At 69.4% G+C, this 55,609-nt stretch carries 55 protein-coding genes, 1 pseudogene and 1 riboswitch (1 of these 57 cut by a window edge); of the genes and pseudogenes, 28 read left to right on the top strand and 28 right to left on the bottom strand.

Annotated features, from left to right (window positions below):
- Positions 1 to 91 precede the first annotated feature (91 nt).
- Positions 92 to 892: a histidinol-phosphatase gene (gene hisN / locus ACWDEX_RS22650; RefSeq protein WP_450465582.1), complete on the bottom strand. Its 801-nt coding sequence runs from the start codon at positions 890 to 892 to the stop codon at positions 92 to 94.
- 195 nt (positions 893 to 1,087) lie between these two features.
- On the opposite strand from hisN, the gene ACWDEX_RS22655 reads away from it, so the two are divergent.
- Entirely contained in the window at positions 1,088 to 1,696 is a 609-nt protein-coding gene (locus ACWDEX_RS22655; protein ID WP_450465583.1) for a TetR family transcriptional regulator, read from the top strand.
- A 118-nt stretch (positions 1,697 to 1,814) separates the two neighbouring features.
- Here the strand turns inward: ACWDEX_RS22655 and ACWDEX_RS22660 are convergent, their stop codons facing one another.
- From ACWDEX_RS22660 to ACWDEX_RS22675, 4 genes are all read right to left on the bottom strand, one after another.
- Positions 1,815 to 2,138 (bottom strand): DMT family transporter, encoded by a 324-nt coding sequence (locus ACWDEX_RS22660; RefSeq protein ID WP_450465585.1) that lies wholly within the window; start codon positions 2,136 to 2,138, stop codon positions 1,815 to 1,817.
- A 98-nt stretch (positions 2,139 to 2,236) separates the two neighbouring features.
- A complete protein-coding gene (gene rsgA / locus ACWDEX_RS22665; protein ID WP_450465723.1) occupies positions 2,237 to 3,247 on the bottom strand; it encodes a ribosome small subunit-dependent GTPase A in 1,011 nt (336 codons plus the stop codon).
- 17 nt (positions 3,248 to 3,264) lie between these two features.
- Positions 3,265 to 4,605, bottom strand: coding sequence for a 3-phosphoshikimate 1-carboxyvinyltransferase (gene aroA / locus ACWDEX_RS22670; RefSeq protein WP_450465587.1), 1,341 nt, complete (start codon positions 4,603 to 4,605; stop codon positions 3,265 to 3,267).
- A gap of 137 nt (positions 4,606 to 4,742) precedes the next feature.
- Entirely contained in the window at positions 4,743 to 5,465 is a 723-nt protein-coding gene (locus ACWDEX_RS22675; RefSeq protein ID WP_450465588.1) for a M50 family metallopeptidase, read from the bottom strand.
- A 52-nt stretch (positions 5,466 to 5,517) separates the two neighbouring features.
- Here ACWDEX_RS22675 and ACWDEX_RS22680 point away from each other — a divergent pair, with 52 nt between their 5' ends.
- The 8 genes from ACWDEX_RS22680 to ACWDEX_RS22715 all read left to right on the top strand — a co-directional run bounded on the left by ACWDEX_RS22680 (position 5,518) and on the right by ACWDEX_RS22715 (position 13,331).
- Positions 5,518 to 6,336, top strand: a complete 819-nt coding sequence (locus tag ACWDEX_RS22680) for an SOS response-associated peptidase (RefSeq protein ID WP_450465590.1) — start codon at positions 5,518 to 5,520, stop codon at positions 6,334 to 6,336.
- A 10-nt stretch (positions 6,337 to 6,346) separates the two neighbouring features.
- Positions 6,347 to 6,973: an alpha/beta hydrolase family protein gene (locus tag ACWDEX_RS22685; RefSeq protein ID WP_450465724.1), complete on the top strand. Its 627-nt coding sequence runs from the start codon at positions 6,347 to 6,349 to the stop codon at positions 6,971 to 6,973.
- Positions 6,974 to 7,278: 305 nt separating this feature from the next.
- Positions 7,279 to 7,962 carry an RNA polymerase sigma factor SigR gene (sigR, locus tag ACWDEX_RS22690; protein WP_450465592.1) on the top strand — a complete coding sequence of 228 codons (684 nt, stop codon included), beginning with the start codon at positions 7,279 to 7,281 and terminating at the stop codon, positions 7,960 to 7,962.
- Positions 7,959 to 8,261, top strand: a complete 303-nt coding sequence (gene rsrA / locus ACWDEX_RS22695; RefSeq protein ID WP_450465594.1) for a mycothiol system anti-sigma-R factor — start codon at positions 7,959 to 7,961, stop codon at positions 8,259 to 8,261. Before sigR ends, rsrA begins: the two co-directional genes overlap by 4 nt.
- Positions 8,262 to 8,747: 486 nt before the next feature.
- The gene (locus ACWDEX_RS22700; RefSeq protein WP_450465596.1) at positions 8,748 to 9,728 is read left to right on the top strand and encodes a tetratricopeptide repeat protein; all 981 of its coding nucleotides are present in this window, start codon (positions 8,748 to 8,750) and stop codon (positions 9,726 to 9,728) included.
- Positions 9,729 to 9,839: 111 nt separating this feature from the next.
- Positions 9,840 to 10,490, top strand: a complete 651-nt coding sequence (gene def, locus ACWDEX_RS22705) for a peptide deformylase (RefSeq protein ID WP_450465597.1) — start codon at positions 9,840 to 9,842, stop codon at positions 10,488 to 10,490.
- Between the two features lie 352 nt (positions 10,491 to 10,842).
- Positions 10,843 to 11,928 carry an epi-isozizaene synthase gene (cyc1, locus tag ACWDEX_RS22710; RefSeq protein ID WP_450465598.1) on the top strand — a complete coding sequence of 362 codons (1,086 nt, stop codon included), beginning with the start codon at positions 10,843 to 10,845 and terminating at the stop codon, positions 11,926 to 11,928.
- Positions 11,925 to 13,331 (top strand): bifunctional albaflavenone monooxygenase/terpene synthase, encoded by a 1,407-nt coding sequence (locus tag ACWDEX_RS22715; protein ID WP_450465599.1) that lies wholly within the window; start codon positions 11,925 to 11,927, stop codon positions 13,329 to 13,331. Before cyc1 ends, ACWDEX_RS22715 begins: the two co-directional genes overlap by 4 nt.
- Before the next feature lie 54 nt (positions 13,332 to 13,385).
- Here the strand turns inward: ACWDEX_RS22715 and ACWDEX_RS22720 are convergent, their stop codons facing one another.
- The 6 genes from ACWDEX_RS22720 to ACWDEX_RS22745 form a co-directional block, all read right to left on the bottom strand.
- Entirely contained in the window at positions 13,386 to 14,393 is a 1,008-nt protein-coding gene (locus ACWDEX_RS22720; RefSeq protein ID WP_450465600.1) for a ribonucleotide-diphosphate reductase subunit beta, read from the bottom strand.
- Between the two features lie 59 nt (positions 14,394 to 14,452).
- A complete protein-coding gene (locus ACWDEX_RS22725; protein WP_450465601.1) occupies positions 14,453 to 16,819 on the bottom strand; it encodes a ribonucleoside-diphosphate reductase subunit alpha in 2,367 nt (788 codons plus the stop codon).
- 124 nt (positions 16,820 to 16,943) lie between these two features.
- Positions 16,944 to 17,082: riboswitch (cobalamin riboswitch) on the bottom strand.
- A gap of 62 nt (positions 17,083 to 17,144) precedes the next feature.
- Positions 17,145 to 17,651, bottom strand: a complete 507-nt coding sequence (locus ACWDEX_RS22730) for a GNAT family N-acetyltransferase (RefSeq protein WP_450465602.1) — start codon at positions 17,649 to 17,651, stop codon at positions 17,145 to 17,147.
- 72 nt (positions 17,652 to 17,723) lie between these two features.
- The gene (gene mctP / locus ACWDEX_RS22735) at positions 17,724 to 19,334 is read right to left on the bottom strand and encodes a monocarboxylate uptake permease MctP (protein WP_450465603.1); all 1,611 of its coding nucleotides are present in this window, start codon (positions 19,332 to 19,334) and stop codon (positions 17,724 to 17,726) included.
- Positions 19,331 to 19,597, bottom strand: coding sequence for a DUF3311 domain-containing protein (locus ACWDEX_RS22740; protein ID WP_450465604.1), 267 nt, complete (start codon positions 19,595 to 19,597; stop codon positions 19,331 to 19,333). The genes mctP and ACWDEX_RS22740 overlap by 4 nt, the downstream gene beginning before the upstream one ends.
- A 133-nt stretch (positions 19,598 to 19,730) precedes the next feature.
- Entirely contained in the window at positions 19,731 to 20,495 is a 765-nt protein-coding gene (locus ACWDEX_RS22745) for a GntR family transcriptional regulator (protein WP_450465606.1), read from the bottom strand.
- Between the two features lie 450 nt (positions 20,496 to 20,945).
- Here ACWDEX_RS22745 and ACWDEX_RS22750 point away from each other — a divergent pair, with 450 nt between their 5' ends.
- The 4 genes from ACWDEX_RS22750 (at position 20,946) to ACWDEX_RS22765 (ending at position 25,637) form a co-directional block, all read left to right on the top strand.
- Positions 20,946 to 22,226 carry an extracellular solute-binding protein gene (locus tag ACWDEX_RS22750; protein WP_450465607.1) on the top strand — a complete coding sequence of 427 codons (1,281 nt, stop codon included), beginning with the start codon at positions 20,946 to 20,948 and terminating at the stop codon, positions 22,224 to 22,226.
- A gap of 96 nt (positions 22,227 to 22,322) precedes the next feature.
- Complete coding sequence (locus ACWDEX_RS22755; protein ID WP_450465609.1) at positions 22,323 to 23,309, top strand: carbohydrate ABC transporter permease; 987 nt, start codon at positions 22,323 to 22,325, stop codon at positions 23,307 to 23,309.
- Positions 23,306 to 24,136 carry a carbohydrate ABC transporter permease gene (locus ACWDEX_RS22760; protein ID WP_450465611.1) on the top strand — a complete coding sequence of 277 codons (831 nt, stop codon included), beginning with the start codon at positions 23,306 to 23,308 and terminating at the stop codon, positions 24,134 to 24,136. The genes ACWDEX_RS22755 and ACWDEX_RS22760 overlap by 4 nt, the downstream gene beginning before the upstream one ends.
- A gap of 7 nt (positions 24,137 to 24,143) precedes the next feature.
- On the top strand, positions 24,144 to 25,637 hold the full coding sequence (locus tag ACWDEX_RS22765) for a glycoside hydrolase family 3 protein (RefSeq protein WP_450465612.1): 1,494 nt from the start codon (positions 24,144 to 24,146) through the stop codon (positions 25,635 to 25,637).
- A gap of 80 nt (positions 25,638 to 25,717) precedes the next feature.
- Here the strand turns inward: ACWDEX_RS22765 and nagB are convergent, their stop codons facing one another.
- The gene (nagB, locus tag ACWDEX_RS22770) at positions 25,718 to 26,503 is read right to left on the bottom strand and encodes a glucosamine-6-phosphate deaminase (protein ID WP_450465613.1); all 786 of its coding nucleotides are present in this window, start codon (positions 26,501 to 26,503) and stop codon (positions 25,718 to 25,720) included.
- A 734-nt stretch (positions 26,504 to 27,237) separates the two neighbouring features.
- Between nagB and ACWDEX_RS22775 the strand changes: the two genes are divergently transcribed.
- Entirely contained in the window at positions 27,238 to 28,704 is a 1,467-nt protein-coding gene (locus ACWDEX_RS22775) for a sensor histidine kinase (RefSeq protein ID WP_450465725.1), read from the top strand.
- Between the two features lie 193 nt (positions 28,705 to 28,897).
- Here ACWDEX_RS22775 and ACWDEX_RS22780 read toward each other — a convergent pair whose 3' ends face one another.
- Entirely contained in the window at positions 28,898 to 29,155 is a 258-nt protein-coding gene (locus ACWDEX_RS22780) for a WhiB family transcriptional regulator (RefSeq protein WP_003992873.1), read from the bottom strand.
- Between the two features lie 315 nt (positions 29,156 to 29,470).
- Entirely contained in the window at positions 29,471 to 30,439 is a 969-nt protein-coding gene (locus ACWDEX_RS22785) for a diacylglycerol/lipid kinase family protein (protein WP_450465615.1), read from the bottom strand.
- Positions 30,440 to 30,564: 125 nt separating this feature from the next.
- Between ACWDEX_RS22785 and ACWDEX_RS22790 the strand changes: the two genes are divergently transcribed.
- Positions 30,565 to 31,017, top strand: coding sequence for a hypothetical protein (locus tag ACWDEX_RS22790; protein ID WP_450465616.1), 453 nt, complete (start codon positions 30,565 to 30,567; stop codon positions 31,015 to 31,017).
- 62 nt (positions 31,018 to 31,079) lie between these two features.
- Here ACWDEX_RS22790 and ACWDEX_RS22795 read toward each other — a convergent pair whose 3' ends face one another.
- The 3 genes from ACWDEX_RS22795 to ACWDEX_RS22805 form a co-directional block, all read right to left on the bottom strand.
- Positions 31,080 to 32,291: a SigB/SigF/SigG family RNA polymerase sigma factor gene (locus tag ACWDEX_RS22795; RefSeq protein WP_450465618.1), complete on the bottom strand. Its 1,212-nt coding sequence runs from the start codon at positions 32,289 to 32,291 to the stop codon at positions 31,080 to 31,082.
- Entirely contained in the window at positions 32,288 to 32,701 is a 414-nt protein-coding gene (locus ACWDEX_RS22800) for an ATP-binding protein (protein WP_310766681.1), read from the bottom strand. The genes ACWDEX_RS22795 and ACWDEX_RS22800 overlap by 4 nt, the downstream gene beginning before the upstream one ends.
- Positions 32,702 to 32,950: 249 nt before the next feature.
- Positions 32,951 to 33,211, bottom strand: a complete 261-nt coding sequence (locus ACWDEX_RS22805; protein ID WP_450465619.1) for a UBP-type zinc finger domain-containing protein — start codon at positions 33,209 to 33,211, stop codon at positions 32,951 to 32,953.
- 62 nt (positions 33,212 to 33,273) lie between these two features.
- On the opposite strand from ACWDEX_RS22805, the gene ACWDEX_RS22810 reads away from it, so the two are divergent.
- Complete coding sequence (locus tag ACWDEX_RS22810) at positions 33,274 to 34,869, top strand: Na+/H+ antiporter (protein ID WP_450465620.1); 1,596 nt, start codon at positions 33,274 to 33,276, stop codon at positions 34,867 to 34,869.
- Here the strand turns inward: ACWDEX_RS22810 and ACWDEX_RS22815 are convergent.
- A complete protein-coding gene (locus ACWDEX_RS22815) occupies positions 34,851 to 35,804 on the bottom strand; it encodes a 1-aminocyclopropane-1-carboxylate deaminase/D-cysteine desulfhydrase (protein ID WP_450465621.1) in 954 nt (317 codons plus the stop codon). The genes ACWDEX_RS22810 and ACWDEX_RS22815 overlap by 19 nt on opposite strands.
- Before the next feature lie 149 nt (positions 35,805 to 35,953).
- Positions 35,954 to 36,187, bottom strand: coding sequence for a hypothetical protein (locus ACWDEX_RS22820; RefSeq protein WP_450465622.1), 234 nt, complete (start codon positions 36,185 to 36,187; stop codon positions 35,954 to 35,956).
- Between the two features lie 227 nt (positions 36,188 to 36,414).
- Between ACWDEX_RS22820 and ACWDEX_RS22825 the strand changes: the two genes are divergently transcribed.
- The 3 genes from ACWDEX_RS22825 to ACWDEX_RS22835 all read left to right on the top strand — a co-directional run bounded on the left by ACWDEX_RS22825 (position 36,415) and on the right by ACWDEX_RS22835 (position 39,516).
- Positions 36,415 to 37,821 (top strand): family 2B encapsulin nanocompartment shell protein, encoded by a 1,407-nt coding sequence (locus tag ACWDEX_RS22825; RefSeq protein WP_450465623.1) that lies wholly within the window; start codon positions 36,415 to 36,417, stop codon positions 37,819 to 37,821.
- A gap of 111 nt (positions 37,822 to 37,932) precedes the next feature.
- A complete protein-coding gene (locus ACWDEX_RS22830) occupies positions 37,933 to 39,051 on the top strand; it encodes a family 2 encapsulin nanocompartment cargo protein polyprenyl transferase (RefSeq protein ID WP_450465624.1) in 1,119 nt (372 codons plus the stop codon).
- Between the two features lie 279 nt (positions 39,052 to 39,330).
- The gene (locus ACWDEX_RS22835) at positions 39,331 to 39,516 is read left to right on the top strand and encodes a hypothetical protein (RefSeq protein ID WP_450465626.1); all 186 of its coding nucleotides are present in this window, start codon (positions 39,331 to 39,333) and stop codon (positions 39,514 to 39,516) included.
- A 15-nt stretch (positions 39,517 to 39,531) separates the two neighbouring features.
- Here the strand turns inward: ACWDEX_RS22835 and ACWDEX_RS22840 are convergent, their stop codons facing one another.
- Together ACWDEX_RS22840 and sodN are read right to left on the bottom strand one after the other, a co-directional pair.
- Complete coding sequence (locus tag ACWDEX_RS22840) at positions 39,532 to 39,969, bottom strand: helix-turn-helix transcriptional regulator (RefSeq protein WP_450465628.1); 438 nt, start codon at positions 39,967 to 39,969, stop codon at positions 39,532 to 39,534.
- Positions 39,970 to 40,187: 218 nt separating this feature from the next.
- On the bottom strand, positions 40,188 to 40,583 hold the full coding sequence (gene sodN / locus ACWDEX_RS22845) for a superoxide dismutase, Ni (protein ID WP_450465629.1): 396 nt from the start codon (positions 40,581 to 40,583) through the stop codon (positions 40,188 to 40,190).
- Between the two features lie 147 nt (positions 40,584 to 40,730).
- Between sodN and sodX the strand changes: the two genes are divergently transcribed.
- Positions 40,731 to 41,165: a nickel-type superoxide dismutase maturation protease gene (sodX, locus tag ACWDEX_RS22850; RefSeq protein ID WP_450465630.1), complete on the top strand. Its 435-nt coding sequence runs from the start codon at positions 40,731 to 40,733 to the stop codon at positions 41,163 to 41,165.
- Here sodX and ACWDEX_RS22855 read toward each other — a convergent pair.
- Complete coding sequence (locus tag ACWDEX_RS22855; protein ID WP_450465631.1) at positions 41,069 to 41,698, bottom strand: CGNR zinc finger domain-containing protein; 630 nt, start codon at positions 41,696 to 41,698, stop codon at positions 41,069 to 41,071. The two genes, sodX and ACWDEX_RS22855, sit on opposite strands and share 97 nt — an antisense overlap.
- Before the next feature lie 101 nt (positions 41,699 to 41,799).
- On the opposite strand from ACWDEX_RS22855, the gene ACWDEX_RS22860 reads away from it, so the two are divergent.
- Entirely contained in the window at positions 41,800 to 42,570 is a 771-nt protein-coding gene (locus tag ACWDEX_RS22860) for a class I SAM-dependent methyltransferase (protein WP_450465633.1), read from the top strand.
- A 149-nt stretch (positions 42,571 to 42,719) separates the two neighbouring features.
- Here ACWDEX_RS22860 and ACWDEX_RS22865 read toward each other — a convergent pair whose 3' ends face one another.
- The 3 genes from ACWDEX_RS22865 to ACWDEX_RS22875 are packed head-to-tail and all read right to left on the bottom strand — an operon-like array spanning position 42,720 to position 45,445.
- A complete protein-coding gene (locus tag ACWDEX_RS22865; protein ID WP_450465634.1) occupies positions 42,720 to 43,526 on the bottom strand; it encodes an amino acid ABC transporter ATP-binding protein in 807 nt (268 codons plus the stop codon).
- Positions 43,523 to 44,461, bottom strand: a complete 939-nt coding sequence (locus ACWDEX_RS22870; protein ID WP_450465635.1) for an amino acid ABC transporter permease — start codon at positions 44,459 to 44,461, stop codon at positions 43,523 to 43,525. The genes ACWDEX_RS22865 and ACWDEX_RS22870 overlap by 4 nt, the downstream gene beginning before the upstream one ends.
- A 33-nt stretch (positions 44,462 to 44,494) precedes the next feature.
- A complete protein-coding gene (locus ACWDEX_RS22875; protein ID WP_450465636.1) occupies positions 44,495 to 45,445 on the bottom strand; it encodes an ABC transporter substrate-binding protein in 951 nt (316 codons plus the stop codon).
- Between the two features lie 537 nt (positions 45,446 to 45,982).
- On the opposite strand from ACWDEX_RS22875, the gene ACWDEX_RS22880 reads away from it, so the two are divergent.
- The 4 genes and pseudogenes from ACWDEX_RS22880 to ACWDEX_RS22895 all read left to right on the top strand — a co-directional run bounded on the left by ACWDEX_RS22880 (position 45,983) and on the right by ACWDEX_RS22895 (position 49,383).
- Entirely contained in the window at positions 45,983 to 47,206 is a 1,224-nt protein-coding gene (locus tag ACWDEX_RS22880; RefSeq protein ID WP_450465726.1) for an NAD(P)-dependent malic enzyme, read from the top strand.
- Positions 47,207 to 47,545: 339 nt separating this feature from the next.
- Positions 47,546 to 48,511 (top strand): zinc-binding dehydrogenase, encoded by a 966-nt coding sequence (locus ACWDEX_RS22885; RefSeq protein ID WP_450465637.1) that lies wholly within the window; start codon positions 47,546 to 47,548, stop codon positions 48,509 to 48,511.
- An 86-nt stretch (positions 48,512 to 48,597) separates the two neighbouring features.
- Positions 48,598 to 48,716 (top strand): annotated as a pseudogene (locus ACWDEX_RS22890) (Clp protease N-terminal domain-containing protein); the annotation flags it as partial.
- A gap of 73 nt (positions 48,717 to 48,789) precedes the next feature.
- The gene (locus ACWDEX_RS22895; RefSeq protein ID WP_450465638.1) at positions 48,790 to 49,383 is read left to right on the top strand and encodes a hypothetical protein; all 594 of its coding nucleotides are present in this window, start codon (positions 48,790 to 48,792) and stop codon (positions 49,381 to 49,383) included.
- A gap of 85 nt (positions 49,384 to 49,468) precedes the next feature.
- Here ACWDEX_RS22895 and ACWDEX_RS22900 read toward each other — a convergent pair whose 3' ends face one another.
- The 3 genes from ACWDEX_RS22900 to ACWDEX_RS22910 form a co-directional block, all read right to left on the bottom strand.
- Positions 49,469 to 50,512, bottom strand: a complete 1,044-nt coding sequence (locus ACWDEX_RS22900) for a helix-turn-helix transcriptional regulator (protein WP_450465639.1) — start codon at positions 50,510 to 50,512, stop codon at positions 49,469 to 49,471.
- 1 nt (position 50,513) lies between these two features.
- Positions 50,514 to 51,548, bottom strand: a complete 1,035-nt coding sequence (locus ACWDEX_RS22905; RefSeq protein WP_450465641.1) for a DUF4097 family beta strand repeat-containing protein — start codon at positions 51,546 to 51,548, stop codon at positions 50,514 to 50,516.
- Between the two features lie 418 nt (positions 51,549 to 51,966).
- Entirely contained in the window at positions 51,967 to 52,146 is a 180-nt protein-coding gene (locus ACWDEX_RS22910; RefSeq protein ID WP_003992906.1) for a DUF6104 family protein, read from the bottom strand.
- A 168-nt stretch (positions 52,147 to 52,314) separates the two neighbouring features.
- On the opposite strand from ACWDEX_RS22910, the gene ACWDEX_RS22915 reads away from it, so the two are divergent.
- From ACWDEX_RS22915 to ACWDEX_RS22925, 3 genes are all read left to right on the top strand, one after another.
- Entirely contained in the window at positions 52,315 to 52,818 is a 504-nt protein-coding gene (locus ACWDEX_RS22915) for a CU044_2847 family protein (protein ID WP_450465642.1), read from the top strand.
- On the top strand, positions 52,815 to 55,031 hold the full coding sequence (locus ACWDEX_RS22920) for a VMAP-C domain-containing protein (RefSeq protein WP_450465643.1): 2,217 nt from the start codon (positions 52,815 to 52,817) through the stop codon (positions 55,029 to 55,031). Before ACWDEX_RS22915 ends, ACWDEX_RS22920 begins: the two co-directional genes overlap by 4 nt.
- Before the next feature lie 111 nt (positions 55,032 to 55,142).
- A protein-coding gene (locus ACWDEX_RS22925; protein WP_450465645.1) for an AAA family ATPase crosses the window boundary here: on the top strand, positions 55,143 to 55,609 show its 5' portion. 565 nt of this gene lie beyond the right edge of the window; the window shows 467 of its 1,032 coding nt (coding positions 1–467); the start codon lies at positions 55,143 to 55,145; its stop codon lies beyond the right edge, outside the window.

Genomic DNA, 55,609 nt, shown 5'->3' on the forward strand with positions numbered 1-55,609 from the left:
ACAGTGCGGTCACGAGGGTGGTCATGTTCGTCGTCACAAACGGATCTTGACCACCCTCGCCTCATGCCCGCAGGCATTCGGAAAGACTCGTCTAGTACCGGCCGCTCAGATGATCGAGCAGGATGTCGTGGAGGAGACCGTTGGAGGCGGCCGCGTTGCCGCTGTGCGGGCCCGGGCGCCCGTCGAGGCCCGTGAAGGAGCCGCCCGCCTCGGTCACGATGATCGCGGGCGCCGCCATGTCCCACAGGGACAGCTCGGGCTCGGCGCAGATGTCGACCGAGCCCTCGGCGACCATCATGTACGGCCAGAAGTCGCCGTAGCCGCGGGTGCGCCACACGGCGCGCGTCAGGTCGAGGAAGCCACTGAGTCGGCCCTGCTCCTCCCAGCCGGAGAGGGAGGAGTACGCGAAGGACGCGTCCGACAGCTGCGAGACGTGCGAGACGTGCAGCCGGGACGCCGAGGACAGGCTGCGGCCGGTAAACGCGCCATGGCCCTGGGCGGCCCACCAGCGGCGGCCCAACGCGGGCGCGGAGACGAGGCCGACGACGGGCTGGAAGCCCCCCTCACCCGCCTCCATCAGGGAGATCAGCGTGGCCCACACCGGCACACCGCGTACGTAGTTCTTGGTGCCGTCGATCGGGTCGATCACCCAGCGGCGCGGACCCGTGCCCTCGATGCCGTACTCCTCCCCGAGGATCGCGTCGCGCGGCCGGGCGCGCTGCAGCTGGCCGCGGATCAGCTCCTCGGCGGCCTTGTCGGCCTCGCTCACCGGCGTCATGTCCGGTTTGGTCTCGACCTTGAGGTCGAGGGCCTTGAACCGGTCCATGGTCGCGGCGTCGGCCGCGTCCGCGAGCACATGGGCGAGACGCAGGTCATCGAGATAGTCGGGCATGACCGAACGGTATCCGTCTCCTGGCGCAGACGGCCACACGACCGGGGGGATCTTCACGGTCGAGTGATCAGCAGCCGTCGTGCGATCACGGGGTGCGGTGACCGGCGCGCGCCCCCGGGCGCCGCCGAGAACCCTTGACAGTGCTCGTACACGAGTCAAATCTGTGCGTCAGAGCCGCCGGCCCCGAGGGAGGCGATGATGCCTGCAGCGCGGGAATCCCTACTGGACGCCGCCTACAGCGCGCTCGAGCGCCGCCCGTGGTCCGCTGTACGCATGGTGGACGTGGCCGCCGTGGCTGCTGTCTCCCGGCAGACGCTGTACAACGAGTTCGGCAGCAAGGAGGGGCTCGGCCGGGCCCTGGTGCGCCGGGAGGCCGACGGCTACCTCGCCGGTGTGGAGCGCGCGCTCGCCGCCCCCGTGAACGCCCGCGAGCGGCTGGCCGCGGCCGCCGAATGGACCGCCTCGACAGCGCGTGGCAACGCTCTGGTCCGTGCCATGCTCACCGGCTGCTGGAGCGAACAGCTACCGTCGCCCTCACTCGCGGCCGTGCCGTCCACCACCGCGGTGCCCGCGCAGCGCCGGGCCGACGGCCCGCTGCCGTCCCCGGCGGACCTCGTGGCCCAGGTCCGTGATCGCGCCGTCGCCGCGGTGGCCGGGCCCGGGATGAGCAAGGCGGACGTCGCCGAGCTGGCTCGGTCGTGTGAGCTGGTCGTCCGGCTCTCGGTGTCCTGCGTCTCGGCTCCGCCGGGGGAGGGCGGTGTCGCGGAGCTGGTGCGTCATGCGCTGCCGCGGCGGCTTCGGTGAAAGGCGCGCCTGCCGGGGCGCCGGGCGATGCGGGTGCCAGGGTGCGGCTGCCCGTGCGCGCAAGTGTTGCGCAGGCGTATGGGCACTGCCTCGCCACCCCCGAAGGGGCGCACCCCGTTCATTGTGCCGATCCCGAGAGTTGCAGGCCGATCACGCCCATGATCACCAGACTGATCGAGACGATCTTCAGCGTGGAGACCAGGTCACCGAGGAAGACCATGCCGTAGATCGCTGTCCCGGCGGCGCCGATGCCCGTCCACACCGCGTACGCCGGGCCCACGTCGAGCCTCCTCAGGGAGAGGGTCAGCAGTCCGAAGCTGCCGAGGGCGAAGCAGCAGAACGCGACCGTGGGCCACAGCCTGGTGAAACCGTGCGAGAGCTTGAGGCAGACGGCGAATCCGGTCTCGAGAAGCCCGGCCACGATGACCAGCAGCCACGCCATGTCTTGTCCTCCCGAGTCCCCACGTCGACTGCCCCGCCTGGTCAAATCCGGCCCGGTAAGCATTCTCCTGCCGTCCACGGGCCCAAACAACGCGGAGGTCAGTCCCCTTCCTTCCGCTCGCGGGTGGCCAGCAGTCGGCGCAGTGAGTAAAGCCGTGCGGGATCCGCGTGCCCCTCGGTCACCCATGCGTCCAGCGCGCAGTCCGGTTCGTCGTGGCTGCACGCCCGAGGACAGCCTTCGGTGCCGGGCTCCAGGTCCGGGAAGGCGTGGATCACCCGCGAGGGGTCGATGTGCGCGAGGCCGAAGGACCGTACGCCCGGGGTGTCGACCACCCAGCCTTCCGCTTCCCACAACGGCAGCGCGAGCGCCGAGGTCGTGGTGTGCCTGCCCCGGCCGGTCACCGCGTTCACCTGACCAGTCGTACGCCGCCGGTCCTCCGGCACCAATGCGTTGACCAGGGTCGTCTTGCCCACGCCGGAGTGTCCGACGAACGCCGTGACCTTGCCGTCCAGATGCTCACGCACCTGGTCCGCCGCGTTCCCGCTCTCCAGTTCCTCGCGGCTGGTGACGATGTACGGGATGTCCAGGGCGCCGTAGAGCTCAAGGAGCTTGTCGGGCGGAGCGAGGTCCGACTTGGTCATCACCAGCAACGGTTCGAGGCCGCCGTCGTAGGCCGCGACCAGACAGCGGTCGATCAGGCGCGGGCGCGGCTCGGGGTCGGCGAGGGCGGTGACGATGGCGAGCTGGTCGGCGTTGGCGACGACCACGCGCTCGTAGGGATCGTCGTCGTCGGCGGTGCGGCGCAGGACGGATGCGCGCTCCTGGATGCGGACGATGCGGGCGAGAGTGTCCTTCGTGCCGGACAGATCGCCGACGAGAGCGACGCGGTCGCCGACCACCGCGGCTTTGCGGCCCAGCTCGCGGGCTTTCATCGCCACGACCGTACGGTCGTCGACGAGGCAGGTCAGCCGGCCGCGGTCGACGGTGAGGACCATGCCCTCGGCCGCGTCTTCGTGCTTGGGTCGGATGTTCGTCCGTGGCCGGTTGCCCTTGCGGTTCGGGCGGGTCCGGATGTCGTCCTCGTCGGTGTGCTTGCCGTAGCGGCGCATGATCTTGAGTCCGCCCGTCAGTTCCCGAGCATCCCGGTCCACAGGTCGGGAAAGTCCGGCAGTGTCTTGGCCGTCGTCGCCACGTTCTCGATCCGCACACCCTCGACCACCAGGCCGATGACCGCGCCCGCGGTGGCCATGCGGTGGTCGTCGTACGTGTGGAAGACCCCGCCGTGCAGGGGGCGTGGGTGGATGCGCAGGCCGTCGGCGGTCTCCGTGACGTCGCCGCCCAGCTCGTTGATCTCCTTGGTGAGCGCGGCCAGGCGGTCCGTCTCGTGCAGTCGCAGATGGGCCACACCACGCAGGGTGGAGGGGGAGTCGGCGAGGGCCGCGACCGCCGCGATGCCCGGCGTCAGCTCGCCGACTTCGCTCAGGTCCACGTCGATGCCGTGGATGGCACCCGAACCGGTGAACTCGAGGCCGCGTTCGGTCAGGGCGCAGGAACCGCCCATCTCGGTGAAGATCTCGCGCAGCCGGTCGCCGGGCTGGGTCGTGTGCGTCGGCCAGTCGGGGATCACGACCGTGCCGCCGGTGACCAGGGCGGCCGCGAGGAACGGCTGGGCGTTGGAGAGATCGGGCTCGATGGTGAGGTCACGGCCGAGCAGGGCACCCGGAGTGACCCGCCAGACGTCGGGCTCGCCGCCCGACTCCGGGGTGTCCACCTGGGCACCGACCGCGCGCAGCATGTCGACGGTCATCCGGATGTGCGGCAGGGAAGGCAGGGTCGAGCCGGTGTGGCGGACCTCGACGCCCTGGTTGAAGCGCGGGGCGGACAGCAGCAGGGCGCTCACGAACTGGGAGGACGAGGACGCGTCGACCGACACCCGGCCGCCGTCCAGCGCGCCGCCGCCGTGCACGGTCAGCGGGAGCGCGCCGCGGCCGTCGTCGTCGATACGGGCCCCGAGGACGCGCAGGGCGTCGATCACGCCGTTCAGGGGGCGCTCGTAGGAGCGGGCGTCGCCGTCGAAGCGGATCGGGCCGTCGGCGAGCGCGGCCACCGGGGGCAGGAAGCGCATCACGGTGCCGGCGTTGCCGACATCGACCGTGGCCGGACCCTGCAGCGCGGCCGGGATCACGCGCCAGGTCTCGCCGGAGCCGTCCGGCCCCCCTGCGACGGAGGAACTGGATGTCACCGTCTCCTCGATGCCGACGCCCATCGCGCGCAGGGCGGCGGCCATCAGCAGGGTGTCGCGGGAGCGCAGAGGGCGGCGCAGCCAGCCGGGCTCGGAGGCCAGGGCCGCGAGGACGAGGGCACGGTTGGTGACCGACTTGGACCCCGGCACGTGGACTGTCGCGTCGACGGCTCCGCTCGCGTGCGGGGCGGGCCAGAGGGCGGTGTGTGCGGGGTTTACGGTCATGCGCTCCACTTTAGTGGCTGCACCGGCGCGGAATTCTTGATCGAAAGTGCCGGGACGCCGGCGAAACGCCTGCCTGGTGACCGGGTGGATGGTGTGCACACCGGTGGACACGCATGGTCACGCAGGGCACCGGCTCGTCAGAGCCGCAGCAGCCACCGTCCGCCCCCCATCAAAGAGCACAGCGACACCGTGTGGAACAGGAAGAGCCAGAGGGCGGCCGGTACATGGGTCAGCCGCGACAACTGGTCCGCGTCCGATTCCCCGGCACCTTCGCGCGCCCGCTTGGCCTGCAGTTCGAAGGCCGGTCGTACGCCTCCGATCAGCAGGAACCACACGACCGCGTAGGCGAACGCCGCCTGCACCTGCGGGCCCGTCAGCCATGACACGAGCAGGAACGTGCCGCCGGTGAGTACGACCGTCAGTGCCCCGTACGCGTTGCGGATCATCGCCAGCATCGTCACGAGCAGCGCCGTGGCCAGCCACAGCAGCAGGGTGATGTGCCCGGCGGCGAGCAGTGCCGCGCCACCGAGCCCGAGGAGCGGGGGAGCGGTGTAGCCGGCGGCGGCCGTGAGGATCATGCCGAGGCCGTATGGCTTACCACGGCTGACGGTGAGGCCGCTGGTGTCGGAGTGCAGCTGGATACCGGTGAGAGTACGGCCGGTGAGCAGCGCCACCAGCCCATGACCGCCCTCGTGCGCGATGGTGATGGCGTTGCGCGCTATCCGCCACACGCCGCGCGGCACGACCACGGCGAGCGCGGCGACCACGGTGGCGATCACCACCCACCGGTCGGGGTCGGGCTGGCTTGCGAAAACCGAGTCCCAGAGGTCGGGCAGCGAGGTCGAGGCGAGGCTGTCCATCTGTGGCGTGACTCCTGGGATCTGTCGCGTTGGATCTGGCAGTGTGGCACGTATGTGCGGACGGTATGCAGCTAGTCGCAGGCCCGAGGATCTCGCAGCAATCTTTGAGGTCGAGAGGGCGGTCCCCCCGGAGGAGAGCCTGGCGCCCGACTACAACGTGGCCCCGACCAAGGAGGTCTACGCGGTCCTGGACCGTCCTGTGAAAGACGCGGAGGACAAACGGCCGGTTCGCCAGCTGCGCAGGCTGAAGTGGGGACTCGTCCCGTCCTGGGCGAAGTCACCCGAGGGCGGCGCCCGGATGATCAACGCACGTGCGGAGACGGTGCACGAGAAGCCGTCCTACCGCCGCCCCTTCGTCGCCCGGCGGTGCATCCTCCCCGCGGACGGCTACTACGAGTGGGTCACCGGGAAGCAGGAGCGCGACCTGGAAGCCGAGGGAAGGAAGAAGCGGCCGCGCAAGCAGCCGTACTTCGTACTGCCCGCCGACGGCTCGGTCTTCGCCATGGCAGGCCTGTACGAGTTCTGGCGCGACCGGACGCTTCCGGACGACCACCCGCAGGCCTGGTGGGCGACCTGCTCGGTGATCACGACGGAGGCGGAGACGACCCCACTGGCCGTGGCCCCGGCCGAGGGCCCGCGCACCCTGTTCGACATCCACCCCCGTATGCCCCTGATGCTCACCCCGGACCGTTGGGACGCCTGGCTCGACCCTGCCAACACGGACCCGGACGCCCTGCGCGACCTGCTCGCCCCGCCCCCCGCCGGACTGATGCGCGCGTACGCGGTCTCCACCGTGGTCAGCAGCGTCCGCAACAACGGCCCGGAGTTGCTGAAGGAGCTGGACGGCCCCGAAGAGGGCACACTCTTCTGACGTGACGGTTGTGACAGAAAGCATCGAGACCGACGCCGGTATTGCCCGGATCACCTGGCACCGGGCGGCACGGGCGAGGCTCGTGCTCGCCCTCGGCCACGGCGCCGGCGGCGGTGTCGAGGCGCGCGACCTCCAGGCGCTGGCCCGGGAGCTGCCCGCGCACGGCGTGAGCGTCGCGCTCGTCGAGCAGCCCTGGCGCGTGGCGGGCAAGAAGGTGGCATCGGCGCCGAAGACGCTGGACGCGGGCTGGCGCGGGCTGTGGCCCGCCCTCGGCAGGCCGGGGCAGCCCGTGATCGCCGGCGGGCGCAGCGCCGGGGCCCGGGTCGCCTGCCGCACCGCCGGCGAGCTTGGCGCGGCCGCGGTGCTCGCACTCGGGTTCCCCCTCCACCCGCCGGGCCGGCCCGAGAAGTCCCGGGCCGAGGAGCTGCTCGGCGCCGGTGTGCCCACGCTCGTCGTCCAGGGCGGCAAGGACCCGTTCGGAAGGCCGGAGGAGTTTCCCACCGGTACGTTCCAGATCGTCGAGGTGCCCTACGGCGATCACGGCTTCGCGGTGCCGAAACGGGCGGACATCACCCAGGAACAGGCTCTGGAGATCATCACCGATGCCGTAGTGAAGTGGACGGCGTCACTCGGGTGACGCCCGGGAATGTTGCGGGGCGGGCCGATGTTGTGGGCATCAGACAGCCCTTCCGGGCTGCACCGTACGTACGAGAGGAAGTCCGCCGCATGGGTTCCACCAGCTGCCCTCCCGTCACCCATAGCCCTTCCGCCGACGCGCTGCGCGAGGCGCCTCGCGACTCCCGTCGCGGCAGCGCTGACCTGGACTGGACGGTGCTGCACGCGACGAAGACAGCTCCTATTCGGGCGGCGGCGGGCAAGGATGTTCGTCTATCCTCCGATTCCAGTGGGACCGCATTCGGTCCTGCCACGTCGCTGGAGGAGGTGGGTCCGGTCACTGGGACCGACGCAGGGACCGAACACGGCCAGGCGGAACAGCCCGAGAGCCGAGGCACGGGTATGGAATCGTCCGCGGCGCGCAGCGCGCGCTTCGAGCGGGACGCGCTCGAATTCCTCGACCAGATGTACTCCGCCGCCCTGCGGATGACACGCAACCCGGCCGACGCCGAGGACCTGGTGCAGGAGATGTACGCGAAGGCGTACGCCTCCTTCCACCAGTTCCGCGAGGGCACCAACCTCAAGGCGTGGCTGTACCGGATCCTCACCAACACTTTCATCAACTCCTACCGCAAGAAGCAGCGCGAACCGCAGCGCAGCGCGGCCGAGGAGATCGAGGACTGGCAGCTCGCGCGCGCCGAGTCGCACATGTCGACCGGTCTGCGATCCGCCGAGTCGCAGGCGCTCGACCACCTGCCCGACTCGGACGTCAAGGAGGCGCTGCAGGCGATCCCCGAGGAATTCCGCATCGCCGTCTATCTCGCGGACGTGGAGGGCTTTGCGTACAAGGAGATCGCGGACATCATGGGGACACCCATCGGTACGGTGATGTCCCGGCTGCACCGGGGCCGCCGTCAACTGCGCGGCATGCTCGAGGACTACGCCCGAGAGCGTGGACTGGTCCCGGCCGGAGCCGGCAAGTCGAACGAAGCGAAAGGCTCGGGCTCATGAGCTGCGGAGAGTCGCACGAGACGGACTGCGGTGAGGTCCTCGACCACCTCTATGAGTTCCTCGACAGCGAGATGCCGGACATCGACCGCACCAAGATCCAGCACCACTTCGAGGAATGCTCGCCGTGCCTGGAGAAGTACGGCCTGGAGCAGGCCGTGAAGAAGCTGGTCAAGCGGTGCTGCGGCCATGACGACGTGCCGAGCGACCTCCGGGCGAAGGTCATGGGCCGTATCGAGCTGATCCGCTCGGGCGAGACGGTGCCCGAGCACGACGTGACGGCGACACCGCAGGAGTCCTGAACTCCCGTCCCGCGTAAGCATGGTGGCGAACCCGGTGGCTGGTCACCCGAACGTGCGAATGCACGTGTCGTAGGCCGGCGGGATCCTCCACTGCCGCTCCCGTGCGCCGCCCACCTCTCCCAGGGCTGTCCCGTAGTAAGAGGCATGACCGTGCCCGCCAGGTCCGGGTCGGGCAGGAGCCGTGGGGGAGTGCGTGATGGGGCCTCGGCATGGGTACGCGTGTACATCGGCGTGGCGCAGCACTCACGCACTCCAGATCGCACGGAAGCCCTGTCGATCGACAGCAACTCACAACCCCTACCGGGAACAGCCGGTCAGCGCCAGAATCGTCCTGCCGGCAACGGGGTAACCGATGGGTAATGAGCGCCCGTCCGGCCCCACGTGGTTGGATGCGAGGAGAGGGGTGGGGGCACAGCTCGGCCCATGGCCCCGCAGGCATCAAGGGACCGGCAGGCGGGAAACGCAAGGGACTGGCAGGCGGGAATCGTGAGGATCTTCGGGAAAGGACGGCACCGGCCCTCCGCCTCCTGGCGGCAGGCCACCGACCGCGCGTTCACACTGATCGGTGACGGCCGGTACGAGGACGCGGGAGCGCTGCTGACCCGCGCCGCGGACCTGGAGCCCTGGCTGTCGGAGTCCTGGTTCAACCTCGCCCTGCTGCACAAGTTCCGCCACGACTGGGAGCAGGCCCGCGCCGCAGGACTGCGCGCCGTTGCCCTGCTCGACCGGGAGACCGGGGCGCCCGACTGGTGGAACGTCGGCATCGCCGCCACCGCCCTGCAGGACTGGCCGCTGGCCCGCCGCGCCTGGCAGGCGTACGGCCTCAGGGTCCCGGGCGGCACCACCGTCTCCGGCGAGCCGACCAGGATGGAACTGGGCAGCGCGGCCGTACGACTGTCGCCGGAGGGCGAGGCCGAGGTCGTCTGGGGGCGCAGGCTGGACCCCGCCCGTATCGAGGTGCTCTCCATTCCGCTGCCGTCCTCCGGGCGCCGCTGGGGCGAGGTCGTGCTGCACGACGGCGTGCCGCACGGTGAGCGCACGACGGCCGCCGGGCACGCGTATCCCGTCTTCGACGAGATCGAGCTGTGGGCGCCCTCGCCGGTGCCCACCTGGGTCGTGCTGCTGGAGGCCGCGTCCGAGGACGACCGGGACGCGCTGGAGCAACTGGCCGCCGACGCCGGTTTCGCCGCCGAGGACTGGTCCTCGTCAGTGCGGCTGCTGTGCCGTATGTGCTCCGAGTCCCGGATGCCGTCCGATGAGGGCGACGGCGAGCACCTGGACCCGCACGACCACAGCGAGCCCGGGCATCCGGGACCGCTGGGACACCGCAAGGACGGGCAACTGTGGGTGCCCGAACGGGAGTGCGGTATCGCGGCCCCCGCCTCGCTGGTGCGCGGACTGCTCGACGGCTGGGTGGCGGACAGCCCGGACTCCCGGGACTGGCGGGACCTCGAAGAGGTCTGCTGACCCCGGGACCAGCCCGGACCACCTCGGGGATTCCGGGGAAGGCACGCGGCCGCGCCCCGTAGGCTGTACTCACAGGTTCTCTCAGAGGTTGCAGGAAGGCGTACGTCGGTCATGGCGCAGCAGGACACCGATCAGCAGCACGCGGGCGTGCTCCCCGTGGACGACGAAGGCTTCGTCATCGACACCGAGGACTGCGAGGAGCGTGAGGCGGTCTGGCGCGAGCGCGGGACGTCGCGGCCGATCACAGTCGTCGGGAATCCGGTGCTGCACAAGGAGTGCAAGGACGTCACCGAGTTCGGCGAGGAGCTTCAGCAGCTGGTCGCGGACATGTTCGCCAGCCAGCGCACCGCCGAGGGCGTGGGCCTCGCCGCCAACCAGATCGGCGTCGACCTGAAGGTCTTCGTCTACGACTGCATGGACGACGAGGGCGTGCGGCACGTGGGTGTCGTCTGCAACCCCCGACTCGTCGACCTGCCTGCCGACCGGCGCCGCCTGGACGACAGCAACGAGGGATGCCTGTCCGTACCGACCGCGTACGCGCCGCTCGCCCGCCCCGACTACGCCGAGGTCACCGGGCAGGACGAGAAGGGCAACCCGATCAAGGTGCGCGGCACCGGCTACTTCGCCCGGTGCCTGCAGCACGAGACGGACCACCTGTACGGCTACCTCTACATCGACCGGCTCTCCAAGCGCGAACGCAAGGACGCGCTGCGGCAGATGGCCGAGAACGAGCCCCGCTACCCCGTGGTGGCCAACGACTGAGCCATCCGCCGGACGGCCCGCGGCGAACCTCCGCGCGGTCGCTGAACGGCCTTGGAGATAACGAGAGTTGGGGCGAGCAAGCCCTGGATGACGGCGCCCGGCCGGGTTTCCCACCCGGCCGGGCGCCGTTCTGTCGCTCATATGTGCGACACATCTCCGGTGCTTGTGCGCATCACTGATCTCTCATCCGTCGCAGGGGGCATTCGCGGCTCCACTGGGGTAGTGAATGTGCAAATCCATTCCCGTGGCGCTCAGTTGTAGGGCTGAATGGAAAGCACGGGGATGCTCAACGGCGCGCGCCCGGCACGGCAGGGGGGCGTGACGCCATCGGCGGCTGAGAGGGGTTTGTTCCGTGCCAGCTTTCCCGCACAGCACTTCATCGACGACGACCGTGGTCGCGGTCCCACCGGCACTGTCCCTGCCGGTGATCGAGACCGGGTTTCCTCGGCAACTGCACCCGTATTGGCCCCGCTTGCAGGAGAAGACGCGCTCCTGGTTGCTGGAAAAGCGGCTCATGCCGGCGGACAAGGTCGAAGAGCACGCCGACGGGCTCTGCTACACCGACCTCATGGCGGGCTACTACATCGGGGCACCGGAGGAGGTCCTGCAGGCGATAGCCGACTACAGCGCGTGGTTCTTCGTCTGGGACGACCGCCACGACCGCGACATCGTACACCGTCGGCCGACCGCCTGGCAGACACTCAGGCTCCAACTGCATACGGCTCTGGGCTCCCCGGGGCACCACCTGTACCACCCTGATCCCCTGGTCGCGGGGTTCGCGGACAGTGTGGTGCGGCTGTACACGTTTCTCGGCCCCAAGTGGAACGCGCGCTTCGCCCGGCACTTCCACGCGGTGATCGAGGCGTACGACCGGGAGTTCCGCAACCGCACCATGGGCGTGGTCCCGACGGTCGACGCCTACCTCGAACTACGGCGGCTCACCTTCGCGCACCGGATCTGGACCGATCTGCTGGAGCCGAGCGCGCGGTGCGAACTGCCCGACGCGGTGCGGAAACACCCGGCGTACCGGCGGGCGGCACTACTGAGCCAGGAATTCGCCGCCTGGTACAACGATCTGTGCTCGCTCCCCAAGGAGATCGCAGGAGACGAGGTTCACAATCTCGGAATAAGCCTCATTCATCACCAGGGGCTGACCATCGAAGAGGCCATCAAGGAAGTACGGCGACGGATCGAGGAATGCATATCCGAATTCCTTGTCGCTGAAAAGGAGGTGCTGCAGTTCGCCGACACTCTTGCGGATGGAACTCTGCGGGGCAAGGAACTGAGCTTCGCCGTGAAGGCGATCGTCGCAAATATGCGGAACTGGTTCAGTGCCGTGTACTGGTTCCACCACGAGTCCGGCCGGTACATGGTCGACAGCTGGGATGACCGCTCGACACCGCCATATGTCAACAACGAAGCGGTAGGTGAGAAATGACCCTCGAATCCTCTCCCCATCTCCCGGCAGCCGTACCCGCTTGCGGAGCGCTTCCCGGCCCTGGAGACCCGGCGGGGTCGCGCGTTCCACCGCTCGCCGGTGGTGGCATACCCCTCCTCGGGCATGGCTGGAAACTGGCCCGCGACCCGCTGGGCCTGCTGTGCCGACTGCGGGACCACGGTGACGTCGTACGGCTGAGGCTCGGCCCGAAGACGGTGTACGCGGTCACCACTCCGGACCTGACCGGAGCCCTCGCGCTCAGCACCGACTACCAGATCGGCGGCGCGCTGTGGGAGTCCCTCGAAGGTCTGCTCGGCAAGCAGGGAGTGGCCACCACGAACGGGCCGCTGCACCGGCGTCAGCGGCGGGCGATCCAACCCGCCTTCCGGCGGGAGGCCATCCCCGCCTACGGGCCGATCATGGAGGAGGAGGCGTACGCGCTGGTGGACCGCTGGGGGTCCCGCCAGGCCATCGACGTCACCGCCGAGTCATTCCGTGTGGCCGTCCGTGTCGTCGCCCGCTGTCTGATGCGCGGCAGCTACATGGACGAGCGGTCCGACCGGATATGCGCCGCGCTCGCCACGCTCTTCAGCAGCATGTACCAGCGCATGGTCCTGCCGCTCGGACCGCTGTACCGCCTGCCGCTTCCGGCCAACCGCGAATTCAACCGGGCATTGGCCGATTTGCATCTCCTGGTCGATGAGATCATCGCCGCCCGCCGGGCGTCGGGCCAAAAGCCGGACGATTTGCTGACGGCTTTGCTGGAGGCGAAGGACGAGAACGGCGAGCCCATTGGGGAACAAGAGATTCACGATCAGGTCGTCGCGATAGTCACCGCCGGCAGCGAAACAGTGGGATCCATGGTGATGTCGCTCCTGCAGGTCCTCACCGACCACCCCGAGCATACGGACAAGATCCGCGACGAGGTGAAAACCGTCGTGGGTGACCGGCCGGTCTCATTCGACGATGTCCGAAAATTGACGCACACCGTGAATGTCATAGTGGAAGCAATGCGTTTGCGTCCCGCTGTATGGATATTGACGCGGCGGGCGGTGACCGATGCCGAACTCGGCGGGTACCGCATCCCGGCCGGGGCAGACGTCGTGTACAGCCCGTACGCGATCCAGCGCGACCCCCGGTCGTACGACCGGCACACGAAGTTTGACCCTGACCGCTGGCTCCCGGAGCGCTCCAAGGATGTCCCCAAGCACGCGATGAGCCCGTTCGGCGTGGGCAACCGGAAGTGCCCGGGCGACCACTTCTCGATGGCCGAACTCACGCTCGTCACGGCGGTGGTGGCGTCCTCCTTCCGTTTCGAGCAGGCGCCCGGGTCCGACGACCGGCCCCGCATCGGCATCACGCTCCGCCCGCGCCGACTGCGATTGCGGGCCGTACCCCGGTGACCTGGCACGGGCGCACGTTCAGGGGCCTGCGAGCCCCTGAACGTGCGCCGGTGATCAGAAGTCCTCGTCCAGGTCGACGGTGCCCTCCACCGCGACCTGGTACGCCGACGGGCGCCGCTCGAAGAAGTTGGTCAGCTCCTGAACCCCCTGAAGCTCCATGAAGGAGAAGGGATTCTCGGAGCCGTACACCGGGGCGAAGCCGAGGCGCGTCAGGCGCTGGTCGGCGACGCACTCCAGGTACTGCCGCATCGAGTCGGTGTTCATGCCGGGAAGGCCGTCACCACACAGGTCGCGCGCGAACTGCAACTCGGCCTCGACGGCCTCCCGGAGCATGTCCGTCACCTGCTGCCGCAGCTCGTCGTCGAAGAGCTCCGGCTCCTCCTTGCGGACGGTGTCCACGACGTCGAAGGCGAAGCTCATGTGCATCGTCTCGTCACGGAACACCCAGTTGGTGCCGGTGGCGAGGCCGTGCAGCAGGCCCCGGCTGCGGAACCAGTAGACGTACGCGAAGGCACCGTAGAAGAAGAGCCCTTCGATGCATGCGGCGAAGCAGATGAGGTTGAGGAGGAAGCGGCGGCGGTCGGCCTTGGTCTCCAGCCGGTCCATCCGCTCCACGGAGTCCATCCATCGGAAGCAGAACTGTGCCTTCTCACGGATGGAAGGGATGTTCTCGATCGCCGCGAAGGCGGCGGCCCGCTCGTCCGGGTCGGGCAGATAGGTGTCCAGCAGCGTCAGATAGAACTGGACGTGGACTGCCTCCTCGAAGAGCTGCCGCGAGAGATACAGCCGCGCCTCGGGGGAGTTGATGTGCTTGTAGAGGGTCAGCACGAGGTTGTTCGCCACGATCGAGTCGCCCGTTGCGAAGAACGCGACCAGTCGGCCGATCAGGTGCTGTTCACCGGGCGAGAGCTTCGCGAGGTCGGCGACGTCCGAGTGGAGGTCGACCTCCTCCACGGTCCAGGTGTTCTTGATGGCGTCCCGGTAGCGCTCGTAGAAGTCGGGGTAGCGCATCGGGCGGAGCGTCAGCTCGAAGCCGGGGTCGAGCAGGTGGGCGTTACGCATCATTTCTGTCGGCGCGAAGCGCCGTCCTCCAGGAGTGGTGGTCGGGTGGCGGGCGGGGATTACTGGCAGGCCTCGCAGGATTCTGGGTTCTCCAGGGAGCAGGCGACGGCCTCCGGGTCGGCCACCTGTTGCACGGGGATCGTCGCGCGCGCGGCGCGGGCGATGCGGGTCGCCGGGCGCGAGCGCAGGTAGTACGTCGTCTTCAGGCCCTGCTTCCAGGCGTAGGCGTACATCGAGGAGAGCTTGCCGATGGTCGGCGTCTCCATGAACAGGTTCAGGGACTGCGCCTGGTCCAGGAACGGGGTGCGGGCGGCGGCCATGTCGATCAGGCCGCGCTGCGAGATCTCCCACGCCGTGCGGTACAGAGTCCGTACGTCCTCGGGGATCCAGGCGAAGTCCTGCACCGACCCGTTGGCGTCGCGTAGCGCCTCACGGGTACGGGCGTCCCAGACGCCGAGGTCCTTAAGGTCCTGCACCAGGTACGAGTTGACCTGGAGGAACTCGCCGGAGAGGGTCTCGCGCTTGAACAGGTTGGAGACCTGCGGCTCGATGCACTCGTAGGCGCCTGCGATCGACGCGATGGTCGCGGTCGGCGCGATGGCCAGCAGCAGCGAGTTGCGCATGCCGACGGCGGCGATGCGTTCCCTGAGCGCCGCCCAGCGCTCCGGCCAGGCCGGCTCGACGCCGTAGTGGTCGGGGTGCAGCACACCACGGGCGGTACGGGTCTTCTCCCAGGCCGGAAGCGGGCCGCTGCGCTCGGCGAGGTCGGCGGACGCCTCGTACGCGGCGAGCATGATGCGCTCGGCGACACGGGTGGACAGGGCCTTGGCCTGAGGCGAGTCGAAGGGCAGGCGCAGCTTGAAGAAGACATCCTGGAGCCCCATGGCACCGAGGCCGACGGGGCGCCACTTGGCGTTGGAGCGGCCCGCCTGCTCGGTCGGGTAGAAGTTGATGTCGACGACCCGGTCGAGGAAGGTGACGGCGGTGCGCACGGCGGCGTCCAGCCGCTCCCAGTCGAGGTCACCCGTCGCGGTGTCGACGAACGCGCCCAGATTGACGGACCCCAGGTTGCAGACGGCCGTCTCCCCGTCGTCCGTGACCTCCAGGATCTCCGTGCAGAGGTTGGAGGAGTGGATGACATGGCCCGGCTCGGCCGTCTGGTTGGCGGTGCGGTTGGCGGCGTCCTTGAACGTCATCCAGCCGTTGCCGGTCTGCGCCAGGGTGCGCATCATCCGGCCGTACAGATCACGGGCGGGCAGGGTCTTCTTGGCCAGGCCCTTCGCTTCGGCCGCGCGGTAGGCGGCGTCGAACTCCTCGCCCCACAGGTCAACCAACTCGGGTACGTCGGAGGGCGAGAACAGCGACCACTGCTGGTCGGTGTCGACCCGGCGCATGAACTCGTCCGGGATCCAGTGCGCGAGGTTGAGGTTGTGGGTGCGGCGGGCGTCCTCACCGGTGTTGTCGCGCAGCTCCAGGAACTCCTCGATGTCGGAGTGCCAGGTCTCCAGGTAGACCGCGGCCGCGCCCTTGCGCCGGCCGCCCTGGTTCACGGCGGCTACCGAGGCGTCGAGCGTCTTCAGGAACGGGACGATGCCGTTGGAGTGGCCGTTGGTGCCGCGGATCAGCGAACCGCGCGAGCGGATGCGGGAGTACGACAGTCCGATGCCGCCGGCGTGCTTCGAGAGGCGGGCCACCTGGTGGTAGCGGTCGTAGAGGGAGTCCAGCTCGTCCTTGGGCGAGTCGAGGAGGTAGCAGGACGACATCTGGGGATGCCGGGTACCGGAGTTGAAGAGCGTGGGGGAGGAGGGCAGGTAGTCGAGCCGGCTCATGAGCCCGTACAACGCGGCGACCTCGTCCAAGGAGCGGGGGGTGTCGTCCTCGGCGAGGCCGGAGGCGACGCGCAGCATGAAGTGCTGGGGCGTCTCGATGACCTTGCGGGTGATCGGGTGCCGCAGCAGGTAGCGGCTGTGGAGGGTGCGCAGGCCGAAGTAGCCGAAGCGGTCGTCGGCGTCGAGGTCGACGAGCGCGTCGAGACGGCCGGCGTGGAGGCGGACGAACGCGGCGGTGCGGTCGGCGATGAGCCCCTCCCGGTGTCCGACAGCGACGGACTCGGTGAAGGACGTGACGTTCTGAGAGGCGGCCTCGGCGGCGATGGAGCGGGTCAGCAGGCGGGCGGCGAGCCGGGAGTAGGCGGGGTCCTCGGAGATGAGACCGGCGGCCGCCTCCGTGGCCAGCTCGCGCAACTCCGTCTCGTCCGCGTGCGCGGAGCGGCCGCGCAGCGCGGCGGCGGCGACCCGGCCGGGGTCGGCGTCCGGGAGGTCGGCGGTCAGCTCGGTCAGGGTCCGCAGCAGTGCGGCACCGGGACCGTCGGTCCTGTCGGTCGCCGCGAGTGTCGCTGAAGCCGGGTCGGCTGGCGCGATGGTCACGTGGGGCTCTCCCTCGCTCGGCACGGGGCCTGGCGGAGGGCAGAGGGCAGCTCACGAGCGCACGAAGGCGTCGCGTCCACCGGCCCATTCCACGAGGCCCGGACGTCAGGGCGCCCGGACCGGATGGTCGGGCGCACTGTCGGCAGGTCCTCGGACTGGACCTCGTACACACCCGTCCAGGGACGGAGGAGTACAAGTACACCGTTGCGGGACAGTTCCGGATTCGCACCGGATTCCCCTGCGGCGACAGCGAGCATGAGCATACATCTTGTGCCGGGGCGCCGTGCCACCCCCACATGTTGTGTCGCCTCGTTCTCGGAGGGTGTCAGAGCACCAGCTCGTAGGTGAGAAGGCGGATGTCGTCGAGGTGGGGGATCGGGTTCCAGTCACGGTCGGGAGTGCGGGTGAAGCCGAGGCGTTCGTAGATGCGATGGGCAGTGTGCATGGTGCCCTGGGTCGACAGGACGATCCGCTCGCAGCCGTGGACGGCCCGCGCCCGGTCGATGCAGGCGCGTACGAGGGCTTCTCCGACGCCCCGGCCGCGGGCGTCGCGCTCGACGGCGAGCATCCGTATCTCGGCCTCTCCGGGCCGGGCGATGTCGGCCATGGGGCCACCGGCCGGTACGAAGGTCACACCACCGAGCACCCGGTCGTGCTCGACGGCCGCCAGCACCTGAGCGGCGGCGGCCCGCCCGGCCACGTTCCGCAACTCATCGAGATACGCGTCGCTTTCGCCGAAGTCGAGCAGGCCGTCCTGGAGGTAGGCCTGGGCGGTGATCTCCCCGAGGAGGTTGTACTCGCGGGGTTCCGCCTGCCTGATCACGATATCCATGAGGGCGAGTGTGCCGGACGGGCAGAACGACGGGCCATCGGATACCCCGATGGCCCGTGGCTCGCGTTCCGCTCAGTGTGAGGTGCCCGCTGTGGCCGGTGGCAGTTCCACCTCGACCCCGGGGTCCCCTGCGTCCGCCGTGTAGTCCTCCGGCCTGGTCTCGTCGAGCCCCGCCGGGGCCTTCGCCGCCCGCAGGACGACGGTCAGGGCCACCGTGACCAGCACGTTCAGCACGAAAGCCGTCAGGCCGATGTAGCCGATCTCGCCGATACCGGGGATCTCCTTCGCCGAGCCACCGAAGTGCTTCTGGGTCGGGGAAGCGACGCCGTAGGCGGCGAACGTGCCGTACACCATGCCGACCGCCCAGCCCGCCAGCAGCGCCCAGCGGTGGAACCAGCGGGTGAACAGGCCGCCGACCAGGGCCGGGAAGGTCTGCAGGATCCAGATACCGCCCAATAGCTGGAAGTTGATGGCCACGGTCTTGTCCATCGTCAGGACGAAGACCAGGGCGCCCACCTTCACCAGCAGTGACACGATCTTGGAGACCTTCGTCTCCTGCTCGGCCGTGGCGTCCGGCTTGATGAAGTCCTTGTAGATGTTGCGGGTGAAGAGATTCGCCGCCGCGATCGACATGATCGCCGCCGGGACCAGCGCGCCGATACCGATCGCCGCGAACGCCACGCCCGCGAACCAGTCCGGGAACATGTCCTCGAACAACTGGGGAATCGCCAGCTGCCCGTTCTGCACCTTGACGCCGGCGGCGATCGCCATGAAGCCCAGCAGCGCCAGCAGGCCCAGCATCAGCGAGTACAGCGGCAGGATCGTGGTGTTGCGGCGGATCACCTCACGGCTGCGCGAGGACAGCGTCGCCGTGATCGAATGCGGGTACATGAACAGCGCGAGCGCGGAGCCGAGGGCGAGTGTGGCGTAGGTCCACTGACCGGCCGGGGCCGGGACCACACCGCCCGCGCCGGCCGCCGTGTACTTCTCGCCGGCCTTCGCGAAGATGTCGTGGAAGCCGCCCAGCTTGATCGGGATGTAGATGATCGCCACCGCGATCACGATGTAGATCAGCGTGTCCTTCACGAACGCGATCAGAGCCGGGGCCCGCAGACCCGACGAGTACGTGTAGGCGGCGAGCACGCCGAAGGCGAGCAGCAGCGGCAGGTCCTTCACGAACCAGTTAGCGTTGTCGCCGCCGCCCACGCCCATCACGTCCAGCACGGCCTGGATGCCGACCAGTTGGAGGGCGATGTACGGCATCGTCGCCAGGATGCCGGTGACCGCCACCGCCAGCGACAGCCCCTTCGAACCGAACCGGCCACGCACGAAGTCCGACGTCGTCACGTATCCGTGCCGGTGCGACACCGACCACAGCCGGGGCAGGAACGTGAAGATCAGCGGATAGACCAGGATGGTGTACGGCACCGCGAAGAATCCCGAGGCGCCGGCCGCGTAGATCGCCGCCGGGACGGCCACGAACGTGTACGCCGTGTACAGGTCGCCGCCGAGCAGGAACCAGGTGATCCAGGTACCGAACGATCGTCCGCCCAGGCCCCATTCGTCCAGGCTGTGCTCGTTCTCGGCCTTGCGCCAGCGCGCCGCCAGGAAGCCCATGACGGTGACGGCCAGGAAGAAGAAGATGAAGACGCCGAGAGCGACGCCGTTCACGCCGTCCTTCATTCCGACGCACCCCCCTTACGGGAGGCACGGGCGCGCTGGTCACGCTGCCACAACTGGTACGCGACCATCGTCAGTGCCGTGGAGATCAGCACCCACGCCATCTGGTACCAGTAGAAGAAGGGGATGCCGATCCACGCGGGGTCCGTCTTGGCGTAGGAGCCGACCCAGAGCATCGCCACGAAGGGCGCTACGAGACAGAGCGCGATGACGACGCGTACAGGCGTCACCACCGCCTCTCCTGTCACATCCGATTGATCCGACATCCGGTGGCTCCATCCCCTGGTGATCACTTGTGTGATGCGCAGGAAATGTAGGTGACGGTGTCCTGGAGCGGAAGCCCTCGTACGCAGATCGGCCGGTCGCATGCCAGTTTGTTGAGCCGGTCGGCTCCGCGGCTCAGTCCTGAGGTCGCTTGAGCCGTGCCACGAACTTGTAGCGGTCCCCGCGGTAGACGGACCGGACCCACTCCACCGGCTTGCCCTCCCGGTCCAACGAGTGCCGGGAGAGCAACAGCATCGGCAGACCCACATCCGTGCCGAGCAGGCCCGCCTCGCGCGGGGTGGCGAGTGACGTCTCGATGGTCTCCTCGGCCTCCGCGAGACGGACGTCGTAGACCTCCGCGAGAGCCGTGTAGAGGGAGGTGTACTTGACCAGCGACCGGCGCAGTGCCGGGAAGCGCTTGGCGGACAGGTGTGTCGTCTCGATGGCCATCGGCTCGCCGCTCGCCAGCCGCAGCCGCTCGATGCGCAGCACCCGGCCACCGGCCGAGATGTCGAGGAGCCCGGCGAGCGTGTCATCGGCGGTGATGTAGCCGATGTCCAGCAACTGCGAGGTCGGCTCGAGGCCTTGGGCCCGCATGTCCTCGGTGTAGGACGTGAGTTGCAGCGCCTGTGAGACCTTCGGCTTGGCGACGAAGGTGCCCTTGCCCTGGATGCGCTCCAGCCGCCCCTCCACCACCAGTTCCTGGAGGGCCTGGCGTACGGTCGTCCGCGAGGTGTCGAACTCCGCGGCCAGTGTGCGCTCCGGCGGCACCGGCGTGCCGGGCGGCAGTGTCTCCGTCATGTCGAGCAGGTGCTTCTTCAGGCGGTAGTACTTGGGTACGCGCGCGGTGCGGACGGTCGCCCCGCCCCCGCTCTCCGCACTGCTGACGTCGGTGGTCATGCTCTGCCTTCCCGGCTCCGTACGCCGAATCGACCGACAGGCCGTCGGCCACGGCTCACATCGTGGCACGGCTTCATGTGGAGGACTCCGTGGAGGAGCCTCCGCATCTTCCGCGATCCCCGTCACAGGGCCGGGGATCTCCCTTTGTATACCGTCGGCACCCTCGCTGGTCTAGTCCACCGCACCTGAAGTGGTCCAGTCGGGCATCGCCCGGCGGGCCTGCCAGTTTCGCTGGATTCCTACTTAAAGGTCCTTGCATATGTAGGTCCCATAACGGACGCCTGAAGTGCTCCGAACGCCCTTGACACGCCTATTGGTCTGGGCCAAGCTCCCCGTACTGGTCTACACCATTGGTCCAGGTCCCGGCCCCGTGGGCGGTGTGCGCTGACACTCAACCGTCGCTCAACCGCGGGGAGGCGGGGGGTTTGTGGCATCCCTGAGGAGGGTGGCGTGAAGCGCAAGCTGGCAGCCGCGATCGGTATCGCGGGCATGATGGTCTCGATCGCGGCATGCGGGGGCGGCAGCGACGACGGCGGCGAGGCCAAGAGCGGGAAGGACGGCTACGCCGGCCAGACGCTCACGGTGTGGGTGATGGACGGTTCCGCCCCGGACCAGTGGCAGAAGGACGTCGCCGCGGCCTTCGAGGCCAAGACCAAGGCGAAGGTCAAGTTCGAGGTCCAGCAGTGGAACGGCATCCAGCAGAAGCTGACCACCGCGCTGTCCGAGGAGAACCCGCCGGACGTCGTCGAGGTCGGTAACACCCAGACCCCGGCCTACGCCAAGACCGGCGGCCTCGCCGACCTCGCGGACCTGAAGTCCGGGATCGGCTCCGACTGGACCGAGTCCCTCAACAAGTCGGCCGTCTTCGACGGCAAGCAGTACGCGGCCCCGTGGTACGTCGTCAACCGCGTCGTCATCTACAACAAGAAGATCTGGGCGGACGCGGGCATCAAGGACACCCCGAAGACCCGCGACGAGTTCTACACAGACCTCAAGAAGATCGGCGAGAAGACCCACAACGAGCCGATCTACCTGCCGGGCCAGAACTGGTACCACTTCGTCGGCCTGGTGGTCGGTGAGGGCGCCGAACTGGTGAAGAAGGACGGCGACAAGTACGTCTCCAACCTGGCCGACCCGAAGGTCGCCGCCGCCATGGAGACCTACAAGAAGTTCCAGGCGCTGTCCAAGGCGCCCAAGGACAAGGACGAGGCCACCCCGCAGCAGGCCGAGGTCTTCGCCAAGGGCAAGGTCGGTTCCTTCGTCGGCATGGGCTGGGAGGCCGCCACCGCGATCAAGGCCAACCCGAAGATCGAGAAGGAGATCGGCTACTTCACCATCCCGGGTGCCGCGGCCGACAAGCCCGAGGGTGTCTTCCTCGGCGGCTCCAACCTCGCCGTCGCCGCGGGCAGCAAGAAGCAGGCGCTCGCCAAGGAGTTCCTGAAGCTCGCCCTGTCCGACAAGTACGAGGGTGAGTTCGCCAAGCTCAGCGGTGCGATCCCGAACAAGGAGGCGCTGCAGAGCAACCTGAAGGGCAACGCCGCCGCCGAGGCCGCGGCCCCGGCCGCCGCGGGCGGTGGCACCACGCCGCTGATCCCGGAGTGGGCCCCGGTGGAGAACGCGCCGAACCCGATCAAGACGTACATGACCGCCGTGCTGAACGGAAAGTCCGCGGCCGATGCCGCCAAGCAGGTCGAGGGCGAGTTCAACAAGCGCCTGGCGCAGAAGCAGTAACACCGGGTGAGCCGGGGCGGGGCAGTCGTACGGCTGCCCCGCCCCGGCGACCGTACGCGGGTCGACGTACGTAGATCGAGAAGAGAGATCGCGAGCATGACCGTGCAGACCGAACGGCCGCCCTCCGGCCCGGCGGACGCCCGCAAGGCGGACGAGGGGGTACCTGGTAGGCCCACATCACGAGCCGCGTCGCGTGCCGGCGCGCTCGCCCCCTACCTGTTGCTGCTGCCCGCCTGCGCGGCCACCGTGCTGCTGCTCGGCTGGCCGCTGCTGAAGGACGTGCTGCTGTCGTTCCAGAACCTCAACATGGGGCAGCTGATCCAGCACGTCACCGAGTGGAACGGCATCGACAACTTCAAGGAGGTCCTCACCGGCGAGGACTTCTGGCGGGTCACCCTTCGCTCGATCGTGTTCACGGCGGTCAACGTCGTACTGATCATGATCCTGGGCACCCTCATCGGTCTGCTGCTCGCCCGCCTCGGCAAGCGCATGCGGGTGACCCTGATGATCGGTCTCGTGTTGGCCTGGGCCATGCCGATCGTCGCCGCGACCACCGTCTACCAGTGGCTGTTCGCCCAGCGCTTCGGCGTCGTCAACTGGGTTCTGGACAAGCTCGGCTGGCACTCGATGGCCGACTACAGCTGGACCAGCAGCCAGATGTCGACGTTCTTCGTCGTGACCGTACTGATCGTGTGGATGTCCATCCCGTTCGTCGCGATCAACCTCTACGCGGCGACCACCACCATTCCCGTCGAGTTGTACGAGGCCGCGTCCCTCGACGGCGCGGGGGTCTGGCGGAGCTTCACCACGGTCACCCTGCCGTTCCTGCGGCCCTTCCTCTACGCCACGACCTTCCTGGAGATCATCTGGGTCTTCAAGTCGTTCGTGCAGGTCTTCACCATCAACGGCGGCGGCCCGGACCGACTCACCGAGACCCTGCCCGTCTACGCCTACATCGAGGGCATCGGCAACCAGCACTTCGGCATGGGTGCGGCTATCGCCGTCCTGACCATCCTGATCCTGCTCGGCCTGACCGCCTACTACCTCAGGATCGTGCTCAAGCAAGAGGAGGACGAGCTGTGAAGCGCTCGCTCTTCGGCCGCCTGTGGCCCAATGCCGCGGCCGTCATCCTGTTCGTCGGCTTGGTCTTCCCGGTGTACTGGATGTTCGCCACGGCCTTCAAACCGACCGGTGACATCGTGTCCGAGGACCCGGTCTGGTTCCCGACCCACGCCACCCTCGAGCACTTCAGGACAGCGGTCGGCGTCGACCACTTCTGGACGTTCGTCACCAACTCGGTGATCGTCACCGTCCTCGCGGTCGCCTTCTCCCTGATCATCGCGCTGGCCGGCTCGTTCGCCCTGGCACGCATGCGGTTCAAGGGGCGGCGCGGCTTCATCATCGGCTTCATGCTCGCCCAGATGGCGCCGTGGGAAGTCATGGTCATCGCGATCTACATGATCGTGCGGGACGCCTCGATGCTGAACAGCCTCGTGCCCCTGACGGTCTTCTACATGATGATGATCATGCCCTTCACCCTGCTGACGCTGCGCGGGTTCGTCGCCGCCGTGCCGAAGGAGCTGGAGGAGTCGGCCATGGTCGACGGCTGCACCCGCTTCGAGGCGTTCCGCCGGGTCATCCTGCCCCTGCTCGCACCGGGCCTCATGTCCACCTCGATGTTCGGGTTCATCACCGCCTGGAACGAGTTCCCGCTCGTCCTGGTGGTGAACAAGAACGTCGAGGCCCAGACGCTGCCGCTGTGGCTGTCCGGCTTCCAGACGGCCTTCGGCGACGACTGGGGCGCGACCATGGCGGCCTCTTCTCTCTTCTCCATCCCGATCCTGATCCTCTTCGTCTTCCTGCAGCGCAGGGCCGTCAGCGGCCTGACCGCGGGCGCCGTGAAGGGATAACGCCCCGATGACGACATACGCCAGCGGTACGGACACCCTCACGCGCGACGCGCTGACGGTCCTCCAGCCCGGCTTCACCGGCACCACGGCCCCCGACTGGCTGCTGCGCCGGCTCGGCGAAGGACTTTCGTCCGTGGGCCTGTTCGGCCGGAACATCGCCTCCCCCGAGCAACTCGCGGCACTGACCTCGCAGTTGCGCGCCGAGCGGGACGACGTCCTTGTCGCGATCGACGAGGAGGGGGGTGATGTCACCCGCCTGGAGGTGAGGACGGGGTCCTCCTTCCCGGGCAACCACGCGCTGGGTGCGGTGGACGACGTGGAGCTGACCCGTCAGGTCGCGCACGAACTCGGCCGCCGCCTCGCCGAGTGCGGGGTGAACCTCAACTGGGCGCCCTCGGCCGACGTGAACTCAAATCCCGCCAACCCGGTGATCGGCGTACGGTCCTTCGGGGCCGACACACAGCTCGTGGCCCGGCACACCGCCGCGTACGTCACCGGCCTCCAGGCCGCCGGCGTCGCCGCCTGCACCAAGCACTTCCCGGGGCACGGCGACACGGCGGTCGACTCCCACCACGCGCTGCCGCGCATCGACGCGGAGCCGGCGGTCCTCCAGGAACGCGAACTCGCCCCGTTCCGCGCGGCGATCGCCGCGGGCACGCGCGCGGTGATGAGCGCGCACATCCTGGTCCCGACCCTGGACCCGGACCGCCCCGCCACGCTGTCCCGGCGCATCCTGACCGATCTGCTCCGCGGCGAACTCGCCTACGACGGCCTCATCGTCACCGACGGCATGGAGATGCAGGCGATCGCCGGGACCTACGGCATCGAACGCGGCAGCGTCCTCGCCATCGCGGCCGGTGCGGACGCGATCTGCGTGGGCGGCGGCCTCGCGGACGACGAGACGGTACGGCGACTGCGGGACGCCCTGGTCATGGCGGTGCGCTCGGGCGAACTGGCTCAGGAGCGGCTCGCCGAGGCCGCCGAACGCGTACGGGCGCTGGCGCGGTGGACGGCGTCCGAGGCCGCGAAGGGCGCTGCGGTGCGGGAGGCGGCCGGAGCCGACATCGGTCTGCTGGCGGCCCGGCGCGCGCTGACGGTCACCCGGGCGGACGGCTGCGGCCCGCTCACCTCGCCGCCGTACGTCGCCGCGCTCACTCCCGTGGCGAACATCGCCGTGGGTGACGAGACCCCGTGGGGCGTGGCCGCGGAACTGCGCCGCCTGCTGCCCGGTACGGAGACGGGCAGCTTCGCGGGGGAGGCGGCGGGGCGCACGGCCCTGGCAGCCGCCGGAGAGCGGCGGATCGTGGCGGTGGTCCGCGACGAACACCGCCACCCGTGGATGGAGAGGGCCCTCGACACTCTCCTCGCGCAGCGCCCCGACACGATCGTGGTGGAAATGGGCGTCCCCCGGGCCGCTCCCCGCGGCGTCCTGCACATCGCCACGCACGGGGCGGCCCGGGTGTGCGGACGGGCGGCGGCGGAGGTCATCGCGGGCGCATAGAGCCGACGAAGAAGGTGCCGGTAACCCGTGGGGGTCACCGGCACCTTCTTCGTGGCGCGACGGGAAACTCAGAACAGGCCCTAAATGCCCTGCCAGTCGGGCTTGTTGGCGTAAGCGTGCCGGAAGTAGGCGGCGAGCTTCAGCTGGGACGCGGCGGCCTCGTCGACGACGACCGTCGCATGCGGGTGGAGCTGGAGCGCGGAGGCCGGACAGACCGCCGCGACCGGGCCCTCGACGGTAGCGGCGACCGCGTTCGCCTTGCCCTCACCGGTCGCGAGGAGCACCAGGTGCCGCGCCTCCAGGATGGTTCCTATGCCCTGGGTGATCACATGGTGCGGCACCTGCTCGATGTCGCCGTCGAAGAAGCGCGCGTTGTCGACACGGGTCTGCTCGGTCAACGTCTTGATCCGCGTGCGCGAGGCGAGCGAGGAGCACGGCTCGTTGAACCCGATGTGCCCGTCCGTCCCGATACCGAGCAGCTGGAGATCCACGCCGCCGGCGGCCCTCAGCGCCCGGTCGTACGCCTCGCACGCACCCTGCACGTCCTCGGCCGTGCCGTCGGGCCCCACGAACGCGTCCATGCCGATTCCGAGCGGCTCCAGTACCTCCCGCTTGAGGACGGAGCGGTACGACTCAGGGTGCTCGGCCGACAGCCCCACGTATTCGTCGAGCTGTGCGATCCGGGCTCGCGAGGTGTCCACGGCACCGGAGCGCACCTTGGCCGCCAGAGCCTCGTACACGGGCAGGGGGGTGGAGCCGGTGGCCACGCCGAGCAGGGCGTCGGGCTTGCCCTGGAGGAGCTGCGCCATGGCCTCGGCGATGAGCTCGCCACCCGCCTGAGCGTCCGGAACGATGACAACTTCCACGCTGGGCCTGCCGATCTGAAGAGGGACTCAACTGGGACCCGGAGAGGGGCGTATGTGGTTTAGACCAATCTAACAGAGGTGTCTTCTTCGGTGTGGGCCCTCGACGCGCAAGATGCACGACGGTCCTGCCGGTCCACGACGACCTGCCCGTCGACACCGACACCGGCGCACTCGGCCGCTTCACCGGCGCGGGCCTCAGAACGCGACCCCACAGGCGCGCAACGGCGCGAGCCGGGAGGAAGCGGAGTCACTCGCCGAACGTCGCCCTGGCGATCTGGCCCAGTACCGGCTCGAGCGGGCTACGCTGCTGCGAGCGTCGGTAGGTGTCCGATAAAGAGACAACAACAAACGCCCGCCGACGGATGGACACGCGGGTCCGAACGCAGGAACATAGTCCGCGGCGATGTGGTCTAGTCCACAAAGTGTAGGTAAAGTAAGTAAACCGCCCTTGCCGTAACCGGCGAGGTGCGTGACACACGAGCCTCCGTCTTCCCCGCACAGGAGGACGGACCGAGGAACCGGCGCTCTCTGCCCTGACCGCTCCGGGTCCTCGACCTTCGGCCGACCGGGACCGCACACCCCACGGCCGTTGCTGCTCCGGGCTGCGGTGCCAGGAGGGTTGAGGGTCCCTCCCAGGCGCCGCGGCCCGCGGGTGTTTCCGGGCCGCCCGAGCCCCGTTCCCGCTGTTTCGAGCGATGTCCGAATCCCCAGGTACGCTCGCACACGTGCCCTCCATGAACGAGCTGGTCCGCCAGCACACCACCCTCAGCGACTCCGACCTGGAGTGGCTGCACCTGCTGGTGTCGGAGTGGCAGCTGCTCTCCGACCTCTCCTTCGCCGACCTGGTGCTGTGGGTGCCCACCCGGGACGGCACTCGCTATGTGTCGGTCGCCCAGATGCGCCCCAACACGGGCCCCACCTCGTACCAGAACGACATGGTCGGCCACCTCGTCCCGCGCGGCCGTCGCCCCATGCTTGACGCCGCCCTGGACGAGGGCCGGATCGTGCGTGAGGGCGATCCCGAGTGGCGCGAGGAGGTCCCGGTCCGGGTCGAGTCCATTCCCGTACGCCGGGAGGGACGCGTCCTCGGTGTCATCGCGCGCAACACCAACCTGCTGACCGTGCGGACCCCCAGCCGCCTGGAGCTGACCTACCTCCAGAGCGCCTCCGACCTGGCCCAGATGATCGCCGCCGGCGCCTTCCCGTTCCCCGGCCAGCAGGTCGACATGGACGCCTCACCACGCGTCGGCGACGGACTGATCCGGCTGGACGCGGACGGCATCGTCCAGTACGCCTCGCCGAACGCCCTGTCGGCGTACCACCGGCTGGGCCTGGCCGCCGACCTGGTCGGACATCATCTCGGCAAGACGACTGCCGAACTCGCCCCGTCCCGGGGCCCGGTGGACGAGGCGCTGGCCAAGGTCGCAAGCGGCTGGGCGCCGCGCGAGTTCGAGATCGAGGCGAGTGACGGGGTGATCCAGTTCCGGACGATCCCCCTGAAGCCCAAGGGCACGCGCATCGGCTCACTGGTCCTGCTCCGGGATGTCACCGAACTACGCAGGCGTGAACGTGAGTTGATAACCAAGGACGCGACCATCCGGGAGATCCACCACCGGGTGAAGAACAACCTCCAGACCGTCGCCGCCCTGCTTCGCCTCCAGGCCCGGCGTATCGGGTCCGAGCGGGGGCGGGAGGCACTCGAAGAGGCCGTACGACGGGTGGGCTCGATCGCGATCGTGCATGAGACGCTGTCTCAGAATCTGGATGAGCGGGTGGAGTTCGACGAGATCGCCGACCGGGTGCTGGCGATGGTCGCCGAGATCTCGCCCGGTAAGGTCACCGGCCGGCGCAGCGGACACTTCGGCATCCTGGACGCCGAGGTCGCCACCCCGCTCTCCATGGTGCTGACCGAAATCCTGCAGAACGCCCTCGAGCACGGCTTCCGTCAGGGCGACACCGGCACGGTCGAGGTGTCGGCGATCCGTGGCGGCACGTCGAAGGAGGCCCGCCTCCTGGTCACCGTCCAGGACAACGGGGTCGGCCTGCCCGAGGGCTTCGACCCCCACACCGCGGGCAACCTCGGCCTGCAGATCGTACGGACCCTGGTGGAGGGAGAGTTGGGCGGTACGTTCGACATGGTCCCGGCGCCCGACCGCGGCACACGGGTAATCCTGGACATCCCGGTGCGCGCGCACAAGTGATCAGAGCGACAACAGCATTGAGCCCCGGACCACAAGGTGGTCCGGGGCTGAAAGCTCGTTGCCAGCGGGTGCTAGGCGCGTTGGGGGTACTGCGCGCTGCGGCTCGAGGGCGGGAGATGCGTACTCGCTGTCCACGAAGTAATGCCATGAGGCATACGCGCCGCCAAGCTGAGGCTCGTGCGGGGTGGGTGTGTCAGGCGGAGGCCTGACGGGCCCGGTTGCGAGCGGCGCGGCGCTTCATGGCGCGGCGCTCGTCCTCGCTGAGACCACCCCAGACGCCGGAGTCCTGACCGGACTCGAGCGCCCACTGCAGGCACTGCTCGATAACCGGGCAGCGACGGCAGACGGCCTTGGCTTCCTCGATCTGCAGCAGCGCGGGACCGGTGTTGCCGATGGGGAAGAAGAGCTCGGGGTCTTCCTCGCGGCAAACGGCGTTGTGACGCCAGTCCATGGCTGCTACCTCTCCTTGGTGTTACATGCTGCTTGTGAATGTGAACGCTTTCACGAATCCCTCAACAAGTGAAGGGCCGATCGTCAGATGTGCTGACGTTGGTCCTTTGGATTGAGGAGGGGTTCGGGCTCTCTGTGGGGGTCGTGTTGCGAGCCGTCCCGAGCGCCACGTAGAGACTCGCAAACCTCAGCGGCGGATACAACCCCCTCCGGAAAGTTTTTTTTGATTCCTTGGTGTCGACTAGGTCACAGCCGTACTTCCAAGGGGTGGACCCTGGCCTAAACGTTCGAGTGAAAGGACTTTGGCCCCTTCTGCTCACACAATCACACGCAGTGCACGGCGTACGCCTGTGAACGTCACGCTCTTACGCACGCCGAGATGGTCGCCGTCCATCTGCAGGGGCAGTGGCGCCTTCGAATGCAAGGTGAAGTCGGTCAGGTCGTGCAGGGAGACAGCTTGTTTTCCGTGGGGTCCGCGCTCGGGGGACGAAGTGAGCAACTGGGTCGCATACCGGGCAACCGATGCCGTCGACATGCGGCGGAGGGCGAGTATGTCCAGCCCGGTATCGAACGAGGCCTTAGGTGACGCGTACACCGGGCGATTGCCGAGAAACGTCCAAGGCGCGGTGTTGCAGATTATGGACATGACGAGACCGGGGACCGGCTCCTCGCCGGGCCGCTCCAAAGTGATCATTCCTTGCTTGCGACGAGGTTCGTCCAGAAACTGGCGCATCGCTTGGCGCAGATACAACGCATGGGTGGAGCGCTTGCCCTGTTCCCGGTGCTGCTCGACCCGGCCGACCACGCCCGCGTCGAAGCCGAGACCGGCATTGAAGGTGAACCAACGGGAGGGCGCCGCCTCGTCCTCCGTCCCCGGGGTGCCCGCGGCGAGCCCGAGGCCGACCGTGCGCTCGCGGCGCTCGCTCAGAGCGTCGAGGATCACGCCCGTGGCCTCCACCGCGTCGTTGGGCAGGCCGAGCGCGCGGGCGAAGACGTTCGTCGAGCCGCCGGGGACAACGGCGAGGCGGGGGAGACGGTCCGGGTCGGGGCCCTGGTGCAGCAGGCCGTTCACGACCTCGTTGACGGTGCCGTCGCCGCCGAGCGCCACGACCAGTTCGACGTCTCCGCTCTCGGCGGCCTGCCGACCGAGGTCCCGGGCGTGTCCGCGGTACTCGGTGGTGACCGCGTCGAGCTTCATCTCGCTCGCCAGCGCGTGGATCAGGACGTCACGGGTTCGTGCGCTTGTGGTGGTTGCCGCCGGATTGACCACGAGAAGTGCACGCATGGGGTGCAGCGTACCTACTGGGGGGTACTCGGCCCAGACCGAGGTAGGGATCCAGTAAGAGACCAGGGGTGCGGCGGGGTGGGCGTGCGGGCGGAGGTTGCCGGGGTGACGGCTACCCTTCAGGGGTGAGTGCTGAGCAGAATTCCACCTCCTCTCGGACCCCCGACGCCGAGCCCCGCCCCGCACGGCTGACCGCCGCGGCGGCGTTGGCCGGCCTGGAGGGGCTCGCCCTGGCCGTGGGCGGTGTCTGGATGCTCGTCCTGGGTCTCGCGGGCTCGCCGGACGACCGGCAGCAGGCCGTTACCGGCGGCGTCACTCTGATCGTGCTCGCGCTGCTGCCCCTGCTGGCCGCGCGCGGTCTGCTGCTGTGCCGGAGCTGGAGCCGGGGGCCCGCCGTGATCACCCAGATCATGGCGTTGCCCGTGGCATACAGCCTGCTTCAGGCCGACAGCATCGCGATTCCGGGCGGCATCGTGCTCGCGGTCGTCGCCGTCACGGCGCTGGTGCTCCTGGTGAACCCGGCGACGACGCGAGCGCTGGGCATCCGGGGCCCCGGAAGCGCACCGGACCAGAAGTAGGCGTTGCGCCCGTACCCAGGCGTAGGAGCGCGAGAGGCGACCGGGGTCCCGGTCGCCTCTCGTCACTCCTCGACCAGCAGCTTCTCCCGTAGCTGCGCCAGCGTCCGGGCCAGCAGGCGCGAGACGTGCATCTGCGAGATGCCGACCTCCTGTGCGATCTGCGACTGCGTCATGTTGCCGAAGAACCGGAGGAGCAGGATCCGCTTCTCTCGTGGCGGCAGATCCTCCAGTAGTGGCTTCAGTGACTCTCTGTACTCGACGCCTTCCAGCGCCTCGTCCTCCGCGCCGAGCGTGTCCGCGACCGCCGGCGACTCGTCATCGGTGTCGGGGACGTCGAGGGACAGCGTCGAGTACGCGTTGGCGGACTCCAGGCCCTCCAGGACCTCCTCCTCCGAGATGGCCAGCTTCTCGGCCAGCTCGTGGACCGTCGGGGAGCGGCCGTGCTGCTGGGACAGCTCGGCCGTGGCCGTTGTCAGGGCCAGGCGCAGCTCCTGCAGGCGCCGCGGTACCCGGACCGCCCAGCCCTTGTCGCGGAAGTGACGCTTGATCTCGCCGACGACCGTCGGGGTCGCGTACGTGGAGAACTCGACACCGCGGTCCGGGTCGAAGCGGTCGACCGACTTGATCAGACCGATGGTGGCGACCTGGGTGAGGTCGTCCAGAGGCTCACCGCGATTGCGGAAGCGGCGCGCGAGGTGCTCGACGAGCGGTAGGTGCATACGGACCAGCTGATTGCGCAGCTCCGCGTACTCCTGGCTGCCCTCCTTCAGCTTGCGCAGCTCGATGAACATGGCCCGCGCTCCGCTGCGGTCCTGCGGGTCGTGCCGTGTGCCGGCCGGTACACCCTGCTCGGCGTTTCGCTCGTGCTCGCTCATCGTCCCGCCCGTCACCCTTCCCCCGGCTCCCGGCTCCTTCCCAGCTCTCGTCTCCTCCCCCACTCTCGACTTCGCTCGAGCGGGGGGACCCCCATGAGCGGAGGGACCCCCATGAGCAGGGGAGGCCCCACTGCCTCCGGAGGGCGTGTTCCGCGTGGCACCGTCCGGAACCCCTGGTCCGTCGTCCTGGACGGAGAACGTCTCGTCCGTGGCCGACCCCGTCTGCGCGCGGGCCGCGGCCGCCGAAGCGTCGCCCTCCGGGTGCGGGCGGGCCTGCTCGGGGATGGCGTCCACGCCGCCCGCGGCGCGCGACTGCCCGCTCGGGCTGCCGGCGTTCCCGGTGGAAAGTTCCCGTGTGTCGCGCTCTTCGTCCCGCACCGGCCCGTCCCCGTTCGTCACGCCGGCCCGGGTCCCGCGCCGCGCTGTTTGTAGAGGCTGATGGACACGGTCTTGTCGTCGGCGACCGCGGAGGAGACCTTGCCGGCCAGGGCCGACAGGACCGTCCAGGCGAAGGTGTCTCGCGACGGGGCGTGACCGTCCGTGGTCGGGGCCGAGACCGTGACCTCCAGAGAGTCGTCGATGAGCCGGAAGACGCAACTGAGCACCGAGCCGGGCACGGCCTGCTGCAGCAGGATCGCGCAGGCCTCGTCGACCGCGATGCGCAGGTCCTCGATCTCGTCAAGGGTGAAGTCCAAACGGGCCGCGAGGCCGGCTGTGGCCGTGCGCAGCACCGACAGGTAGGCACCCGCTGCCGGCAGCCGGACTTCCACGAAGTCCTGGGTCGCGGGCTCGCCTGCGATCTGGGACACCCTCACCTCCAAGGTGGTACATGCTCTTTCGGGGCCGAGGGTCGCCCCCCCGGGGTAACGTCCTACTGGTTCAGCGGTGACGTTATCGCGCTCTCGATTTCCTGTCCTAGGGACCCCGACCCCTTGCTGTCACTCATAGTAAACCCATGTGTACGCACAGTGGCTAGGGGTGTGCGGGCCCAATTCGGAAGAGCGAGCGCCGGATTGACGTACCCCGGTGTCCGACCCCCGAACCGTTCGCAACCAGAGTCACACGAGTACATGGTCGACGAAGCACCAGCGCCAGTCCTCGCCCGGTTCGAAGGTGCGCATGACCGGGTGGCTGCTCTCCTTGTGGTGCGCCGTCGCGTGACGCAGGGGCGAGGAGTCACAGCAGCCCACGTGTCCGCACTCCAGACACAGCCGCAGTTGCACCGGGTGCGTGCCGGCGGCGAGGCAGCCCAGGCACGTTTCGCTCCGGGGCTCGGGCTCGGGATGCGGCAGCGCGTCGGCGTGCGTGCACTGTTTCATGATTGCCAGGTTACGACGGGTCCGCGGGAAGCGGCGCGAAAACGAGGGCGGGCTGGAAGAAGATGAACGTGTTGCCGCTGCTGTTGCTGATCGCCGGCAGTGCGGCCGTCGCCGGCGCCGCGCGCCGTACTCCCGTGCCGGCGCCGCTGCTGCTCGTCGCGGCGGGCCTCGCGTTCTCGTACGTGCCCGGCGTGCCCGCGTACACCCTCGACCCCCACATCGTCCTGCCGCTGATGCTGCCACCGCTGCTGTACACGGCGGCCACCGACAGCTCATACCTGGACCTGCGGGCGCAGTTTCGGCCGGTGGCGCTGCTGTCCGTCGGGTACGTGCTCTTCGCGACACTGGCCGTGGGCTGGGCCGCGTATCTGATCGTGCCTGATCTCCCGCTGACCGCGGCGCTGGTGCTGGGCGCGGTGATCGCACCGCCCGACGCGGTCGCGGCCACGGCGGTCGCCCGGCGGGTGGGGCTGCCGTCGCGGATCACCACGATCCTGCAGGGCGAGTCGCTGGTGAACGACGCGACGGCGATCACCGCCTACAAGGTGGCGCTGGCGGCGGCGATCGGGGAGGGCGCGACGTGGGCGGGCGGGGTGCGGGAGTTCCTGGTCGCGGCGGTCGGCGGCGTCCTGGTCGGCCTGGTGCTGATGGTGCCGATCCACTGGCTGCGCACGCATCTGAAGGAGGCGCTGCTGCAGAACACCCTCTCCCTGCTCATCCCGTTCGTGGCCTACGGGGCAGCGGAGTGGGTGCACGCCTCCGGTGTGCTCGCGGTGGTCGTCGTCGCCCTCTACCTCGGCCACCGCAACTGGCAGGTCGACTTCGCGACCCGGCTCCAGGAGGAGGCGGTGTGGAAGATGGTCGCGTTCCTCCTGGAGTCGGCGGTGTTCGCGCTCATCGGGCTGCAGTTGCCGGTCGTTCTGAAGGGACTCGGCCGGTACGAGGGCACACGAGTGGCCTGGTACGCGGTGGCCGTGTTCCTCGTGGTCGTCGCGGCGCGGTTCCTGTGGGTGTACCCGGCGACCTTCCTGCCGCGCGCGCTGTTCGCGCGTATCCGCGAGCGTGAGGAGAACCCCACGTGGAAGGGGCCGTTCGTCATCGCCTGGGCCGGGATGCGCGGTGTGGTCTCGCTCGCGATCGCGTTCTCGATCCCGCTGACGGTGCACGGCGGCAGCATGTTCCCCGACCGCAATCTGATCCTCTTCCTGACCTTCACGACGGTGATCGGCACGCTCGTGGTGCAGGGCCTGACCCTGCCCCCGCTGATCCGGCTGCTGCGGCTGCCGGGGCTCGATGCCCAGGCCGAGACGCTCGCGGAGGCGAACGCCCAGGCGCAGGCGTCCCGGGCCGCCGAGCGGCGCCTCGAAGAACTCCTCGGCGACGAACGCAACGCCCTGCCGACCCCGCTCGTCGACCGCCTCCGCACGGTCCTGGAACGTCGGCGCAACGCGGTCTGGGAGCGGCTGGGCTCGGTGAACCCGGTGACCGGCGAGTCGCACGACGACACCTACCGCCGACTGTCCCGCGAGGTCATCGGGGTGGAACGCGAGGTCTTCGTGAAACTCCGCGACCATCGCTACATCGACGACGAGATGCTTCGCACCCTGCTCAGACGGCTGGACTTGGAGGAGGCGGCGGCCTATCGGGAGACCACATGAGTGTCCCGGGACCGTTTCCAGGAGAAGGGCAGTCCGGTGATCACGGCGGCCAGCGTCGTCCCCCGGGGGAAGGCGCCCTCCTCGGCCAAGGCGACAAGTCCATACAGCAGCTTGGCGACATAGAGACGTTCGACGAGGAGGGCGTGGCGGGATCCGAAGTCGTCCGCGAAGGCCTCGAGTTCGTCGGTGGTGCGCGCGTATCCACCGAAGTGGAAGCGCGTGTCCAGGGACCAGGTGCCACGGCGGCCGCCGAAGGCCCGGGTCTGCAGTGCGGCTGTGTCGGCGGCAAGGAAGTCGCCTTTGAGGACGGGGATCCCCAGGGCCCGCTGGTCCGGGGCCAGGCCCGCGGCCAGACCCGCCAGTGTGCCGCCGGTGCCGCAGGCCACGGCGACGACATCCGCCCGGCCGCGCAGTTCCTCGCCGAGCGCGCGGCAGCCGCGTACGGCGAGGGTGTTGCTGCCGCCTTCCGGCACGACGTACGCCTCGTCGGCGTCCGCCGCACGCAGGATCCCGGCCAGGGGGCCCGGCTCGGACTTGCGGCGGTATGTCGATCTGTCGATGAAGTGCAGCCGCATGCCGTCGGCCGCGCACCGGGCGAGAGAGGGGTTGAGCGGGCGGTCGGCCAACTCGTCGCCACGGACCACGCCGATCGTCTCCAGGCCCAGCAGCCGGCCCGCCGCGGCCGTGGCCCGCAGATGGTTGGAGTACGCGCCGCCGAAGGTGAGCAGGGGGCGGTCGGCCGCCGCCCGCAGGTTCGGGGCGAGCTTGCGCCACTTGTTGCCGACCAGGTGCGGGTGGATCAGGTCGTCCCGCTTGAGCAGTAGCCGGACGCCATGCCGAGCGAAGCGCTCGTCCTCGACCTCCAGCAGCGGCGACGGCAGACGCGGCCGCAACTCGGCAGGGGCGCTCGCGCATGGCACATCGGGGCTGGTCACCCTTCCATTGTCGGGTACCGGCCGGAGGGACGCGCCGGGGCAGGCAGCGGCTTCTGCCGCCTCGCGCGGTCACGGACCCCGGAGGACCGACCGGTGATCGGTCGGGAGGGCTCTGTGCGCGGGGCGCGTCGTCGGAGGTGCGGTAGCCCTCAGGAGTGCAGGAAGCCGTCCCCGTGCGTCGCGATGTGGCTCTCCAGCGCCTGGAGCGCCTGCTGGGTCGCCTCGGGGGAGCCGCTGCCGCGACGCTCCGCGTAGTACGCCGCGCCCAGTCTCCTCAGCAGGTCGTTGCCCGCCCGCTGCGCCTGCACCTCGTCGAACTTCTGCCGGCCCTGCGCCAGTCCGCGCTGCGCCTGCTCCTTCGCCCGGTCCAGGAACCCTGACATCCCCGTCTCCCTTCGCCGCCTGTCTCCAGCTCAAACGGTCGGGTGGATCAGGGAGTTCCCGCTCGTGATCAACCCGCACTTCCGGTCCGTCGGCCGCCGAGCGAAGTGCCCCAGTGTGCCCATGCCCGCGTTGATCCATTCCCGCTCTTTCGGGTAATGGCACGGAAACGCTCCGTGCTGGAAGGCTCTTCCTCGCAGATCAATGCATGATCGGGAGGGCAAAGCACATGTCGGTAGGCGAAGAGGTCCGCGCGGAGCAGGACAGGCCGCAGCAGAGCCTCGGCACAGCGGCCGCACGGAACCTGGCCACCACCACCAAGTCCGCACCGCAGATGCAGGAGATCAGCTCACGGTGGCTGCTGCGCATGCTGCCGTGGGTGAACTTGCAGGGCGGCACATACCGGGTGAACCGCCGGCTCAGCTATGCCGTGGGCGACGGCCGCGTGACGTTCGTGAAGACCGGCGACCAGGTCGCGGTCATCCCCGCGGAGTTGGGCGAGCTGCCGGCCCTGCGCGGGTACGACGACCAGGACGTGCTGGCCGAACTCGCCCAGCGCTGCCAGCAACGGAGGTTCGCGCCCGGGGACGTGATCGCCGAGTTCGGCAGCCAGACCGATGAGGTGCTCCTGCTGGCGCACGGCAAGGTCCAGAAGATCGGCACGGGCCCCTACGGCGACGACGCGGTGCTCGGAGTCCTCGCCGACGGCGCCTACTTCGGCGATCAGGCGCTGCTCGACCCGGACGCCATCTGGGAGTACACGGCCCGCGCGGTCACCGCCTGCACGGTGCTCGCCCTGCCCCGCCGGGACGTCGAACAGATCGCGGAGCGCGCCGAATCGCTGCGCGAGCATCTCCGGCAGCAGAACTCCCTTCCCGAAGAGCGCTCCAACAGGTACGGCGAGAAGGAGATCGACCTCGCCACGGACCACAGCGGAGAGCCGGACATCCCGCACACCTTCGTCGACTACGAGGCGGCACCCCGCGAGTACGAACTGAGCATCGCGCAGACCGTACTGCGTATCCACACGCGCGTGGCCGACCTCTACAACCAGCCGATGAACCAGACCGAGCAGCAGTTGCGGCTCACGGTCGAGGCGCTGAAGGAGCGCCAGGAACACGAGCTCATCAACAACAGGGACTTCGGACTGCTCCACAACTGCGAGTACGACCAGCGGCTGCAACCCCACGACGGCGTGCCCAGCCCCGACGACATGGACGAACTGCTCAGCCGCAGGCGAGGCTCCAAACTGTTCCTCGCCCACCCCCGTGCGATCGCCGCCTTCGGTCGGGAGTGCAACAAGCGCGGACTCGTCCCGGAGAGCATCGACATCGCGGGCAACCGCATTCCCACCTGGCGCGGGGTGCCGATCTTCCCGTGCAACAAGATCCCTGTCACCGACGCCCGCACGACCTCCATCATCTGCATGCGTACGGGCGAGGACGAACAGGGCGTCATCGGTCTCCGGCAGGCAGGCATCCCCGACGAGATCGAGCCCAGCCTGTCCGTGCGCTTCATGGGCATCAACGAACAGGCGATCATCAAGTACCTGGTGACGGCCTACTACTCGGCCGCGGTCCTGGTGCCGGACGCGCTGGGCGTCCTGGAGAACGTCGAGATCGGCCGCTGGAGGTGATCCTGCCTACCAGTGGCACGCCGTGTCCCCGCCCGTCAGGGCGGGGACACCCACCGGGCACCCGCCCGGTGGCGAAGACGTCACCGTCCGAAGACTCTCCGAGGGGGGCGCATGGGTGAGTTCATGACGGAGCCGAAGCAGAGCCTCGCACGCAGGGTTCCCGCGGGCCCCCGGGAAGGGCACGACCTGCTCCCGGGCCCGAAGGGACCGCACGACGGCCACGAAGCCGCGGCGATCCTGGAGCGCACCCGCGCCTCGGTCGACCCGGAGCTGCGCCGGGCGCTCGGCTCACTGCCCGGTTCCATGCGCAGAATCGCGCTCTACCACTTCGGCTGGGAGCAGGCCGACGGCACCCCGGCCGCCGGCAATCCGGGCAAGGCCATACGGCCCGCGCTCGTACTGACCGCGGCCCGTGCGCTCGGCGGACGGCAATCCACCGCCGTAAGGGCGGCCGCGGCCGTGGAACTCGTCCACAACTTCACACTGCTGCACGACGACGTGATGGACCGGGACACCACCCGCAGGCACCGCCCCACCGCCTGGACCGTGTTCGGCGACGCCGACGCGATCCTCGCCGGGGACGCCCTGCAGGCGCTGGCCCAGCGGTTGCTCGCCGAGGACCCGCATCCGGCGTCCGGGGCTGCCGCCGCCCGGCTCGCGGCCTGCGTCGTCGAACTGTGCGCCGGACAGCATGCGGACACCGCCATGGAGCGGCGCGGCCCTCACGAGGTCACCCTTGACGAGGTCCTCGCCATGGCCGAAGCGAAGACCGGCGCACTCCTCGGCTGTGCCTGCGCGCTCGGCGCGCTGTATGCGGGAGCGGACGAGGCGGACGTCGAGGCGCTGGACGCGTTCGGCCGAGAGGCCGGGCTCGCCTTCCAGCTCATCGACGACGTGATCGGGATCTGGGGGGACCCGAGGCGCACCGGCAAGCCGGCCGGGGCGGACCTCATGGTCCGCAAGAAGTCGCTGCCCGTGGTCGCCGCACTCGCCTCCGGCACCCCGGCCGCCGCGGATCTGGCCAGGCTGTACCAACGGCCCTATGAGGAGGGGGAGTTGGAACGGACGGCCCTCGCCGTCGAACAGGCGGGCGGCCGTGACTGGGCGCAACTGCAGGCGGCCGACCGGATGGCCCGGGCGATGCAGGAGCTGTCCCGTGCCATCCCCGCCCCGGAGGCGGCGGGTGGCCTGCTGGCCCTGGCCGAGTTCGTGACCCGTCGCAGCACCTGACCGCCATCACCGAACGACCCCGGAGCCGCCGGACCTCGCGCGGCACCCGGAGGCTCCGGCCGGGACGGGCCCCGCACATCCCACGGCGTGCGGGGCCCTCCCATGACACGAAGGAGCGGACAGACGGAGCCACGCCCCGCGGACCGTGCGCCTCATACCGTCCGCCGATGCGGCCGGTGTGGCGCGAGCCGTGCTGGGCCCGGTGCGCGGGCAGCCCGTCCCGTCCCGTACTGCGCTGCACCGGTACCGCTTGCCTGCCCACCGTCCTACCCTGAAGGCATGGGCAGGGAAGAACGCGTCTGCCCCTCGTGCGGGCAGCCGGTCGCCACGGTCGTACGGCGCCACAAGACGCTGGGCGCCTTCGTCCCCGTATGGGGGCCCGGCCCCTGCCGCAACCCCGCGTGTCCGGAGTACGTGGCGCAGGGCCACAAGGAGACACCTCGGTCGGCGAAACCGAAGAGCTGACGGCCGGCCGCTGAGCTAACGCTCCAGCAGGAAACGTTCGTCTGTCTGTATGGCGTCCGGTCGGCCCCGGCGGGGGCGCGTCAGTTCCTTCGCCAAGCACGGGGGTATCGCCGCCCCCTCCTCGTGCGACCGGGCCCGGTACGAGCTCGGCGTCTCGCCCACCAACTCCGTGAAGCGCGAGCTGAACGACCCCAGCGAGGTGCACCCCACGGCCAGGCAGACCTCGGTCACGGTCAGGTCCCCGCGCCGCAGCAGCGCCTTGGCCCGCTCGATGCGACGGGTCATGAGATAGCTGTACGGGGTCTCTCCGTACGCCGCGCGGAAGCTGCGCTGGAAGTGCCCCGGTGACATCAACGCCGTCCGCGCGAGCGCCGATACATCCAGCGGCTGTGCGTACTCACGGTCCATCCGGTCACGGGCTCGCCGTAGCCGGACCAGGTCGTTCAGATCCACGCCGTCAGCATCGCACGGCCCACTGACAACCGGCCCTCGCTCTGGAGTTTCCGCACCCTGGCAAGCCACAGCGAGTTCCACCGGGCGCGTCCCGCGCCGCCTGACGGGAACGCGAAAGGGCCCGGCCGGTGATACGGCCGGGCCCCTTCGACGGAGCCGCGCCGACCTGCGAGGGTGCACCGCTCGCCGGTCGAGGTCGACAAGAGAAAGCCGGTGGATCAGGCCTTCTTGGTCTCCCAGAAGATCTTGTCGATCTGAGCGATGTAGTCCAGCGCCTTCTGACCCGTCGCCGGGTCCGTCGACGCCTTGGCGGCCGAGAGGGCCTTCAGGGTGTCGTTGACCAGCTGGTGCAGCTCCGGGTACTTCTCGAAGTGCGGGGCCTTGAAGTAGTCGCTCCACAGCACCGAGACGTGGTGCTTGGCAAGCTCGGCGCGCTGCTCCTTGATGACGGTGGCGCGAGCCTGGAAGTGCGGGTCGTTATTTGCGGCCATCTTCTCCTGCACGGCCTTCACCGACTCCGCCTCGATGCGGGCCTGGGCCGGGTCATAAACGCCACAGGGCAGGTCGCAGTGGGCGCTGACCTTGACCTTGGGGGCAAACAGGCGGGAGAGCATGAAGCTGTCCTTCCTCGTGATCGTCTTCCTCTGGGTGGGACATTACTCCGTAGGTGACGGGTTTTCGCGAGTGCCCCCGTGGGCTTACGTCAAAAGTCCAGGGTGAGACTGGGACTGGTGGAGGATTGGACCGGGGAGGTGCCAGTGATGCCCGAGTTGTCACAGGAGACCGAGCGCACGAAGGCCCTGCTGCCGTTCGGGGCGGCGGAGGTGACGGGGCCGTCCATGGTGCCCACGCTGCAGCACGGGGACCGGCTTCTCGTTCAGTACGGGGCACGTGTCCGGCCGGGTGACGTGATCGTGTTGCGGCACCCCTTCCAGCAGGACCTACTGGTGGTCAAACGTGCCGTGGAACTGCGCGAGGGCGGCTGGTGGGTGCTCGGCGACAATCCGTACGCGGGTGGGGACAGTACCGACTACGGCACCGTTCCCGAGGAGCTGGTCCTCGGGAAGGTGCGGTGGCGTTACCGGCCGCTCAAGGACGGTCAGCGCTCGCTCTTCGCGCGGTCGCGCTGGGCGCTGTCCACCGTCCGGCCGGTGCTCTCCGACCGGTCGGCCTCCAGGCGCTTGCGGGCGCGGTAGGCGGCCACGTTGGCGCGCGTGGCGCAACGGTCCGAGCAGTACCGTCGGGAGCGGTTCGTCGAGGTGTCGAGGTAGGCGTTGCGACAAGGGGCCGCCTCGCACAGGCCCAGGCGGTCGACGCCGTACTCCGTGAGGTGGAAGGCGAGTCCCATCGCGGCGATCGCCGCGAAGCCCGCGGTCGCGTTCGACGGGTGGTCCGCGAGGTGCAGGTGCCACAGCGGGCGGCCGTCGTCGTCCCGCTGGTCGTGACCGGAGATCTGCGGGCTCACCGGGAACTCGAGGAGAAGTGAGTTCAGCAGGTCCACCGCGAGTGTCTCGTCACCCTTGTCCGCCGCCTCGAACACCAAGCGCAGCCGGGCCCGCACCGAGCGGAACCTGGTCACGTCGGCGTCTGTGGCGCGGCGGGCTGCCGACTGGTTGCCACCGAAGAGGCCGCGAACGGCCTCCACCGAGGTGAGCGAGTCCTTGCCCCGGACCGGTTCCTCGCTGTTCACGAGACGGACTGCGTAATCCGAGTAATAGGCCAATTCCACTTGTAGTCCTTACGGTGGCGCTCTATCGTCGTCAGTGCGGTCACGTAACAGATGATCGAGCTTCCAGGGTATTACGCGGTTCGGCTATGAAAGGGGCTTTCATGACCACCACGACCGGATCCATGGCGGGTACCGACTGGCAGGTCTGGCAGGAGAGCTGGGACCGGCAGCAGGAGTGGTACATGCCGGATCGCGAGGACCGGTTCCGGATCATGCTCGACATGGTCGAGGCCCTCGTCGGCCCCGAACCGCGCGTCCTCGACCTCGCCTGCGGCACCGGCACCATCACGGCCCGGCTCCTCTCCCGGTTCCCCAGGGCCATCAGTACCGGTGTCGACCTCGACCCCGCGCTGCTCACCATCGCTCGGGGCACCTTCGAGGGTGACGACCGCGTCACCTTCGTCACCGCCGACCTCAAGGAGCCCGACTGGCCGGCACGGTTGCCGTACGACTCGTACGACGCCGTCCTGACCGCCACGGCCCTGCACTGGCTGCACAGCGAACCCCTCGCGGCCCTCTACGGTCGGATCGCGGAGCTGGTCCGCGACGGCGGTGTCTTCATGAATGCGGACCACATGATCGACGAGACCACGCCCCGGATCAACGCGGCCGAGCGCGCCCAGCGTCACGCCCGCATGGATCAGGCCAAGGCGAACGGCGTCGTCGACTGGGCCGAGTGGTGGCAACTGGCTGCCAAGGACCCGGTTCTCGCCGAGCCGACCGCGCGCCGCTACGAGATCTACGGTGAGCACGCCGACGGCGACATGCCGTCCGCCGCGTGGCACGCGCGCGTGCTGCGCGAAAAGGGCTTCGCCGAGGCCCGCCCGGTGTGGTGCTCGCCGTCGGACACGCTGCTGCTCGCGGTCAGGTGACATGGGACGGTACACGCCGACGGAAGCGCGTTTCCGCTGACGAGGGCGGGGTCGTGCTCGACTCGCGGTGACCCCGGAGCCGCTGCCGGGAACTGCGGGGACGCGCAAAGGGCGGTACGGGCATCCCGTACCGCCCCTTCCTCGTGCGGCTACAGCACCTTGGACAGGAACGACTGCGTCCGTTCATGCTGCGGGTTCGTCAGCACGTCACGGGGATGGCCGGATTCGACCACCACACCGCCGTCCATGAAGACGAGCGAGTCGCCCACCTCGCGGGCGAAGCCCATCTCATGAGTGACTACGACCATCGTCATTCCGGACTCGGCGAGGTCGCGCATGACGTCGAGGACGTCCCCGACCAGCTCCGGGTCGAGCGCCGAGGTCGGCTCGTCGAACAGCATCAGCTTCGGGTCCATGGCGAGAGCCCGGGCGATGGCGACGCGCTGCTGCTGGCCGCCGGAGAGCTGGGAGGGGTAGTTGCCCGCCTTGTCGGCCAGGCCCACGCGCTCCAGGAGCTGCATGGCCCGTTCCCTGGCCTGGCCCCTGGCCATGCCCTTCACCTGGACCGGTGCCTCCATGACGTTCTCAACGGCCGTCATGTGCGGGAAGAGGTTGAAGCGCTGGAAGACCATGCCGATGTCCCGGCGTTTCGTCGCGACCTCGCGGTCGCGCAGCTCGTACAGCTTGTCGCCCTGCTGCCGGTAGCCGACCAGCTCGCCGTCCACGTACAGCCGCCCGGCGTTGATCTTCTCGAGGTGGTTGATGCACCGCAGGAAGGTCGACTTGCCGGAGCCGGAGGGGCCGATGAGGCAGAACACCTCGCCCGGCTTCACCTCCAGGTCGATGCCCTTGAGGACCTCGACGGGGCCGAAGGACTTGTGGACACCCTCGGCCTTGACCATCGGGGCGGAGGACTGCTTCGGCACGGAGTCCGTCTTGTTCATCTTGTCGGTCATGCGCTCACCGCTCCCTTCGGGCGGCCCAGGGACAGCATGTTGGCCTTCACCTTCTGCCACGGGGTCGGTGGCAGCTGGCGGCTGGAGCCGCGCGCGTAGTAGCGCTCGATGTAGTACTGGCCGACGCTCAGGACGGAGGTCATGAGCAGGTACCAGGAGGCGGCCACGAAGTACATCTCCACCGGGGCGCCGGAGGTCTGACCGATGTCCTGGGCGAAGCGGAAGAGTTCCTGGAACTGGACGGCCGCCACGAGCGAGGTCGTCTTCAGCATGTTGATCACTTCGTTGCCCGTCGGCGGCACGATGACGCGCATCGCCTGGGGGATGACGATCCGGCGCAGCGTCTTGCTGTGGCTCATGCCCAGCGCGTGGGCCGCCTCGGTCTGCCCCTCGTCCACGGCGAGCAGGCCTGCCCGGCAGATCTCGGCCATGTATGCCGCCTCGTTCAGACCCAGGCCGAGCAGCGCCGTCAGCAGCGGCGTCATGAAGTTCGACCAGGAGTCCTTGTAGAGCGGCATCAGGTTGATGTAGTGGAAGACCAGGCCCAGGTTGAACCACACGAAGAGCTGGACCAGCACCGGAGTGCCGCGGAAGAACCAGATGTAGAACCAGGCGATGGACGAGGTCACCGGGTTCTTCGACAGCCGCATCACGGCGAGGACGACACCGCCGACGATGCCGATCAGCATGGACAGGACCGTCAGCATCAGGGTCTTGCTCACACCGGTCAGGATGCGGTCGTCGAAGAAGTAATCCGGTACGGCGTGCCAGTTGATGTCGCCCTGGCTGAACGCGTAGATGATCGCGGCGAGCAGCGCGATCGCGATGACGGCGGCGACGTACCGCCCGTAGTGCCGGACCGGGATGGCCTTGATGGCCTGCGGTCCAGCCGCAGGAGTGCCCTTGCCCGCCGTCTTGTCGATGTCAACAGTCACGGGTCATACCTTTCAGTGGCCGCTGAGGGGCGGTCACTTGCCGCCGTTGATGACGGACTCCTTCAGCGCGCCGTCCGCGGCGCCCCACTTCTGAAGGATCTTCTGGTACTCGCCGTTCTTGATGATCGCGTTCATCGCCGCCTGCAGGGCGTCGCGCAGCTTGGTGTTGCCCTTGGCGACCGCGACGCCGTAGGGGGCGGCCTCGACCTGCTGGCCGACGATCTGGAAGTCCTTGCCGCCGCCCGACGTCTTCACCGCGTACGCGGCGACGGGGAAGTCGGACGACACCGCGTCGGCGCCGCCGGAGCGCAGCCGGGTCTGCGCCTGCTGGTCGTCGTCGAAAGGCTCGATGGTGAGTTTCTTGCCGCTCGGACACTTCTTGGCCTCGGTCTTGGCCAGGTCCTCCGAGACCGTGCCGCGCTCCACCGCGACCTTCTTGCCGCACAGGTCCGACCAGCCCGTGATGCCGCCGGTGTCGCCCTTGCGCGTGTAGATGGACACGCCCGCAGAGAGGTAGTCGACGAAGTCGACACCCTCGCCGACCTTCTTGCCGGTCTGCGGGTCGATGCCCTGCTGGCGGCTCTTGTTGTCGGTCATCGCCGACATGGCGATGTCGTAGCGCTTCGAGCGGATACCCGTGAGGAGGGCGTCGAACGTGCCGTTGTCGAACTGGAACTGCACGCCGAGCTGCTTGCCCATGGCGTCGGCCAGGTCGGGGTCGATGCCGGTCGTCTTGCCGGACTTGTCCTTGAACTCGACCGGCGCGTACGCGATGTCCGAGCCGACCTTGATGACACCGGCCTGGCGGATCTCGGCCGGGAGCTTGTCGGCCAGCGGGGCCGATGCGTTGCCCGAGCCGCCGTCCTTGTTCTTCGTCTGGTCGCCGCAGCCGGTGAGCAGCAGGGTGCCCGCGACCGCGATGGCGCCGACCGCAGCTATCCGGGAGTGCGTGGCGGTTGTGCGGCGGGCGGAGCTTGCGGTCATGGTGGTTCCTCCGGCGGGATGGGAAAGCCGATGGGGCGACGAGAACACACACCATTGGGTGTTGCGACCTCGCGTGGTTGAGGCATCTTGCCATTCGGACTTGCGCATTCAGGCGACCCGCTATGTCAAAATCGGATAACGGGTGATCCCCGCGCCACGCACAGACGGCCGATCAAGGCCGGACCTTGTACGGAATTCCCCCCTTCCGACCGGAAGATCTTCGGCGTGTCTCAAGATGCGGTCACTCGCGCGCCGTCCGTGGAGATCGTGAGCGGGCACGACGCCCCCTTGTCCATGTTTCCGGGCATGAGTCATCTCACCAGGTGTGTGACCTTAGTGTTATGGACTCGTCCCGGACGGCATCTGTCCGGTAAGAAGGTTCCTTACACCCCGAATCCGGGGCTCAGGGCGCGTGTGCGGCGCGCCCGTCGCGTATGTCCCCGTGCGTATCACTCATCTGGGCCATGCGCGGTGCCCGTCCACGCCTCGAGCAGGAGTGGCCACCCTCGAACAATGAAACTTAAGGGGTACAACACAGTGGCAGCGGAGATCGTCAATCCTCGCAGCGACAGCAGTACGGATCAGGACGGCGGGCCCTCGCCCCACGATTCCTTCGACCCGGCGTTCGCGCTGCACCGCGGTGGCAAGATGGCCGTGCAGGCCACCGTGCCGATCCGTGACAAGGACGACCTGTCCCTCGCGTACACGCCCGGCGTCGCCCGGGTGTGCACGGCCATCGCGGAGCAGCCGGAGCTGGTCCACGACTACACGTGGAAGTCGTCCGTGGTCGCCGTCGTGACCGACGGCACCGCGGTGCTGGGGCTCGGTGACATCGGTCCCGAGGCCTCCCTTCCCGTGATGGAGGGGAAGGCGATCCTGTTCAAGCAGTTCGGCGGGGTGGACGCGGTCCCGATCGCCCTCGACTGCACGGACGTGGACGAGATCGTCGAGACGGTGGCCCGGCTCGCGCCCTCCTTCGGGGGCGTGAACCTGGAGGACATCTCGGCGCCGCGGTGCTTCGAGGTCGAGCGCCGGCTCCAGGAGCGGCTGGACATCCCGGTCTTCCACGACGACCAGCACGGCACGGCCGTGGTGACGCTGGCGGCCCTGCGCAATGCCGCGCGGCTGACCGGGCGGGGGCTCGGCGATCTGCGGGCCGTCATCTCCGGTGCGGGCGCGGCCGGGGTCGCCATCGCGAGGATGCTGGTCGAGGCGGGGATCGGCGATGTGGCGGTCGCCGACCGCAAGGGCATCGTGTCGCTCGACCGGGACGACCTGACGCCGGTCAAGCAGGAGCTCGCGCAGTTCACGAACAAGGAGGGGCTGAGCGGATCGCTGGAGCACGCCCTGGCGGGCGCCGACGTCTTCATCGGCGTCTCCGGCGGCACGGTCCCGGAGGAGGCCGTGGCCTCGATGGCCGAGGGTGCCTTCGTCTTCGCGATGGCCAACCCGAACCCCGAGGTGCACCCGGACGTCGCGCACAAGTACGCGGCCGTGGTGGCGACCGGGCGGTCCGACTTCCCGAACCAGATCAACAACGTGCTGGCCTTCCCCGGGATCTTCGCGGGCGCGCTGCGAGTGCGGGCGTCCCGGATCACGAAGGGGATGAAGATCGCGGCGGCCGAGGCGCTGGCGGCGGTCGTCGGGGACGACCTGGCAGCCGACTACGTGATCCCGTCGCCCTTCGACGAACGGGTCGCGCCCGCGGTGACGGCCGCGGTCGCCGCTGCCGCGCGGGTGGACGGGGTTGCCCGGCGCTGACCCTCGCGAGGTGGGCGGGATGTGCGTGACCCTCCCACCACTCACCCGTGCGGGATTGCTGCGGGGCGGAGACGGCGTGCGGTGACGTTCTCTGCCCGGCGCCCCTGCGCGTAAGACGGCCGGAGTAGTTGTGGGCGAGCCTGAGCTGCGCTCACCTGTTCCGGCCGTCTTCCCGTACGCCGCCCCGGGCGCTGTTCGTGCTCGACCTGCGGGACGGACGGCGCGGGAGCCGCGAGGAGTTCATCCGGCCCGGGCGGACCGTCGCGCCCGCGCCGGCGGGACGTGTGTCACAACCGGTCCTGGTTCCGTCGTCCCCCGGTGACCCCTATCGTCAAGGTCATGTTCGCTGCCTACGCCGCCCGCATCGACCGCGACCACCCCCTCACCGGCCTTGAGTTGGGAGAGCGCCCGGCTCCCGAGCGGAGGCCCGGATGGACGACCGTGAACGTCAAGGCCGCCTCCCTCAATCACCATGATCTCTGGTCCCTCCGGGGCGTCGGTCTCACCGAGGACAGGCTGCCCATGATCCTCGGCTGTGACGCGGCCGGTGTCGACGAGGACGGCAACGAGGTCGTCCTCCACTCCGTCATCGGCCAGAGCGGCCACGGCGTCGACCCCGACGAGCCCCGCTCGATCCTCACCGAGCGCTACCAGGGCACCTTCGCGGAGCAGGTCTCCGTACCCACGTGGAACGTCCTTCCCAAGCCCAGGGAGCTCTCCTTCGAGGAGGCCGCCTGCCTCCCGACCGCCTGGCTGACCGCTTACCGGATGCTCTTCACCAACGCCGGCGTGCGTCCCGGCGACTCCGTCCTCGTCCAGGGTGCGGGCGGCGGTGTCGCCACGGCCGCGATCGCTCTGGGCAAGGCCGCCGGTCTACGGGTCTTCGCCACCAGCCGTGACGAGGCCAAGCGCAAGCGGGCACTGGAACTCGGCGCCGTGGAGGCCCTGGAGTCCGGGGCGCGGCTGCCGCAGCGGGTGGACGCGGTCATCGAGACCGTCGGCGCCGCCACCTGGTCCCACTCCGTCAAGTCCCTGCGGCCCGGCGGCACGCTCGTCATCTCGGGCGCCACCAGCGGCGACCGTCCCTCCCATGCCGAGCTCACCCGTATCTTCTTCCTGGAGCTCAAAGTCGTCGGTTCCACCATGGGGTCCAAGGACGAGCTGGAGGATCTGCTCTCCTTCTGCGCCGCCACCGGCGTGCGGCCCGTCATCGACCAGGTCCTTCCGCTCGACCGGGCCCGTGAGGGCTTCGAACGTCTGGAGACGGGCGACCAGTTCGGCAAGATCGTGCTGACCACGAACTGACTCACTCCTGAATATCCGGCCACGGCGGGCCCGGAACCTTCCGGGTCCGCCGTTCACGTTCCCGCACCATCACGTGTCACCTATGTCACCTGCTCCTCGCCCTGACCGCCCGCCCCGGTGTCCCCTCCGAGGTCCTCGCCGATCACGGGGTGACGTGGCCGTGGAGCGGCTGCTGTGGGGCGGGGGAGAAGCGAAGACCGGGTGAGCGTGGCGGTGGGGCTCGGTCAAGGGGGCACCTAGGGTGGATACCTCGGTCGTCCCGATCCTTTGGAGAATCCGTGCCCGAGAGTTCGCCGTCGCCCGTCTCCGAACCCCTGCCTGTGGAGTTCACCTCCGCTGCGGGGCCCGTCCGGGAGGCGGTGACCAAGCTCGGTGGACAGCCCGTGTGGCTGGAGGAACCGCAGTGGCCACTGTCGCGCCGGACCGGTGAACCCCTGCAGTTTCTCGGGCAGTTCGCCCTTGAGAGTGGTGCGCTGGGCTATCTGTTCATGGCGGGGGACGACACCGACGGGACATTCGACCCCGAGGGCGGTGAGAACGCTCTCCTCGTCCAGCCGGGCGGCCGAGTCCCGGGATTCGTCTCCGTGCGAGCCCAGGCGGAGGGGCCGACCGCGGGCGCCGACCATCTGCCGCGCCCGGCCGGGGAGGGCGGCACCGATCCGGACGGACACGCCTGGCAGTTCCTTGGTGGCCCTGGGGTCGAACCACGCTGGCTCCAGGGCGAGGAGACTCCGGGCGACGGCTGGCGCCTCCTCGTTCAACTCGACTCCGGCCGCCTGCCGTTCCATGTCAACTTCGGTGACTCCGGCGTCGGCTATGCCTTCACCTCACCCGACGCCAAGGAAGGACGCTTTTTGTGGCAGTGCATGTGAGCCGCTTCCGCTGCCGGGTCAGGTGACGTCGGGCCCCTCGGCCAGGGGCACGACAGCCGGCGTCACCCCCAGTAGGTCGGAGGCATCACTTCTTCCCTGATCGGAGTGTCGCCCCGATGTGCGCTGCCGCGGTCGACAGATGGTGGCGGGCGTCGCGGACCTGTTCTTCGGTCACTCCGTGGTCGCGGGCCGCGTCGCGGATGTCGTCACGGAAGCGGTCCAGTAGACGGTCGAGCGCGCGGGCCGGGTCACCCGGGAAGTCCTCGTGCGCCCAGGAGGGTTCGTACGTGCCGGGGAAGTCCTCGGTGGTCGTCGAGTACTCCGGTTCCTCCGCCGTCTTCGGCGCGCCTGGCGCTCCCTTGCGTCCGACGCCGAAGTCCTTTCCGAACTCCTTGCCGAAGCTCTTCCCGAACTCGCCGAACTCCTTGGCCAGTTCGGTCAGCCCCTCTCGTACACCCGTCGGCCAGTCGCCTCGCGTGAAGTGGTCCTGGACCTGATCCTGGACCCGCCGTGCCATGCGCTGCAGCTCCTCCTGTGCCTGGGCGCGCGCCCGCTCCTGGGCCTCGGTGGCCTGGCGGCGTGCCCGCTGGGCCTCCTCACGGGCTCGCCGGCTCTCATCCTTGGCGCGCCGGGCCTGCTCCTTCCACTCCTGCTTGACGCGACGCATCTCCTCTTTGGCGGCGCGCCATGACTCCTTCTCGGGTTGGTCGCCGTACCCGCCGCCGTGCTCCTCGGTGCCGCGCCGGGCCTCGGTGGCCGCGGCCCGCATCTCGCGGCGCAGATCGCCTGCCGCGCCCCGGACGTCCGCCTGGATCTCGGCGGCCAGCTCCGCGACCGACTCGCGGATCTCCAGTTCCAGGTCGGCCAGCTCACCGCTGCGGTCGGCCAGTTCCGCGCGGCCCGCGTCCGTGATCGCGTACACCTTGCGGCCGCCCTCGGTGGTGTGTGTGACCAGACCCTCGGCCTCCAGCTTGGCCAGCCGCGGGTAGACCGTGCCCGCGGATGGTGCGTACAGCCCCTGGAAGCGCTCCTCCAGCAGCCTTATCACCTCGTATCCGTGGCGTGGCGCCTCGTCGAGCAGCTTCAGCAGGTAGAGCCGCAGTCGTCCATGGGCGAAGACGGGAGGCATGTCAAAGTCCCTTCCGCTCGGTCGGATCGCCGGTCGCGCCGTCAGGGGAACGGTCGGACGCGTCGGCGGTGTCGCTGGTGGTGGCCGGGGACGGGTGTGCGGGCGGCGTGTCCCGGGACAGGGACGGGTCCGCCGGCTCGTGGGGCTCGGGAGCGTGGCGTGGCTCGGGTATCGCGTCCTGGGCCTCGGTCGGCGAGGCGTCTTGTGGTGTGTCCCATGGCTCGTCCTCCGCGGGTGGGCGACGCAGGAGAGCGATGGAGCCGGAGACCGTGGTCGCCTTCAGCTGTCCGTTGCCCCCGCCCAGGCGGCCCGCGATCTTCTTTGCACCCCACTGGCCGGTCACACGCAGATCGTCGAAGGCGTTCGAGACGGCGCCGCTCGCCGTGTTCGCCTCGATCTCGGTGTCCACCGGGTGGGGGAGCCGGATGGCGATCTCGCCCGAGACGTTCGTCAGGCGGGCGTCGGTGGGGCCGCTCGTGGGGCCCAGGTCCAGGATGATCGAGCCGCTCACCGAGTCCGCCCTCACGAGTGAGCAGGCGCCTTCGATGACGGTCAGATCGCCGGAGACGGAATTGAGCCGCAACTCACCGGTGACTCCCTGGGCCTCCACGCTCCCTGACACCGTCGTGGCGCGGACCGGGCCGGAGAGGCCGACCAGGGTGGTCCCTCCCGTGACGCCCTTCACCTCGGCGCCCCCGTCGATCCCGGAGACCACGGCGTTGGCGCCGATCACGCCGACCTCCACACGTGTGGACGCGGGGACGGCCAAGGAGACCACCGCGCTGCGGCGCCAGCCCTTGCGGTCGAGCCACTTGAGGAAGCCCTTCCAGGGGAGGTCGTCGTACGCCACGGTCAGGGTGCCGTCCTTCTGCGTCACCGTGAGCGGCGGGCCCTCCATGTCCGAGACCTCCAGACGGGCGGAACTCTCCTCGGTGCCCACCACGTTCACCGTTCCGTTGACGGTGCGCACGTGGAGTGCTGTCACGGGGGCATCGAAGGTGAGCTTCCTCGGCTCTGCGACGGACCACTCGGGCATGGTGCTGACCTCCTCGGCCGATACGGACGCGGCGCATGCAACACGCCATATCGCGTCTTTCGCTATTCACGATATATCGCGGCTGCGGGAAGTCAAGACACTCATTCAGGTGAACAATCGATGAGAAAAGTGAAGAAATCGCCCTAATGCTGGGCAGTCAGCTCCCAGGTCCCCGGCCCAGGCGGCGGGACTCCCGCTCGCGGTCCGGCGGCCGCGTCACCGCGGAGGGGGGCACCTCGGGGGGCGTACTCCGGCGCACGGCGCGCCGGAGCCTGGTTGGGACGCGATGTACGTGATCTGGCCCGTCCGGTCCGGCCCGGTCCGATCACGCGGCCGACGGCCGGCCGCCGAGGTCGCGCACCGGACCTCGCGGCCCGCCCGACCTCGTGCGCCCCGGCCCGTCGTACCTCGGGGAGGCCTACTCGTCGTCCTCGTCGTCCAGTCGTGCCAGCCAGGTCGCCAGCCGCTCCACCGGCACCTCGAAGTCCGGGTTGAGGTCGACGAAGGTACGAAGCTGCTCGGCGAGCCACTCGAAGGTGACTTCCTCCTCGCCGCGCCGCTTCTCCAGTTCCTCGATGCCGCGGTCGGTGAAGTACATCGGTGGTGCTCCGTGGGTTTGGTGAAGGGGTAGGAGACGACAAGAAAAAGGATAGGCGTGAGTGCGGCGGTCCAGTGTGGCGCGCGAGGCTCTCGCGCGGTGACCACCGTCCCGCTAGCCTGCGCAGCGGCCGGCGGGACCACAGGGCCCGGGGGAGACGGGGATGCCATGGCGGACGAGTCGGCGCGAATAGCGCGCATCGAGATGCCGGACGGAACGCCTGTGTGGGCCCGGATATCCGGGGCCGGGGAGCTCGGCGTGCCGTCCGGGGAGCTGTCGTACACGGACACGGGATTCACCGACCGGGTGGAGGCGCAGGTCGAGAGCCTTCACTCCGTCGTGACCAGCGTGGCGCGTTCACTGGCGGGACCGCTGCGCGCGGTGCGGCCGGACGAGGTCAGCGTCGAGTTCGGGATCGAACTGACCGCGAAGGCGGGCAAGGTGGTCGGTCTGCTCGCGGACGGCGAGGCCAAGGCCGGCATCACGGTCACCCTCACCTGGCAGGGCGGCCCCCCCTCCCCCGACACGCCCGAAGGGACCCCGTCCGGCGCGACGGCCGACACGCCGGCGGCCGCACCGTCCGCCTCCGCGGGTGACCCGCGCGCGGGTGCGTCCCCCGGCGCGCGGGTGCACGGCGGCGCCGCAGCCGCCGACGGCGGGGGCAGGGCATGACGGACGGGCACGCCCGGGGCGCGTCGAGCGGCCTCGACGCGGCCCGCCGTGCGCTGCGTGAACTCGTCCTGGCCGCGACCGTGCGCATCCATCGGGCCGGGGTCGGGTATGCACCCGACGAGCCGGGCACATTCCTCGGCAGTGGGTTCTTCATCGCGCCGAACTGGGTTCTGACCTGCGCACATGTGGCATTGAGCGGGGAGGGGGGTGAGGTCACCGTGGTCCATGAGACCGGGCCGGGACGGGGTACGTCCGCGGTGGCAGGTTCCGTCGCCGCCGCGGTCCCGGAACACACGGGGACTGCCGTGCGCGGCAACTGGCCGGCCCCGGACCTCGCACTCGTCCAGCTGCGTGAGCCCGTCGACCACGCGTGCGTGTACGTCTCCGAACGGCCCGCCGCGTATTACGGCGAGGGCAGCGTCTACTACGCCGGCTGGACCGTGATGGGCGGCCAACTGCAGGCCCTCGACGGGCCCCTCGCGGTGCGGGGCACCCTGGGAGGTTGGTCCTCGGGCGTGCAACTGCGCCTCGGCGAGAACGAGTTGCCGCGCGGCGTCTCCGGAGGGCCCGTCATCGACCCCGTACGAGGCGAGGTCATCGGCGTCCTGAAATCGCGGTCGGACCAGGGCGGCGGTGGCACCTCCACGGGAATCGAGCAGTTACGGACACTGTCCGTGGCCCGGGGTGAGATGCGGGCCGAGCACGACGACCTCTACCAGGCCGTCTTCCACGCCCATGATCGCTACCACCGGGACCGGCAGCGGAACCCCGACGCCGGCCGGCCCACCTGGATCGACGTGCAAAGCCGGCTCGGAGTGCGACCCGGACGCGCGCTCAGCCCGGACGAGCGGATCCAGTTACTGGGCCGACTCGCGGACCTGCCGCCCCCGGCCGGAACCCGTGGCCTGCTCGACATTCTGGAGTCACTGCCGGACCTCCGGGACGCGATCCCCCAGCCTGCGCCGCGCGGCTGGCGCGACGGCCTCGGCGCGCTGTACGAGGGAGCGCGCCAGGACGGGGCGCTGGAACTCGTCCTCGACTACGCGATGCGTGTCATGTCCGCCGAACGTCCCTTCGCGGCGCCCGGTACGCGTGACGCGGAACAGGCGCTGTGGGAATGGGTGCGGCACAGCGCGGAGGGCCTCGACCAGCGCTACCGCAGAAGCCTGGCCCAGCAGCGGATCGAACTGTTCCGGTCGCGGCCCCGCCCCGGGGTGTCCCCGCTGCCCGCCGCCGTTCCCGGGGTGCCGACCGGTCCCGTGCCGCTCGTGCCGCCGAACGGCTCGCCACGCGGACTCGATCCGTCCCTGGTTCACGACCCAGCGCGCGAGGAGCACGCCAAGGCGCACGCCACCGATCGCGCGCCCCGCCCGTCCGCCCTGCTCGAACTCGTGCAGCGGGGCTGGGAACCGGACCGCTGCGACGGGCGGATCTCCGTGGCCCGCCCCGACGGAGAGGTCGTCCGCCTCGATGAGGCCGAGCGGCTGCCGTTGGCGGAGCTACCCCAGCTTCTCGCCGGCCCGCTCGCCGAGGCCTTTCGCCACTGTGACCGGCCCGGTCGGCCCGCCGTGCTGCAGGTCGCACTGCCCCGTACGCTGCTCGGACTGGACGTGGACGCCTGGCAGTTGGACGCGGATGATGTGCCACTCGGTGTCGCACGCCCCGTGGTCGTGCGCTGTGCCGACCGCGATCAATTGCCCGACGGGGACGAGTTCGGGCCGTTCGAGAAGGACCCGGTGGCGGTCGACGAGGAGCAAGGGGAGCGGGAGGCCCGCTGGCGCTGGGTCCACGCACACGACGCCCAAGGCGAAGTCCTCGACTGTGACGACGGACTGCCGATACCCGTACCGCCGCTGGACCGGCTCCGGGGACTGCCCCACGGCGCGGTCCCGATCCTGTGCCGTTACGGGGACCGGCAGTTCGAGGACGACGCCGTGGCGCTCGCGCGGATCGTGCACGGCGGCTTCGGTGTCGCGCTGTGGCGCCGCTGGCGCGGCCGACGGGACGCCGTGTGCGGGGAGTTCCACCGCCGGGCCGGCGACACGGTCGCCGGGGCGGGCAGTGCCGAACGCCTTCCGGAACTGGTGCACGAGTTGCGGGCAGGGCTGCGCGCGGGCCGGGCGGAGACGTACTGGGCCGACGGCATCGCTCTGTACTACGACGATCCGCACCACCCCCTGCCCGGGAGCGGCGACCTGCTGGAGGCGCCGTGAAGCGACCGAGCCGAAGGCCGTACGGCGCCCTTACCAGGCTCCGTGCGGATCGATACCGTGATGCAGGTTCGACGGCTGCCATGGCGGACGAGTGACGACGAGGACCGGACCATGACCGAATCCAGCGAGTGGCTCATCTACCGAGGCGCCGGGGAACCCCACGACGGGATCGATCACCTGCCCGCGCCCCCGCCGTGGCGTGACTTCAGGGGCCGGGACGCGGCCCGCACGGGCACCGACGGCGACGGGTCGGAGGACCGCAGGCTCGGGGCGTACCGGCATCTGGCCGAACTGCACCGACCCGGTGCCGAGGAACTCGAGATGATCAACGCGGCGCTGTATCTGCGCCGTCCCCTGCTCGTCACCGGCAGTCCGGGGACGGGCAAGAGCACCCTGGCACACTCCGTCGCCTACGAACTGGGGTTGGGTAACGTCCTGCGGTGGTCCATCGTCAGCCGTTCCACCCTCCAGGACGGCCTCTACCACTACGACGCCATCGCCCGGCTCCAGGACGCGCAGATCGCCGCCCAGGGTGGGGGAGGCACCGCGGCGGGTGCCCCCGGCGCGGTGGAGAACAT

It is taken from the genome of Streptomyces sp. NPDC001020 (assembly GCF_053599115.1).

Coding starts and splice junctions, on each gene's coding strand:
- hisN (WP_450465582.1), bottom strand. CDS start 892: ATGCCCGACTATCTCGATGACCTGCGTCTCGCCCATGTGCTCGCGGAC.
- ACWDEX_RS22655 (WP_450465583.1), top strand. CDS start 1,088: ATGATGCCTGCAGCGCGGGAATCCCTACTGGACGCCGCCTACAGCGCG.
- ACWDEX_RS22660 (WP_450465585.1), bottom strand. CDS start 2,138: ATGGCGTGGCTGCTGGTCATCGTGGCCGGGCTTCTCGAGACCGGATTC.
- rsgA (WP_450465723.1), bottom strand. CDS start 3,247: ATGCGCCGCTACGGCAAGCACACCGACGAGGACGACATCCGGACCCGC.
- aroA (WP_450465587.1), bottom strand. CDS start 4,605: ATGACCGTAAACCCCGCACACACCGCCCTCTGGCCCGCCCCGCACGCG.
- ACWDEX_RS22675 (WP_450465588.1), bottom strand. CDS start 5,465: ATGGACAGCCTCGCCTCGACCTCGCTGCCCGACCTCTGGGACTCGGTT.
- ACWDEX_RS22680 (WP_450465590.1), top strand. CDS start 5,518: ATGTGCGGACGGTATGCAGCTAGTCGCAGGCCCGAGGATCTCGCAGCA.
- rsrA (WP_450465594.1), top strand. CDS start 7,959: ATGAGCTGCGGAGAGTCGCACGAGACGGACTGCGGTGAGGTCCTCGAC.
- def (WP_450465597.1), top strand. CDS start 9,840: ATGGCGCAGCAGGACACCGATCAGCAGCACGCGGGCGTGCTCCCCGTG.
- ACWDEX_RS22715 (WP_450465599.1), top strand. CDS start 11,925: ATGACCCTCGAATCCTCTCCCCATCTCCCGGCAGCCGTACCCGCTTGC.
- ACWDEX_RS22720 (WP_450465600.1), bottom strand. CDS start 14,393: ATGCGTAACGCCCACCTGCTCGACCCCGGCTTCGAGCTGACGCTCCGC.
- ACWDEX_RS22730 (WP_450465602.1), bottom strand. CDS start 17,651: ATGGATATCGTGATCAGGCAGGCGGAACCCCGCGAGTACAACCTCCTC.
- mctP (WP_450465603.1), bottom strand. CDS start 19,334: ATGAAGGACGGCGTGAACGGCGTCGCTCTCGGCGTCTTCATCTTCTTC.
- ACWDEX_RS22740 (WP_450465604.1), bottom strand. CDS start 19,597: ATGTCGGATCAATCGGATGTGACAGGAGAGGCGGTGGTGACGCCTGTA.
- ACWDEX_RS22745 (WP_450465606.1), bottom strand. CDS start 20,495: ATGACCACCGACGTCAGCAGTGCGGAGAGCGGGGGCGGGGCGACCGTC.
- ACWDEX_RS22755 (WP_450465609.1), top strand. CDS start 22,323: ATGACCGTGCAGACCGAACGGCCGCCCTCCGGCCCGGCGGACGCCCGC.
- ACWDEX_RS22765 (WP_450465612.1), top strand. CDS start 24,144: ATGACGACATACGCCAGCGGTACGGACACCCTCACGCGCGACGCGCTG.
- ACWDEX_RS22775 (WP_450465725.1), top strand. CDS start 27,238: ATGAACGAGCTGGTCCGCCAGCACACCACCCTCAGCGACTCCGACCTG.
- ACWDEX_RS22780 (WP_003992873.1), bottom strand. CDS start 29,155: ATGGACTGGCGTCACAACGCCGTTTGCCGCGAGGAAGACCCCGAGCTC.
- ACWDEX_RS22785 (WP_450465615.1), bottom strand. CDS start 30,439: ATGCGTGCACTTCTCGTGGTCAATCCGGCGGCAACCACCACAAGCGCA.
- ACWDEX_RS22805 (WP_450465619.1), bottom strand. CDS start 33,211: ATGAAACAGTGCACGCACGCCGACGCGCTGCCGCATCCCGAGCCCGAG.
- ACWDEX_RS22810 (WP_450465620.1), top strand. CDS start 33,274: ATGAACGTGTTGCCGCTGCTGTTGCTGATCGCCGGCAGTGCGGCCGTC.
- ACWDEX_RS22820 (WP_450465622.1), bottom strand. CDS start 36,187: ATGTCAGGGTTCCTGGACCGGGCGAAGGAGCAGGCGCAGCGCGGACTG.
- ACWDEX_RS22825 (WP_450465623.1), top strand. CDS start 36,415: ATGTCGGTAGGCGAAGAGGTCCGCGCGGAGCAGGACAGGCCGCAGCAG.
- ACWDEX_RS22830 (WP_450465624.1), top strand. CDS start 37,933: ATGGGTGAGTTCATGACGGAGCCGAAGCAGAGCCTCGCACGCAGGGTT.
- ACWDEX_RS22835 (WP_450465626.1), top strand. CDS start 39,331: ATGGGCAGGGAAGAACGCGTCTGCCCCTCGTGCGGGCAGCCGGTCGCC.
- sodN (WP_450465629.1), bottom strand. CDS start 40,583: ATGCTCTCCCGCCTGTTTGCCCCCAAGGTCAAGGTCAGCGCCCACTGC.
- sodX (WP_450465630.1), top strand. CDS start 40,731: ATGCCCGAGTTGTCACAGGAGACCGAGCGCACGAAGGCCCTGCTGCCG.
- ACWDEX_RS22860 (WP_450465633.1), top strand. CDS start 41,800: ATGACCACCACGACCGGATCCATGGCGGGTACCGACTGGCAGGTCTGG.
- ACWDEX_RS22865 (WP_450465634.1), bottom strand. CDS start 43,526: ATGACCGACAAGATGAACAAGACGGACTCCGTGCCGAAGCAGTCCTCC.
- ACWDEX_RS22875 (WP_450465636.1), bottom strand. CDS start 45,445: ATGACCGCAAGCTCCGCCCGCCGCACAACCGCCACGCACTCCCGGATA.
- ACWDEX_RS22885 (WP_450465637.1), top strand. CDS start 47,546: ATGTTCGCTGCCTACGCCGCCCGCATCGACCGCGACCACCCCCTCACC.
- ACWDEX_RS22900 (WP_450465639.1), bottom strand. CDS start 50,512: ATGCCTCCCGTCTTCGCCCATGGACGACTGCGGCTCTACCTGCTGAAG.
- ACWDEX_RS22905 (WP_450465641.1), bottom strand. CDS start 51,548: ATGCCCGAGTGGTCCGTCGCAGAGCCGAGGAAGCTCACCTTCGATGCC.
- ACWDEX_RS22910 (WP_003992906.1), bottom strand. CDS start 52,146: ATGTACTTCACCGACCGCGGCATCGAGGAACTGGAGAAGCGGCGCGGC.
- ACWDEX_RS22915 (WP_450465642.1), top strand. CDS start 52,315: ATGGCGGACGAGTCGGCGCGAATAGCGCGCATCGAGATGCCGGACGGA.
- ACWDEX_RS22920 (WP_450465643.1), top strand. CDS start 52,815: ATGACGGACGGGCACGCCCGGGGCGCGTCGAGCGGCCTCGACGCGGCC.